The organism is Methylobacterium sp. Leaf113 (assembly GCF_001423325.1).
GTDB lineage: Bacteria > Pseudomonadota > Alphaproteobacteria > Rhizobiales > Beijerinckiaceae > Methylobacterium.
Window position 1 is genome coordinate 337,761 of record NZ_LMNJ01000012.1, and the last position, 57,671, is coordinate 395,431.

The 57,671-nt window shown below is 64.1% G+C and carries 46 protein-coding genes and 1 tRNA gene (2 of these 47 cut by a window edge); 18 read left to right on the forward strand and 29 right to left on the reverse strand.

Annotated features, from left to right (window positions below):
- Positions 1-193 carry the 3' portion of a hypothetical protein gene (locus tag ASF60_RS10705; RefSeq protein WP_056184194.1) on the forward strand. Its footprint begins 11 nt before the window's first position, so the window shows 193 of its 204 coding nt (coding positions 12-204); its start codon lies beyond the left edge, outside the window; its stop codon occupies positions 191-193.
- Positions 194-290: 97 nt separating this feature from the next.
- Positions 291-542 (forward strand): pilus assembly protein PilZ, encoded by a 252-nt coding sequence (locus tag ASF60_RS10710; RefSeq protein ID WP_056184196.1) that lies wholly within the window; start codon positions 291-293, stop codon positions 540-542.
- Positions 543-715: 173 nt separating this feature from the next.
- On the opposite strand, the gene ASF60_RS10715 is transcribed toward ASF60_RS10710, so the two are convergent.
- Positions 716-982: a hypothetical protein gene (locus ASF60_RS10715; protein ID WP_156633985.1), complete on the reverse strand. Its 267-nt coding sequence runs from the start codon at positions 980-982 to the stop codon at positions 716-718.
- Positions 983-1,371: 389 nt separating this feature from the next.
- Between ASF60_RS10715 and ASF60_RS10720 the strand changes: the two genes are divergently transcribed.
- Positions 1,372-1,448: transfer RNA gene (locus ASF60_RS10720), tRNA-Pro, on the forward strand.
- 36 nt (positions 1,449-1,484) lie between these two features.
- Positions 1,485-1,796, forward strand: coding sequence for an ETC complex I subunit (locus ASF60_RS10725; RefSeq protein ID WP_056184359.1), 312 nt, complete (start codon positions 1,485-1,487; stop codon positions 1,794-1,796).
- A gap of 227 nt (positions 1,797-2,023) precedes the next feature.
- On the opposite strand, the gene ASF60_RS10730 is transcribed toward ASF60_RS10725, so the two are convergent.
- From ASF60_RS10730 to ASF60_RS10775, 10 genes are all read right to left on the reverse strand, one after another.
- Entirely contained in the window at positions 2,024-3,595 is a 1,572-nt protein-coding gene (locus ASF60_RS10730) for a SpoVR family protein (protein ID WP_056184200.1), read from the reverse strand.
- A gap of 62 nt (positions 3,596-3,657) precedes the next feature.
- Positions 3,658-4,959: a YeaH/YhbH family protein gene (locus tag ASF60_RS10735; RefSeq protein WP_056184202.1), complete on the reverse strand. Its 1,302-nt coding sequence runs from the start codon at positions 4,957-4,959 to the stop codon at positions 3,658-3,660.
- A 105-nt stretch (positions 4,960-5,064) separates the two neighbouring features.
- Positions 5,065-7,011: a PrkA family serine protein kinase gene (locus ASF60_RS10740; RefSeq protein WP_056184204.1), complete on the reverse strand. Its 1,947-nt coding sequence runs from the start codon at positions 7,009-7,011 to the stop codon at positions 5,065-5,067.
- A gap of 199 nt (positions 7,012-7,210) precedes the next feature.
- Complete coding sequence (locus tag ASF60_RS10745) at positions 7,211-7,645, reverse strand: hypothetical protein (RefSeq protein ID WP_056184207.1); 435 nt, start codon at positions 7,643-7,645, stop codon at positions 7,211-7,213.
- A 115-nt stretch (positions 7,646-7,760) separates the two neighbouring features.
- Positions 7,761-8,291 carry a MerR family transcriptional regulator gene (locus ASF60_RS10750; protein ID WP_082507859.1) on the reverse strand — a complete coding sequence of 177 codons (531 nt, stop codon included), beginning with the start codon at positions 8,289-8,291 and terminating at the stop codon, positions 7,761-7,763.
- A gap of 7 nt (positions 8,292-8,298) precedes the next feature.
- Positions 8,299-8,619: an integration host factor subunit alpha gene (locus ASF60_RS10755; protein WP_056184209.1), complete on the reverse strand. Its 321-nt coding sequence runs from the start codon at positions 8,617-8,619 to the stop codon at positions 8,299-8,301.
- A gap of 117 nt (positions 8,620-8,736) precedes the next feature.
- Positions 8,737-9,729 (reverse strand): beta-ketoacyl-ACP synthase III, encoded by a 993-nt coding sequence (locus ASF60_RS10760; protein ID WP_056184211.1) that lies wholly within the window; start codon positions 9,727-9,729, stop codon positions 8,737-8,739.
- Between the two features lie 28 nt (positions 9,730-9,757).
- Positions 9,758-10,792: a phosphate acyltransferase PlsX gene (plsX, locus tag ASF60_RS10765; RefSeq protein WP_056184213.1), complete on the reverse strand. Its 1,035-nt coding sequence runs from the start codon at positions 10,790-10,792 to the stop codon at positions 9,758-9,760.
- Between the two features lie 201 nt (positions 10,793-10,993).
- The gene (locus ASF60_RS10770) at positions 10,994-11,503 is read right to left on the reverse strand and encodes a YceD family protein (RefSeq protein ID WP_056184215.1); all 510 of its coding nucleotides are present in this window, start codon (positions 11,501-11,503) and stop codon (positions 10,994-10,996) included.
- Positions 11,500-12,102, reverse strand: coding sequence for a ubiquinol-cytochrome C chaperone family protein (locus tag ASF60_RS10775; protein WP_056184217.1), 603 nt, complete (start codon positions 12,100-12,102; stop codon positions 11,500-11,502). Before ASF60_RS10775 ends, ASF60_RS10770 begins: the two co-directional genes overlap by 4 nt.
- A 203-nt stretch (positions 12,103-12,305) precedes the next feature.
- Here ASF60_RS10775 and ASF60_RS10780 point away from each other — a divergent pair, with 203 nt between their 5' ends.
- Positions 12,306-12,803, forward strand: coding sequence for an outer membrane protein assembly factor BamE (locus ASF60_RS10780; RefSeq protein ID WP_056184219.1), 498 nt, complete (start codon positions 12,306-12,308; stop codon positions 12,801-12,803).
- Between the two features lie 149 nt (positions 12,804-12,952).
- Positions 12,953-15,406 carry a PAS domain-containing protein gene (locus tag ASF60_RS10785; RefSeq protein ID WP_056184221.1) on the forward strand — a complete coding sequence of 818 codons (2,454 nt, stop codon included), beginning with the start codon at positions 12,953-12,955 and terminating at the stop codon, positions 15,404-15,406.
- A gap of 112 nt (positions 15,407-15,518) precedes the next feature.
- On the opposite strand, the gene ASF60_RS10790 is transcribed toward ASF60_RS10785, so the two are convergent.
- The 3 genes from ASF60_RS10790 to ASF60_RS10800 all read right to left on the reverse strand — a co-directional run bounded on the left by ASF60_RS10790 (position 15,519) and on the right by ASF60_RS10800 (position 19,328).
- On the reverse strand, positions 15,519-16,193 hold the full coding sequence (locus ASF60_RS10790) for an HAD-IA family hydrolase (RefSeq protein WP_156633986.1): 675 nt from the start codon (positions 16,191-16,193) through the stop codon (positions 15,519-15,521).
- Entirely contained in the window at positions 16,190-18,001 is a 1,812-nt protein-coding gene (locus ASF60_RS10795) for a PAS domain S-box protein (RefSeq protein WP_244478388.1), read from the reverse strand. Before ASF60_RS10795 ends, ASF60_RS10790 begins: the two co-directional genes overlap by 4 nt.
- Positions 18,002-18,236: 235 nt before the next feature.
- Positions 18,237-19,328, reverse strand: coding sequence for an alkene reductase (locus tag ASF60_RS10800; RefSeq protein WP_056184227.1), 1,092 nt, complete (start codon positions 19,326-19,328; stop codon positions 18,237-18,239).
- Positions 19,329-19,566: 238 nt separating this feature from the next.
- Here ASF60_RS10800 and ASF60_RS10805 point away from each other — a divergent pair, with 238 nt between their 5' ends.
- Positions 19,567-20,649 (forward strand): catalase family protein, encoded by a 1,083-nt coding sequence (locus tag ASF60_RS10805; RefSeq protein ID WP_056184229.1) that lies wholly within the window; start codon positions 19,567-19,569, stop codon positions 20,647-20,649.
- Positions 20,650-20,721: 72 nt separating this feature from the next.
- Here ASF60_RS10805 and ASF60_RS10810 read toward each other — a convergent pair whose 3' ends face one another.
- From ASF60_RS10810 to ASF60_RS10850, 9 genes are all read right to left on the reverse strand, one after another.
- Positions 20,722-22,869, reverse strand: a complete 2,148-nt coding sequence (locus ASF60_RS10810; protein ID WP_056184232.1) for a sodium-translocating pyrophosphatase — start codon at positions 22,867-22,869, stop codon at positions 20,722-20,724.
- 337 nt (positions 22,870-23,206) lie between these two features.
- Entirely contained in the window at positions 23,207-24,196 is a 990-nt protein-coding gene (gene thiL / locus ASF60_RS10815) for a thiamine-phosphate kinase (protein ID WP_056184234.1), read from the reverse strand.
- Between the two features lie 6 nt (positions 24,197-24,202).
- Positions 24,203-24,679: a transcription antitermination factor NusB gene (gene nusB, locus ASF60_RS10820; protein WP_056184236.1), complete on the reverse strand. Its 477-nt coding sequence runs from the start codon at positions 24,677-24,679 to the stop codon at positions 24,203-24,205.
- Between the two features lie 23 nt (positions 24,680-24,702).
- Positions 24,703-25,209: a 6,7-dimethyl-8-ribityllumazine synthase gene (gene ribH, locus ASF60_RS10825; protein WP_056184363.1), complete on the reverse strand. Its 507-nt coding sequence runs from the start codon at positions 25,207-25,209 to the stop codon at positions 24,703-24,705.
- Between the two features lie 154 nt (positions 25,210-25,363).
- Positions 25,364-26,008, reverse strand: coding sequence for a riboflavin synthase (locus tag ASF60_RS10830; RefSeq protein ID WP_056184238.1), 645 nt, complete (start codon positions 26,006-26,008; stop codon positions 25,364-25,366).
- Between the two features lies 1 nt (position 26,009).
- Positions 26,010-27,122, reverse strand: coding sequence for a bifunctional diaminohydroxyphosphoribosylaminopyrimidine deaminase/5-amino-6-(5-phosphoribosylamino)uracil reductase RibD (gene ribD, locus ASF60_RS10835; protein ID WP_056184240.1), 1,113 nt, complete (start codon positions 27,120-27,122; stop codon positions 26,010-26,012).
- Between the two features lie 11 nt (positions 27,123-27,133).
- Positions 27,134-27,721: a transcriptional regulator NrdR gene (gene nrdR / locus ASF60_RS10840; RefSeq protein ID WP_082507860.1), complete on the reverse strand. Its 588-nt coding sequence runs from the start codon at positions 27,719-27,721 to the stop codon at positions 27,134-27,136.
- A 126-nt stretch (positions 27,722-27,847) separates the two neighbouring features.
- Positions 27,848-29,152 (reverse strand): serine hydroxymethyltransferase, encoded by a 1,305-nt coding sequence (gene glyA, locus ASF60_RS10845; protein WP_056184242.1) that lies wholly within the window; start codon positions 29,150-29,152, stop codon positions 27,848-27,850.
- 273 nt (positions 29,153-29,425) lie between these two features.
- Positions 29,426-30,724, reverse strand: a complete 1,299-nt coding sequence (locus ASF60_RS10850) for a L,D-transpeptidase family protein (protein ID WP_056184365.1) — start codon at positions 30,722-30,724, stop codon at positions 29,426-29,428.
- 697 nt (positions 30,725-31,421) lie between these two features.
- Between ASF60_RS10850 and ASF60_RS10855 the strand changes: the two genes are divergently transcribed.
- The 3 genes from ASF60_RS10855 (at position 31,422) to ASF60_RS10865 (ending at position 35,840) form a co-directional block, all read left to right on the forward strand.
- Positions 31,422-32,441, forward strand: coding sequence for a DUF1775 domain-containing protein (locus tag ASF60_RS10855; RefSeq protein ID WP_056184244.1), 1,020 nt, complete (start codon positions 31,422-31,424; stop codon positions 32,439-32,441).
- A 219-nt stretch (positions 32,442-32,660) separates the two neighbouring features.
- Positions 32,661-34,787, forward strand: coding sequence for a TonB-dependent receptor family protein (locus ASF60_RS10860; RefSeq protein WP_056184246.1), 2,127 nt, complete (start codon positions 32,661-32,663; stop codon positions 34,785-34,787).
- A gap of 66 nt (positions 34,788-34,853) precedes the next feature.
- Complete coding sequence (locus ASF60_RS10865) at positions 34,854-35,840, forward strand: alginate O-acetyltransferase AlgX-related protein (RefSeq protein WP_082507871.1); 987 nt, start codon at positions 34,854-34,856, stop codon at positions 35,838-35,840.
- Between the two features lie 54 nt (positions 35,841-35,894).
- Here the strand turns inward: ASF60_RS10865 and ASF60_RS10870 are convergent, their stop codons facing one another.
- Both ASF60_RS10870 and ASF60_RS10875 read right to left on the reverse strand, forming a co-directional pair.
- Positions 35,895-38,327, reverse strand: a complete 2,433-nt coding sequence (locus ASF60_RS10870; protein ID WP_056184248.1) for a penicillin-binding protein 1A — start codon at positions 38,325-38,327, stop codon at positions 35,895-35,897.
- Positions 38,328-38,561: 234 nt separating this feature from the next.
- A complete protein-coding gene (locus ASF60_RS10875) occupies positions 38,562-39,845 on the reverse strand; it encodes an N-acetylmuramoyl-L-alanine amidase (RefSeq protein ID WP_056184251.1) in 1,284 nt (427 codons plus the stop codon).
- A gap of 799 nt (positions 39,846-40,644) precedes the next feature.
- Between ASF60_RS10875 and ASF60_RS10880 the strand changes: the two genes are divergently transcribed.
- Positions 40,645-43,728 carry an Rne/Rng family ribonuclease gene (locus tag ASF60_RS10880; RefSeq protein ID WP_056184253.1) on the forward strand — a complete coding sequence of 1,028 codons (3,084 nt, stop codon included), beginning with the start codon at positions 40,645-40,647 and terminating at the stop codon, positions 43,726-43,728.
- 60 nt (positions 43,729-43,788) lie between these two features.
- Here ASF60_RS10880 and ASF60_RS10885 read toward each other — a convergent pair whose 3' ends face one another.
- The gene (locus tag ASF60_RS10885) at positions 43,789-44,967 is read right to left on the reverse strand and encodes a pyridoxal phosphate-dependent aminotransferase (RefSeq protein WP_056184255.1); all 1,179 of its coding nucleotides are present in this window, start codon (positions 44,965-44,967) and stop codon (positions 43,789-43,791) included.
- Between the two features lie 161 nt (positions 44,968-45,128).
- On the opposite strand from ASF60_RS10885, the gene ASF60_RS10890 reads away from it, so the two are divergent.
- The 5 genes from ASF60_RS10890 to aat all read left to right on the forward strand — a co-directional run bounded on the left by ASF60_RS10890 (position 45,129) and on the right by aat (position 49,873).
- A complete protein-coding gene (locus ASF60_RS10890) occupies positions 45,129-45,917 on the forward strand; it encodes a DsbA family protein (RefSeq protein ID WP_056184256.1) in 789 nt (262 codons plus the stop codon).
- Between the two features lie 113 nt (positions 45,918-46,030).
- Positions 46,031-46,513, forward strand: coding sequence for an acetyl-CoA carboxylase biotin carboxyl carrier protein (gene accB, locus ASF60_RS10895; protein WP_056184258.1), 483 nt, complete (start codon positions 46,031-46,033; stop codon positions 46,511-46,513).
- Between the two features lie 14 nt (positions 46,514-46,527).
- Positions 46,528-47,883, forward strand: a complete 1,356-nt coding sequence (gene accC / locus ASF60_RS10900) for an acetyl-CoA carboxylase biotin carboxylase subunit (RefSeq protein WP_056184260.1) — start codon at positions 46,528-46,530, stop codon at positions 47,881-47,883.
- An 863-nt stretch (positions 47,884-48,746) separates the two neighbouring features.
- Complete coding sequence (locus ASF60_RS10905; protein WP_156376029.1) at positions 48,747-49,079, forward strand: hypothetical protein; 333 nt, start codon at positions 48,747-48,749, stop codon at positions 49,077-49,079.
- 125 nt (positions 49,080-49,204) lie between these two features.
- Positions 49,205-49,873 carry a leucyl/phenylalanyl-tRNA--protein transferase gene (aat, locus tag ASF60_RS10910; protein WP_056184264.1) on the forward strand — a complete coding sequence of 223 codons (669 nt, stop codon included), beginning with the start codon at positions 49,205-49,207 and terminating at the stop codon, positions 49,871-49,873.
- A gap of 37 nt (positions 49,874-49,910) precedes the next feature.
- On the opposite strand, the gene ASF60_RS10915 is transcribed toward aat, so the two are convergent.
- A complete protein-coding gene (locus ASF60_RS10915) occupies positions 49,911-50,555 on the reverse strand; it encodes a DUF2155 domain-containing protein (protein ID WP_244476873.1) in 645 nt (214 codons plus the stop codon).
- 146 nt (positions 50,556-50,701) lie between these two features.
- Positions 50,702-51,118, reverse strand: a complete 417-nt coding sequence (locus tag ASF60_RS10920; protein WP_056184269.1) for an NADH:ubiquinone oxidoreductase subunit NDUFA12 — start codon at positions 51,116-51,118, stop codon at positions 50,702-50,704.
- Between the two features lie 495 nt (positions 51,119-51,613).
- Between ASF60_RS10920 and ASF60_RS10925 the strand changes: the two genes are divergently transcribed.
- Complete coding sequence (locus ASF60_RS10925) at positions 51,614-55,345, forward strand: vitamin B12-dependent ribonucleotide reductase (RefSeq protein ID WP_056184271.1); 3,732 nt, start codon at positions 51,614-51,616, stop codon at positions 55,343-55,345.
- 833 nt (positions 55,346-56,178) lie between these two features.
- On the forward strand, positions 56,179-56,373 hold the full coding sequence (locus ASF60_RS24360) for a hypothetical protein (RefSeq protein WP_156633990.1): 195 nt from the start codon (positions 56,179-56,181) through the stop codon (positions 56,371-56,373).
- 319 nt (positions 56,374-56,692) lie between these two features.
- Here the strand turns inward: ASF60_RS24360 and ASF60_RS10930 are convergent, their stop codons facing one another.
- Positions 56,693-57,671, reverse strand: partial view of an efflux RND transporter permease subunit gene (locus ASF60_RS10930; protein ID WP_056184273.1) — the 3' end only. It continues 2,177 nt past the right edge of the window; the window shows 979 of its 3,156 coding nt (coding positions 2,178-3,156); its start codon lies beyond the right edge, outside the window; its stop codon occupies positions 56,693-56,695.

Genomic DNA, 57,671 nt, shown 5'->3' on the forward strand with positions numbered 1-57,671 from the left:
CATTCCCATCACGCAAGTGGGTCTCATCCGAGCCATCGAGATCCTGCACGATGTCCGAAATACCGCGGCTCTCCGCCACGAGACCGAGCCGCGAACTGTTTCAGTTGTCGTTGAGCCGTTTCAGCAGAGCCTGGATGCGAGAGGTGGCGATGAAGTTCCGGGGCAGAGTCGCCTTGTCGATGTGCGCGTCTGACCTTCGAGGCCAGTAGGTGCTTTTCCGCGGTCTCGACGAAGGATCGTTAACGTCCACCGCGTCTACTGCCTTTAGACACTAAGCCGGGAGACGTAGGGTGGAGCAGAATCGTCGGGCGGCCCGGCGCTCGGATGCTTTCCGTATAGGTTCGTTGGCACTGGACGTTGGTACCTCTGCAATTGACTGCCTTGTTTGGAATCAGTCGGAGACCGGTGCGCAGATTGAGGTCGAGTCACCTGCAGCCGTGCCGGATCAGTTCACCCTGATGATGTCCGCCTATGCTAAGCCGCGCCGCTGCCACGTCGTTTGGCGCGATGGACGGAAGCTCGGGATCACCTTCGTGATCTGATGGCGGGCGAAGGCGGACAACCGTCATTCGTTCAGGGTTTAGAACGTCCAAGCCAGGCAGCAACTCAACGGAAAATTCGAGAACGACACGGATCCGACCAAGCCGAGAGCTCGGTGGGATCCGTGTCGTTCTCGAGTTATTTACGTCCAATTTCCACCGCCCAAGGCTGCCTGTTATGCTGCCTTGGAATCTTTCCCGCCCGCGGTAGTCGCCTGTTGCATCATCTCACCAGAAACCCGACCCTTCGTGGCGATGTCACGCAGAGATTTGACCATCGCGTCGGTCTGGTCGCTGCTGCTCTGGTCGAAGCCGGTTCCGGTAGCCCAATCCTCGCCACGCCGCGCCATGAGCACGAAGGCTGCCAAGCCACCAAAGAGGCTTCCCATCAAAGGAGCACAGATTAGTGCAGTCCAGATGCCTTGCGGCAGCAAGATCGCCATCGTCAACACGCTTCCACTGATGGCTGCTAGTAGGATCAAAATCATCGCTATGCCCTCGCTAGAGATTCTATAGCATGCTCCGACCTCAATTGGTCCTTCGACTGCGATTATCGTGACCAGTGAGTTAAGGTGCGTTTTTCTGGTTATTGAATCCTGGCTGGTAACGGGCAGTCTTACCGGAGCATTCAGCAAAATCTCGGGTCGGTACTTGGTCCCGCGGTTGCCCGCAGCATTAATCGCCAAAGGGGTATCATGCGGGGGGGGGGGGCGGCGTTTTTCGGTTCTTCCATGGAACGGGTCAGTTGGAGAGCCTCATCGGCGACATCCCGTTCGGCACCTGTTGCCATTTCCGTCTCGAAACCGTACGTCCCCTCTACGCGCAAGCGTGTCGGGGTGTAGCGCAGTCTGGTAGCGCATCTGGTTTGGGACCAGAGGGTCGTAGGTTCGAATCCTATCGCCCCGACCATTCGTTTGCCGCGGCTTTCCGGAGTTGGACCATCCGATGTCGAGCGCCCGCATTTATCAACCCGCGAAGGATCCGACGCAGTCCGGAACTGCGCGTGCGAAGGTTTGGGTGATCGAGTTCGATCAGACCTTGCCACGCGAAACGGACCCACTCATGGGCTGGACCGGCTCGTCAGATATGCTGCAACAGGTTCATCTCGAATTCGAAAGCAAGGAAGAGGCGGTAGCGTACGCAACCCGCTCAGGTCTCTCCTACCGGGTCGAGGAGCCGCAGAAACCGATTTTGCGTAAAGGATTGTCCTATTCGGACAACTTCAAGTTCAACAGAACGGCGCCCTGGACCCATTAAGACGAAGGGTTGCGCTCGTCAAAGCTGGATCAGAACCGTAACTGCCCCGAAGATCAGGACTGAGCCGACGGCCGCGGCGAGGAGGATCAAAGCGGCACGCGATTCGCGTAGATCGTTATTCATCATGGGAATAGACTATCTCGCCTCGTCGGCTTCGCCAATCTACCTTGGGCAAAACGCTGTCGCCCGAGTCGAAAAATCGCTTCTCGTTTGTTAGTGGCATGAGCTTAGAAGAAGATCGGCCTTGCGGTGGCGTGATGCTCCACAAGGACCGTATCGTTGGCTGGATCGATTTCTTTCAGAACCGCATCGTAGCCCCAGAGATCGGCCAAGTGCTGCAGCACCCGCTTGGCATCGTCTTTTTGAAGCGTGATGCGGTTCAGAGCGCGGTGATGCACGATGAGGCGCCGATCGCCTTCGAGATCGACGTCCACCACTTCGATGTCCGGATCTAGCCAAGCCACATCGTATTGCCGGGCGAAGGAGCGACGCATCCTGCGGTAGCCGCGCTCGTCGTGAATCGCCTCGACGTAGAGCTCCGACGCGTCCGGATCGTCAACAACGTGGAATAGGCGCATGTCGCGCATGAGCTTAGGCGACAGGAACTGGGCGATGAAGCTCTCGTCGCGATAGTTCGCCCAGATGTCGCGTAGGGTCGCCATCGCGTCGCCTGTGCCGGCGATCTCTGGGAACCACTCCCGATCCTCCTCGGTCGGCTGCTCCACGATACGGGCGATGTCCTGCATCATGGCGAAGCCGATGGCGTAAGGATTGTGGCCGTTATAGCCGCGCTCATTGTAATTTGGCTGACGCACGACGTTGGTGTGAGACTGCAGGAACTCAAGATAAGCTGCCTCCCCAATCAGACCTTTCTCGGAAAGGGAGTTCATGATCCGGTAATGGCAATAGGTGGCGCAGCCCTCATTCATCACTTTGGTTTGGCGCTGCGGATAGAAATATTGAGCCACGAGGCGCACGATGCGCAGAATCTCACGCTGCCAAGGGCGCAGTCGGGGCGCGGCCTTCTCGAGAAAGTAGAGGATGTTTTCCTGCGGGAGTTCGAGCAAGGCCTTGCGCCGCTCCGCTGCCGCATCCGGTCGCCCGGTCGACACCTTCTGCGGCAGGGTGCGCCAAAGGTCGTTGTAGATTTGCTCGCCGTGTTCAGCGCGCTCGCGCTCGCGGCGCTGCTCGGAAGCGAGATCGGGTCGCTTCTTTCGCGGGTAGCGGTGGACCCCCTGGCTCATCAGCGCATGAGCGGCATCAAGCACGGCTTCCACTGCCGCATGGCCGTAGCGCTCCTCGCAGCGCGAGATGAAACCCTTGGCGAAGTCGAGATAGTCGAGGATGCCTTCAGCATCAGTCCATTGCTTGAACAAGTAGTTGTTCTTGAAGAAGTGGTTATGGCCGAAGGCTGCGTGGGCGATAACCAGAGTCTGCATCGTCGCCGTGTTCTCCTCCATAATGTAGGAGATGCACGGGTCCGAGTTGATGACGATTTCGTAGGCAAGTCCCATCATCCCACGCCGGTAGCCGGCCTCGTGCTGGGCGAAGTGCTTGCCGAACGACCAGTGCTTGTAGAACAGCGGCATGCCGATCGACGCGTAGGCGTCGAGCATCTGCTCGGCAGTGATGATCTCGATCTGGTTCGGATACCAGGACAAGCCGAGGTCCCGCGCCTCGGCTTCGCAGGCGTCATGGATGCGCCGAATCGTGTCGAAGTCCCAATCGTTCCCGGTGAAGAGCGGATCCTGCCCGCCGGAGATAATCTGGGGCGTGGGACGGATAATGCTGCCGACCATGCGATTTACGCCTTCCTGGAGGGTGACTGTCCCGCGCGGCCAGTGTGGCGATACGCGGTCGCCTAAGCCTCGGCTTCGGCCCGGGTGTCCTTGCGCCCGAACAGTTCGCGGAACACCGGGTAGATGTCGCGGCGGTGATTGACCTTGCGCATGGCGATGGGCGCGCCCGTCTTCGCCAAGCCCTCGTAGGTGCGCCACAGGGTGGTGCGGTGCTCGACGAATCCGGCCCGAGGGCCGTTCTCGTCGCCGACCTCCAGGTAGGCAAAGTGCTGGCAGTCCGGCAGGATATGGGCGCGCAAGAGTTCGGTCGAGGTCGGGCCGTCGCTGGAGACGTTGTCGCCGTCGGAGGCCTGCGCGGCGTAGATGTTCCAGTCGTTCGGGTCGTAGCGCTCGGCGATAACGCGCTTCATCTCAATCAGCGCCGAGGACACCAGGGTTCCGCCGGTTTCGCGCGATCCGAAGAACGTTTCCTCGTCCACCTCGGTCGCCTTGTCGGTGTGGCGGATGAAAACGATCTCCACGTGCCGGTAGCGCCGGGTCAGGAAGATATGAAGCAGGATGTAAAACCGCTTGGCCAAGTCCTTCATATGCTCGGTCATCGAACCCGACACATCCATCAGGCAGAACATCACTGCCTGCGCTACCGGTCGGGGATATGGCTCGAAGCGGCGGTAGCGGAGGTCGAGCGGGTCGACGTAAGGAATGCGCTTCGTACGCTCCCTCAGACCCGATAGGGCCAGCAACATGTCAGGCAGGTCGGGATCGCTTGACGACGCGGCGGCAATCCGCGCTTCGAGGGCCGCGATCTCGTCGGGCTTCGGCCGCTTCAGGGCGATGCGGCGCGACATCGAGTTGCGGAGGGTGCGTGTCAGCGCGAGGTTGGCGGGGGAGCCCGAGGTTGTGTAGCCAGCGCGGCGCAGCCCTTCCGTCTCCACCACCGAGAGCCGGCGCTTGGCCAGATCCGGCAGTTCGAGGTCCTCAAGGAAGAGTTCGAGGAACTCGTCTCGGGTGAGCACGAAGCGGAAGGCATCCTCGCTGTTCTCGGAGCCCTCCCCGCCCTCCCCCGACCCCTTGCCGCTGCCACCCGAGGGCGGACGCTCGATTCGGTCGCCCTCAACGTAGGTCTTGTTGCCAGGCAGGATATGGTCGTGAAGGCCGGTGCCGGGTTGGCGTGCGAAGCGCGGCTCCCGAACCCCATCGACCGGGACCGAGACGCGGCCGTCCTTACCGAGGTCCTTGATGTCCTTTTCCCGCGCGGATTCCCGCACGGCCCGCTGGGCCACATCCTTCACTCGGCGCAGGAAGCGCTGGCGGTTTGCGAGGCTCTTGCCCCCGGGATTCAGGCGACGATCGACGATGTGCATCCGGTGTGTGTGCCTTCGCCCTCGGAATCAATGTGGGATCGACTGGCCGGAGCGGCCATTGGAGTGGCCGCCCCTTCACCTGTAGGACGGGACGTATTGCGCGCCCTAGCCTGCCTGCTTCACCCGCATGTACCATTCGACCAGACGGCGCACCTGCCGCTCGGTGTAGCCGCGCGACACCATTCGGTCGACGAACTCGCCGTGCTTCTTCTCCGTCTCGCCGTCCTTCTTCGAGCCGAAGGAGATAACGGGCAGGAGTTCCTCGACCTGACTGAACATGCGTCGCTCGATGACCTCACGCAGTTTCTCGTAGGACGTCCATGATGGGTTGCGGCCGCCGTGTTGCGCTCGAGAGCGCAGCGCGAATTTGACCACCTCGTTTCGAAAGTCCTTCGGATTGGCGATGCCCGCCGGTTTCTCGATCTTGGTCAGCTCCTGGTTGAGGAGTTCGCGGTTGAGGAGCTGGCCCGTCTCGGAATCCTTGAAGTCCTGGTCCTCGATCCATGCATCGGCGTAGTCGATGTAACGGTCAAACAGGTTTTGTCCGTAGTCGTGGTAAGATTCGAGGTAAGCTTTCTGGATCTCGTGTCCGATGAACTCCGCGTAGCGCGGAGCCAGCTCCGTCTTGATAAACTCCAAGTAGCGCTTCTCGGTTTCCGGAGGCAGCTGTTCGCGCCGCAGGGATTGCTCCAGCACGTACATGAGGTGGACCGGATCGGCCGAAACTTCCGTGGTATCGTGGTTGAAGGTCGCTGCCATCACCTTAAAGGCGAAGCGGGTAGAGATCCCGTCCATGCCCTCGTCAACGCCAGCAGCGTCCTTGTATTCCTGCATCGAACGGGCGCGAGGATCGACCTCGCGGAGGGATTCACCGTCGTAGACCCGCATCTTCGAGAAAGCATTGGAGTTGGCGTGCTCGCGTAGGCGCGAGAGCACCGAGAAGCGTGCCAGCATCTCCAGGGTACCCGGCGCGCAGGCAGCGTCGGATAGTTCGGATCCGGAGACCAGCTTCTCGTAAATCCGCTGTTCCTCGGTTACCCGAAGGCAGTACGGCACCTTGATCACGTAAATGCGATCGATAAAAGCTTCGTTGTTCTTGTTGGTCTTGAAGGTCTGCCACTCGGACTCGTTCGAGTGAGCCAGGATGATGCCTGTGAATGGGATCGCCCCGATGTTTTCGGTACCGACGTAGTTGCCCTCCTGCGTGGCGGTCAGGAGAGGGTGCAGCATCTTGATCGGGGCTTTGAACATCTCGACAAATTCGAGAACGCCCTGGTTCGCCCGGTTCAAGCCACCCGAGTACGAGTAAGCATCAGGGTCGGCTTGCGAGAGGGTCTCGAGGCGACGGATATCGACCTTGCCGACGAGACTGGAGATGTCCTGATTGTTCTCATCGCCGGGCTCGGTCTTGGCGATAGCGATCTGGCGAAGGCGCGACGGCCGAACCTTGATCACTTTGAATTTCGAGATGTCGCCGTTGAACTCGTCGAGCCGCTTCAGGGCCCAGGGGCTCATCAGTCCGGTCAGGCGGCGCTTGGGGATGCCGTAGCGCTCTAGGATTTCGGTTCCCATCGCCTCGGGGTCGAACAGCCCAAGGGGACTCTCGAAGACCGGGGAGACCTCGTTGCCGGCCTTCAGAACGTAGATGGGGTGGGTCTCCATCAACGCCTTGAGGCGTTCGGCTAGAGAGGACTTACCGCCGCCGACGGGCCCAAGCAGATAGAGAATCTGCTTGCGCTCTTCCAATCCCTGCGCCGCATGGCGGAAGAACGACACGATGCGCTCGATCGTCTCCTCCATTCCGTAGAACTCGGCGAAGGCGGGATAGATGCGGATGGTGCGGTTCATGAACACGCGCCCGAGGCGCGGGTCCTTCGCGGTGTCTACGAATTCCGGCTTGCCGATGGCTTCCAGGATGCGCTCGGCTGCGGAGGCGTACATCAGCGGCTCGTCGCGGCACGCCTCGAGATACTCGGAGAGGCTCATCTCCGTATCGCGACGCGCCTCGTAGCCACGGGCGAAGCTCTGAAACAGGTCGTTCGTCGACGGCATAGGCTTTCCGATCCCCTCACGACAGCGACAGCTTCATCCTGTCTCGCCTTGGATGCAACTGACAGGCCCAGTTTTGTCGCAGCGCATTCACGGCGGAATTTGACCGCACGATGCGTGCGACAGGGCAACACTCCGGCCTGCCCCTTGGGTTCGGTGTGGGGGCACGCGGACAACGCCACGCCGCGGCCCCGACTGCGGCTCAAAGGTCGGTGGCATCCTTCTTCGCCGTCGAATCAGGTTTTGCTGCGCCAACCGTAATCTTGATGTTCTGGGTCTGGACGTTCCCGTCAGAATCCTTGACGTCCACCGTCACTTCGTCGGCGCCGGTGAAGCCGTCCTTACTCTGGTAGAACACGGCCTGCACTGCGGCCTCCTTGCCCGGGCAACGATATTTCGCCGGCGTCTTGAGCTTGCCGACCTTCGTGATGAGCGAGCCGTTCTTGGGCGCACCGCTGACCCGGATTTCCGGCATCGGACCTGTCGAACAATCCTTCTTGAGGTTTGGCACGATGGCAAGGCGTACGCTTTTGCCGCTGGCGGCGGTCTCGCTGCGGGTGACCGTGGTCTGCGCCAGTGCCGGTCCGGCTAGAACGACGCTGACGGCCAGGAAGGTGAAGGAACGGGCAAGCAGCATGCGGACGAACTCCGATCACGCCGGACGATCCGCGCGGGACGCGGTGGATTCGGTCCGGTTGTTGAGAATGTGGTGATCGTGAGCGCGACCGTCGAGTGGGCGATGGGTCGATCCCTCAGTAGCAGGCTTTACTCTCGGGTAGCCTCCGCAGGTGGGCGATGGCTTCGCGGCACGCTTGTAGATCACCGAGGACGCCGACCAGGACTGCCCGCTGCTTTGGGCTCAGGGGCTCGGCCGCGGGGAGCTCGACATGTTGAACATCCACGTCGGCATCCTGAATCGACGGTGCGGCCACGACGGCTTCGCCGCGTCCCACCGACTGAACGAAGCGGAGGCCGCGTTCACGCAGCACCCGCTGGGCGCCCTTGATGGTGTAGCCCTGCCCATGGAGGAGGCGCTTGATGCCCTTCAGCAGGGCAACGTCTTCGGGCCGATAGTAGCGCCGCCCGCCCGCCCGCTTGATGGGACGAATCTGAGCAAAGCGCGTTTCCCAGAAGCGTAGGACATGCTGAGGCACGTCCAATTCGTCGGCGGCCTCCTTGATGGTGCGGAACGCCCCAGCGCTCTTCTCGAGCGCTTCCCGCACAGCAGGGGCTCCCTCGCAATGGGACTCGTTGATGTCGTCGATCCGCGTGGCGAGGGACATGGCAGGCCTACTCGTCGTCGTGTTCGCCCGCGCCGTTGATGCCGTTGATGCGGGCCTTCAGCACATTTGAGGGCTTGAAGACCATGACTTGGCGCGGTTCGATTGCAACTTCGACACCGGTTTTGGGATTGCGGCCGACCCGGCGGCCCTTGCTTCGAACAACGAAGGATCCAAACGAGGATAACTTCACCGTTTCGCCGCTGGCGAGGCAGGTACAAATCTCGGATAGAACCGTCTCGACCAAGGCTGAAGACTCAGTGCGTGACAGGCCAACCTGCTGATAGACGGCCTCGCTCAAATCGGCGCGTGTGACCGTCTTTCCCGTCATGAAACATTCCCCGAAGCGATTCGTGTTTTCTTAGTATCTCTATGATTGCGCACGCTAATCGGCGTTCAGTCTGGGGTCAACAGTGCGTGAGGCACCCCGTGGCAAGCGGTGACGCGCTTACCAGCGGATCAGGGCTGCGCCCCAGGTGAACCCACCGCCAATCGCCTCGATCATCACGAGGTCGCCGCGCCGGATTCGGCCATCCTTACATGCGACGTCGAGGGCCAATGGAATCGAGGCCGCCGATGTGTTGCCGTGTCGGTCGACCGTGAGCACCACCTTCTCGCGCGCAATCCCAAGTTTATCGGCCGAAGCTTCGATGATCCGTCGATTGGCTTGGTGGGGTACGAACCAGGACAGGTCCTCCGCGGTGGTGCCGGATCCGCGAAAGGCATCGTCGATGACATCCGTGACCGAGCCCACCGCGAACCGGAACACCTCCTTGCCGGTCATGCGCAGGTGGCCCGTGGTACCAGTGGAGCCAGGGCCGCCATCGACGTAGAGCTTGTCCCGGTGTCGGCCATCTGAGCGCAGGCTTGCACTCAGGACGCCACGATCGGCGTTGGTGCCCTCGCCTTCGCGCGCTTCCAAGACGATGGCGCCAGCGCCGTCGCCGAAGAGAACGCAGGTCGTACGATCCTCCCAGTCGAGGATTCGCGAAAACGTTTCGGCCCCGATGACCAGTGCGCGCTTGACGCTTCCGGTGCTCAGGAACTTGTCGGCGGTGGTCACAGCATAGACGAAGCCGGCGCAGACTGCCTGGACGTCGAAAGCGAATCCACCTCTCAGACCGAGTGCCGCCTGAATCTCGGTTGCGGTGGATGGAAAGGTATGATCGGGCGTGGAGGTGGCGCAGATGATGAGATCGATGTCGTTGGCGGTCAGTCCAGCTTGGTCGAGCGCTGCTTGCGCGGCTCGGGTGCCCAAGACGGCTGTCGTTTCCGAGACATCCGCGAGGTAGCGCTGCCGTATTCCCGTGCGCTGCACGATCCATTCGTCGGAGGTATCGACGGTACGGCTAAGTTCCTCGTTGGTGACGCAACGGGCCGGTAGGGCGGAGCCGCAGCCGACCACGACGGACCGCAAGAATTTCCCAGCGGTAACCGTCATGGTTCCGTCCTTTTGTTCGCTGCTCCCGTCATGACGTTGCCGCGGCTGGTGTCAGATCGAGCATATCGCGGATCGTGCGCATCAAGTCGTGCCGAGCCATATCGTGGGCGAGGTCGACGGCCGCCGCGAAGCCGTTCGCGTCCTCGGAGCCGTGGCTCTTGATGACAATGCCCTCGAGCCCGAGGAACACGCCACCATTGGCTCGGCTCGGATTCATCTTTTCCCTTAGGGCTTTGAAAGCTTGGCGGGCGAAGAAGTAGCCGATCTTGGCTGAGAGCGTCCGGCTCATCGCGCTGCGCAGGTAGCTGGCGATCTGCTTGGCAGTCCCTTCCGCGGTCTTCAAAGCGATGTTGCCGGTGAATCCTTCCGTGACGACGACGTCGACCGTGCCCTTGCCGAGATCGTTGCCTTCGACGAATCCATGATAGCTGAGGTTCGGTAGATCGGTCTCGCGCAGGTAGCGGGCGGCTTCTTTGACCGCCTCGTTGCCCTTCATCTCCTCGGTGCCGACATTGAGCAGTCCGACCGTGGGCCGGTCGAGGTCGAACACGATCCGGGCCATGGCCGAGCCCATGACGGCCATTTCGACGAGATGCTCGGCATCGGTGCCGATGGTCGCACCAACGTCGAGGACGACGCTCTCGCCTCGGACCGTCGGCCAGAGACAGGCAATGGCCGGACGCTCGATTCCCGCCAACGTTTTCAAACAAATCTTCGACATCGCCATCAAGGCGCCGGTGTTGCCGGCCGAGACGGCCGCGTCGGCCTCGCCATCCTTCACGGCCTGAATGGCGCGCCACATCGAGGATTTCCCGCGTCCAGAGCGCACCGCCTGGCTTGGCTTCTCGTCCATCGCGATCGCGATCGTCGTGTGGCGGATCTCCACGGCGCCTTTCAGGCGCGGTTCGGCAGCCACCAAGGGTGTGAGGATTGCCTCATCCCCAAACATCAGGAACGTCATCTCGGGATGGCGCTCGCGGGCGATGGCAGCGCCGGGCACCACGGTGGTGGGGCCATGGTCGCCGCCCATGGCGTCGAGCGAGATGCACACTCTCTGGGACATATCGGGTGGCCGGTGGCCTCTGATCGTGGAAACGGAATGCCTCTCTGCGAAGAGACAGCGAGGCGGACGGGCGAGATGGCGGGGTGGTTTCGAAAAACCGGCCCCCTCCCCGGCGCGCCGGAAAATAGCGATTGATGACCGCCGGGCAAACGAAATCTGAGCCTTCGTTCGCATGCCGACCCATCGAGGCGGCTCATGGACTCAGTCTTTGGCGGACTTCAGACCGCGCAGGGCTGCGAGCGGCCCCTCGTCCGCGTCCTCGATATGGGGTTCAAAGGCCACGCCCGGCTTGCGCGGATAAGGATCCAGGCCGAGCGCCAGAAACTCGGCCGTGATCGTTCCGAAATCGATCTTGCCGCCGACGATGGGGTCGGGGATGTCGGCATCCTCCGCATCAGTCCCTTCAAGGCGGTCGGTACCCGTGAACAGCAGGTCTACGGACTCCGAAACCGGGCCTTCGAATGGCTCCAGGGTCACGGTACAGACCTGGGTCACCAGAGCGGCGACGGTTCCACGCACTCGGAAGGCCGACAGCTGCCCACTCGTCTCGAAAGTCCCCACCAGGTCTTGGATGGACGGAATCCCGAAATCCGCTGCAAGAGCCGCGCATTCCTCCGGGCTCGCCGTCACGATCAATCTGCCGTCGCTACGCTTGAGGCGATCGACGCTGACAATGCGTGAAAGTGGCCCGGCTTCTTCGTAACGTGTCATGATGCTGTCCGTGTCGGATCGGCGTTCGACTTCGCGAAGGGCATCGCAAAGGATCGAGGCGGTGGGAACTGTGGGCCGATGCCGATCAGCCCGTCGAGATCGGAGCGCGCCAGAGCGGCATCGCTGGCGAGGACGTAATTCGCCAAACCTGCAGCCGCCGCAGGCGTATCCTGTCCGAGTACGTTGCGGGCCAGGACCGCTTTCAGGCCTTCTGCGTCTCCGGCATCGAGTGCGGTCTCGTAGCTCTCTGCACGCCCATAGAAGGCGGAGCCGAGCTTTTTCATGCGCTTCGGCACGCCAAAATCGCCGATGCCGGATTCACGCAGCGACGAGTCGAGTTGCAGGAAGACCGAGTTGACTAGGTCCTGAGCCACGTCCGCCGCCGGCTCAGGCATATGGTTCAGACGTCGCAGCACCAGGATGACGTGGAGGATCAGGCATTCGAACCGTCCTTCCAGCGAGTCCGGCACGCCGATATCGGTGTACAATTCCGGGCGCCGCGCCGCATCATTGATCCGCCTGTGCAGCATCTCGATCAAACGCTGGCGCGGACTTGGCTGTCCCCAAGCGCGCAAGCGCTGTAGCAGTCCCGCCATCATGCGTATGTCCTCCCGACGGTTGGCTGATGACCGACAGAGACGATCGGCGCATGTGGCTGGGCTTGCCTTGTCAAAACCATAACCCCGCGTTACGGCAGCGGACGGTCAAGGTGCAACCTCCATCGGGATTCTTCAGCTCGGTGCTGAGCCGCCACCGAAGCCGGTAGACGCGTCCAGTTTTTCACTGTCAGCAAGGGTGGCCGATGTCGCGCCGTCTCGTTTCATCGCTCGCTCGCCTCGCCGTCCTCGGCGTGATCGCAACGGGTGTGTCCGGCTGCATCGGCGAGGACATTCGTCACGGCTATCAGATCGATCAAGCGGCCCTGGCTACCGTCAAGCCCGGCATGAGCGCCGAGCAGGTGCTTCAGGCTCTGGGCACACCCTCCACCGTGTCTACCGTCGGCAACAAGTCCTGGTACTACATCAGCCAGAACACGCGCCGCACCGTCCTGTTCCTTGGCGAGCAGGTTGAGGATCAGAAGGTCACAGCGGTTTATTTCAATTCCGCTTTCAAGGTCGAGCGGGTAGCCCTCTACGGCCTTCAGGATGGGCGCGTCTTCGACTTCATTCAGCGTACGACCCCCACCAGCGGGGCCGACCGCGCCTTCATCAGCCAACTCTTCCGAGGCCTGACCAAGTATGAGCCGTTCGGAAGCGGTTCCGGTACGAGCGTGGTTCCCGGCGCCAATCGCGGTCAGTAATCGGACTCGTCCAGCGGCGAGTGCATGACGCGCCTCGCCGTATCGTGAGGCAAACTTCCCAAACGCGGGGAGATTTGCACAATGCGAATGACCTCGGTGCACGATCGGCTCTCCCGGGCTCAGACCCGTGCGGGCAGAGGATATAGAGGATGCCGTTTCGCGAGGCCTTTCTCGTAGAGGGTGGCGAGGCCGGCGCGCTCTTGCGCAATCACGATTGGTTGGCGACCTCGCTTGGGGCGCCAGCCGAATGGCCCCAGGCCCTCAAGACCCTGGTCGGAGTGATGCTCGGCTCGCAGCAGCCGATGCTCATCGTGTGGGGGCCGGACTACATCACCCTCTACAACGACGGTTACGCCGCAATGTGTGGCGCTCGGCATCCCAAAGCCCTCGGCGGTTCATTTCGCGAATTGTGGCACGACATCTGGGATCGCGTGGAGCCGATCCTGTCCCGTGCCTACGCGGGCGAGGCGACGCATATGGATGGCATCGCCTTCATCATGCATCGTAACGGGTATCCGGAAGAGACCTACTTTTCGTTCGGCTATACGCCTGTTCGCGACGAGACCGGACAAGTCGTCGGTATGTTCTGCGCCTGTGCGGAGACCACCGGGCGAGTGCATGCCGAGCGCAAGGCTAGTGCCGAGCGAGAGCGGCTCGAAACACTCTTTGCCCAGGCCCCGAGTTTCATGGCGGTCCTACGCGGGCCCGAGCACCGATTTGAGCTCGCCAACCCTGCTTATCGGCGCCTTGTCGGCGACCGCTCTGTGGTCGGCCGTACGGTCGCCGAGGCGCTTCCGGACGCCGTGGCACAGGGGTATCTCGATCTCCTCGACACTGTCTATCGCACCGGGGAAGCTTTCACGGCGACCGCGTCGAGGATCGCCCTGCAGACCAAAGCGAGCGGCCCGGCGATCGAGTGCTACCTCGACTTTGTCTATCAGCCAATTTTCGATGACGATGGCGTCGTGACCGGGATCTTCGTCGAGGGCGTCGATGTGACCGATCGGGCTCTTGCCGAGATCGCTCTCCGTCGGAACGAAGCGGAACTTCGCAATCTCAATGCTGATCTCGAGCGTCAGGTCATCCTGCGGTCCGACGAGCGCGGTCTGACGTGGCAGGTCAGCCCCGACCTCCTCGGTGTCTTTCATCCTGATGGGTACTTCGAGCGCGTGAACCCAGCGTGGGAGGTGGTCTTAGGATGGACGGATACGGAAATTTCAGGGCGTCCCGTACTCGAACTCATCCATCCGGATGATGTCCTCCGGACCGCCGAAGCCATCCGGAATTTGGCACAGGCAATACCGGTCTTCCGTTTTGAGAATCGGTATCGGACGCGCGACGGAAACTATCGCTGGCTCTCTTGGACGGCCGTCCCGGAGAGGGGGCGATCTTATTGCAGCGCCCGCGATGTTACGGATGAGAAGGCGCGGGAGGCTGCCCTCGATCAGGCCCAGGAGGCTCTCCGCCAAGCACAGAAGATGGAGGCGGTCGGCCAACTCACCGGAGGTGTGGCGCATGACTTCAACAACCTGCTTACCGTGATCAAGTCCTCGACCGACCTCCTGAAGCGGCCTGGCTTGGCTGAGGATCGGCGCCGCCGCTACGTCGACGCAATCTCCGACACGGTGGCGCGGGCCGCCAAGCTCACGGGCCAACTCCTCGCCTTTGCACGCCGGCAGGCGCTGAAGCCGGAAACTTTCAACGTCGGGACCGGAGTGTCGGCCATCAGCGAGATGATCGGGACCCTGACGGGCGCACGCATCGAGATCGTCGTCCAGGTGCCTCAGACCCCCTGTTTCGTAAACGCCGATCCGAGCCAGTTCGACACTGCACTCGTGAACATGGCGGTCAATGCGCGAGATGCCATGGGTGGCCAGGGCCGGCTGACAATCGAGGTCAGCCCAGTTGTCGGGATTCTACCACTGGACATCCGAAAGGGCGCGTTCGTAGCCGTTGCCCTCACGGATACCGGTACCGGGATCGCTCCGGGTGATCTGCATCGAATTTTCGAGCCGTTCTATACGACGAAGGGGGTCGGCCAGGGGACGGGCCTCGGACTTAGCCAAGTGTTCGGGTTCGCGAAACAGTCGGGCGGCGAGGTTGTTGTCCAGAGTCTTCCCGGCCGCGGCGCAACCTTCACGCTCTATCTTCCGCGCGTCTCGAAAGGGGCAGAGATCCCTGCAGTGCTCGAAGAGATCGAGCCTCTGACGGACGGGCACGGCACCTGTGTGCTTGTGGTGGAGGACAATCCGGAAGTTGGAGGGTTCGCGACCCAGACACTGGCGGAACTCGGATACCACACGGTCTGGGCCACCTCGGCCGCGGAAGCGTTGCATCAGCTCGAGAAAATTCCGTTTCGTTTCGAGGTGGTGTTCTCCGACATCGTCATGCACGGCATGAACGGGATCGAACTCGCGAAAGAGATCTCACGACGGCGGCCGGATCTGCCGGTGGTGCTTGCCAGCGGCTATAGCCATATCCTTGCAAAAGAGGGGACGCATGGATTTGAGTTGCTACACAAGCCGTACTCGGTCGAGCAGTTGTCCCGCGTCCTAAGGAAAGCTGTGTCGCGGAGCCGACGTGTGCGAAGCGGCAGAGACTGAAGGACTTTCTGGTTTCGCCTGCTTCGGTTCGTTCGGTTCAGTTATGCGATGCAGAAACTATCCGGTGTTTGCGAAGGCCTGAGAGGAGGCCTTGCCTCCCTGGGACGCGTGGTCAGCGATCCTCCAGTCCGCGAACGGCACGAGCCGGCGTGATTGCGACACAATCTCGAATGCTCGCCGGATTTGAAAAGATATGCGTCGGAGCCAACGCCGCGAGGGCTTCGACCCTTGTATACCCCCAAGAGACGGCTCCGAAGGCGCAGCCGACTTCACCCGCAGCGGACCAATCGCGAATTTCATCGCCGACATACAGTGTGTCGGCGGGAACGACGCCCGCCTCCCGGATCAGCGACCGCAGCCGCTTGGCCTTACCGAAGAGGGAAGCTCCGCAGGCGTAGTGCGTGAAACGCCGAGCATCGGCTGGTCCGAGGACCTGTCTGATGATGGTTTCGCGATTGGAACTTGCGATTCCAAGGCGGAGACCTGCGCGCTCGAGATCGATCAAAAGCTCAGAAATCTCGGGGAAGAGCGAGATTGCGTCGATGTCGCGGGCTGCGAGCCGATGTATGTGCCGGGTAATCAGCGGTAGCTTCCAGCCGGGAATCCCAAGGTGCCGAACGATGCCCCGGGCATCCATTCGCCGCAGGGTCTCGGTCTCATGCTCGGCGATGCGGGCAAACCCGTAGCGGTCGGCCACATCGTTGATGACCTTGGCAAACCAGGGAAAGCTATCGGCAAGGGTCCCGTCGAAATCGAACACAACGAGACGATAGAGGGGCAGGGTCAAGATCCAAGATTACCCACAGGAACCAAGAGCCGCATCACCAGGCCGCTCGGAGCCCAGTCCTGCTGAAGGGTCCCATCGAGCTGTCCCGCCACGCTGCGCTGTGCCAAGACCGTCCCGAAACCTTGTCGGCTCGGCGGTCCCGCGACGGCCGGTCCGCCGCTCTCGGCCCAGGTCAGAGTATAGGCTTCCCCCTCGCGCCGGCCGGACAGGTGGACGCTCCCGGCCTCGGTCGATAAGCCCCCGTACTTCATCGCATTGGTGGCCTGCTCATGCATGACGAGAGCAAGAGCTGTGGCTGCACGCTCGCCCACGGCCACGTCATCGCCGGCAATGGTGATCCGCTCCCGGCCGTCCTGAACATAGGCGGCCATGATCAGCCGCATCAGGCCGAACAGGGTCTGGCCCTCCACCGGAGGCGCACTCGCGGGCGAGTGCGGTCTAACGTATTCGTGCGCCTGAGCGAGGGCGCTGAGGCGCTGCCGGAAGGCCGAAACGAAGGGGCGGGCAGCCGGGTCGGTGCGGGCCGAGAGGCCAGCAAGTCCACCCACCACGGCGAAGATGTTCTTGATCCGGTGCGAAAGCTCTTTGATCAAGAGGTCCTGTGCCTCCTCCGCCCGCTTGCGCTCGCGCAGGTCGCGGGTGACGGTGGCGTATCCGACGAAGCGGCCTTCGTCGTTGCGCAGCGGAAAGATGTTGTAGAGGACCGAGATCCCCTCCCCTGTCACGAAATGACGGAAGGCCAACTCGCCCTCCCACCAGCCCTGCCTCTCGACGGCAGGGAGAACCGTTCCGGTGATCAGCGACTGACTCCCGGGCATGAAGTAGTCCACGATCCGCGTTCCTGCCACGGCCGAGATGTCCGATAGTCCAACGAGCCGGCGCCCTGCCTCGTTGATGTGCTGTACACCGCCATCTCTGTCTGCGATGCCGATGAAGTCCTGCGACTGTTCCACGATGGCGGCGAGCTTGCGCGTTTCAGTCTCGGCTTGCTTCAGGTCCTCAATGTCGGTGCACGTTCCGAACCAGCGCTCGATTCGCCCCTCGGCATCGATCAGCGGCATAGCCCGGCCCAAGGTCCAGCGATGGGTTCCAGAATGGTGGCGCAGGCGGTAGGCGACTTCGTAAGGTTCACCTGTGGCAAGGCTGTGCCGCCACCGGCCGAGGGCTCTCGCTCGATCATCCGCATGGACGATATGGTTCCAGGCGTCGCCGTCGGTTGAGCCGGCGGGTACGCCGGTGAACTCGTACCAGCGATCATTGTAGAAGTCGTGGTAGCCGTCCGGCTGGGTGGTCCACACCATCTGGGGCATCGCGCTCGTCATGACCCGGAACCGACGCTCGCTCGCCTGCAATTCCGCTTCCCGTGCGCTGACTTCGCTGCGCGTCCGTGTCAGTTCGATCAGCGTCGAGGCCTGCCGCGCCAAAGCCTCCAGCATCTCGACCTGCATCGGCGTGATCCCGTCTGGCCGGGCGACTTGGTCGAGGACGCACAGCGTGCCGAGGGGTAATCCCGAAGGCGAGCGGATCACCGCGCCAGCATAGAAGCGAAGCTTCCGCTCTCCGCTGACGAGGGGGTTGTCGCAAGTGCGGGGATCGAGAGCCAGGTCCGGGATCACCAGGAGGGCGTTTGATTCGATCGCATGTGAGCAGATCGACATTTGGCGCGGTGTCTCAGGCAAGTCGAACCCGACCCGGGCCTTGAACCACTGACGCTCCCCCTCGACCAGGCTCACCAGCGAAATGGGCGCGTGGCACACCAGAGCGGCGATACGGGTCAGATCGTCATAGACCGCTTCCTGCCCATTCACAGTCAGATCAAGGCTTTCGAGCTCCGCCAGTCGATCGGACTCGGTCCACCCGGTCGGTGCGACTGAACAGAATTTGGCTGAAGGCAAAAGCAGCTATCCTCGACGGTCGCAACACATAGGATGTCTTCCCTCCGGCGGATAGCGCCAAGGTTGGTATTTCATCCCCAAAAGTACGCACCAGCTCTTGTGCCCAACACTGCAAGAGCTGGTGCGGTGATCAGGGTGACGTGAGGGATCAGGCCGCCTTGGCCGCGTCCCGTTCAGGATAATCGATGTACCCTTCGGGACCCTGGCTGTACCAAGTTTTCGCTTCGTCCTTGTTCAGCGGCGAGCCATCGAAGAGGCGTGCCGGCAGATCCGGGTTGGCGATGAAGGGACGTCCGAAGGCGATGGCATCCGCATGTCCCTCGTCCAGGGCAGCCTGCGCACGGACACCATCGTAATCCGAGTTGAGGATCAGGGGACCGTTAAACGCGGCCTTCATCGTCGGGGCAACCGGCGGATGATTGGCGGTGCCGAAGGTGCCATTCGGGCCGGGCTCGCGCAGTTCGAGGAATGCGATGCCAATCTTCGACAGAGCGGCAGCCGCTGCGCCGAAGAGGGCATCGGGGTTCGAGTCGTCGACACCCTGGATCACGCCGTTGGGAGACAGGCGGACGCCGGTGCGATCCTTGCCGATGGCGTCGGCCACCGTCTGCGTCACCTCGGTCAGCAGGCGGATCCGGTTCTCGACCGATCCACCATAGGCATCGGTCCGAAGATTTGACCCGTCGCGCAGGAATTGGTCGATCAGATAGCCGTTCGCCGCATGAATCTGCACGCCGTCGAACCCAGCCTTGATGGCGTTGCGGGCGGCGCGCTCGTAATCGGCGCGCAGGCGCGGGATCTCGTCGATCGCGAGCGGCCGGGCCTCCCCGTAAGGCTTCTTGCCGTCGTAGGTATGGGCTGCATCCGGGGCCGTGGTGGCCGAGGCCGAAACAGGCTTCTGTCCGCCGAGAAAATCCGGGTGCACGATGCGGCCCATGTGCCAGAGCTGGCAGACGATCTTGCCGCCGGCTTCGTGTACGGCCTGGACGATCGGCTTCCACGCCTCGACCTGCTCGTCAGACCAGATGCCCGGAGCGAAGGGCCAGCCGAGGCCCTCCTGCGAGATGCCGGTTGCCTCCGTGAGAATCAGCCCCGCACTGGCGCGCTGACGGTAATATTCCACCATGATCGGTGTCGGCACGTGCGCGCGGGTGGCGCGTCCGCGGGTGAGTGGCGCCATGAAGACGCGGTTCTTGGCTTCGATCGCGCCGATACGGATCGGGTCGGACAGAGAGGGCATGCGGGAAGCTCACGTTGTTTCAAGGACAAACGGACGACTTGCAGCGTGCGCGGCGGTCGCCGCCGCAACATGTGGATGCTGCGCCGATGATGGCCAGCCACCTGGCCGGCGGGGATGATGCATTTGTGCGGGTGCGCACGCGACGGTGAATGGCGGGACGGCTGCCATGCCGGAACGGTGGGTTGCCGGGCACGGTTTGTCGGTGAAACCTCCCGCGCTCTCACCTTAAGGGCTGCCCATGCCGGTTCCGTCGCCTGTCCGTTACACCCCCGATCTCGAGCGTATTGAGTCGAACGAGACCGACGTCCAGAACGGCATGATCGCCCAATTCGCGAAGATCCAGGGAACGACCCTCAAGGATTACGGGCACGCCGTCCGCGGTGTCCATGCGAAGGCCCATGGATTGCTGACCGGGAGTTTGGAGGTGTTTGCCGATCTTCCCGCGCCTCTGGCCCAGGGGCTGTGTGCGCAACCGGCCGATCACCCGGTGGTCATGCGTTTCTCGACCAATCCGGGCGACATCCTCGATGACAGCATCTCGACACCGCGCGGGTTGGGCCTGAAAATTCTCGGAGTCCCGGGTGAGCGGCTGCCGGACGTGGAGGGTGACACGCAGGACTTCGTCATGGCGAATTCCCCCGCTTTTGTGGCACCGGACGCGGCGACATTTCTGAAAAGTCTCAAGCTGCTGGCTGCTACGACCGACACGCCGCAGATCTTCAAAAAGGCGTTCTCCGCCACACTGCGCGGCGTCGAAACAGTTCTGGAATCAATCGGGACCAAGAGCCCGACAGTGGTCAGCCTCGGCGGTCATCCCGAAACCCATATCCTCGGTGAGACGTTCTTTAGCCAGGTGCCAGTGCGCTGGGGGGACTATGTGGCCAAGGTCTCCGTGGCGCCGGTCTCCCCCGAACTGACGGCGCTGACCAACGCTGCGCTCAACGTGCATGGAAAGCCCGACGGCTTGCGCGAGGCGGTGACGGCCTTCTGCGCCGAGCACGACGCCACTTGGGAATTACGAGTGCAACTCCTCACCAACAGTGAGACGATGCCGGTGGAAGATGCTTCCGTGTCCTGGCCGGAGGCGGAGAGCCCCTACGTTGCGGTGGCTTGCATCCGGATTCCAAGACAGGAGAGTTGGAGTGCTGCCAAGGTGAAGGCTCTCGATGATGGGCTCGCCTTCAATCCCTGGCACGGCCTCGAGGCGCACCGGCCGCTCGGATCGATCATGCGGGCGCGCCGCGCCGTCTATCCAAAATCCGCCGGGTTCCGGGCGGAGCATAACGGCTGTCCGATCCACGAGCCACGGACCCTGCCGTGAATCGGTGAAGGGCATGTTCGGATCACATGCCCTTCACACGGGTTTCACCGGTCCCGTGCCGTCGCCCCGAGGTCAGCTATGCGCCAGTACGGCCAGAAGCAGTAACGCGATGATGTTGGTGATCTTGATCGCTGGGTTCACTGCAGGACCGGCAGTATCCTTGTAGGGATCGCCGACGGTGTCGCCCGTCACGGCCGCCTTGTGGGCTTCCGAGCCCTTGCCGCCGTGATGCCCGTCCTCGATGTACTTCTTGGCATTGTCCCAGGCACCTCCGCCTGACGTCATCGAGACCGCGACGTAGAGCCCGGTGATGATCACGCCGAGAAGCATCGCTCCGACGGTGGCGAAGGCCTGCGACTTTCCTGCGATCGGCTGGATCACGAAGAACAGGACGATCGGCGACAGCACCGGCAGCAATGACGGCAGGATCATCTCCTTGATCGCCGCCCGGGTCAGCATGTCGACGGCACGCCCATAATCCGGCCGGTCGGTGCCTTGCATGATGCCGGGCTTCTCTCGGAATTGCCGGCGAACCTCCTCCACGACGGCGCCGGCTGCGCGACCCACCGCTGTCATCGCCATGCCGCCGAACAGGAATGGGATAAGCCCACCGAGGAGCAGGCCGACCACGACGTAGGGGTTCGAGAGCGAGAAATCGACGCTCACGCCCTGGAAGAAGCGGTACTGCGTCGGACTGGCGTTCGCGATGAAGTAGTTCAGGTCCGAGGTATAGGCGGCGAACAGTACCAACGCACCGAGACCGGCCGAGCCGATGGCGTAGCCCTTGGTCACCGCCTTGGTGGTGTTGCCGACGGCGTCGAGGGCGTCGGTGGACCTGCGCACATCCGGCGGCAGGCCGGCCATCTCGGCGATGCCGCCGGCATTGTCGGTGACCGGACCGAAGGCATCGAGCGCCACGATGAAGCCGGCCAGCGCCAACATGGCGGTGACCGCAATAGCGATGCCGAACAGGCCTGCCAGCGAGTAGGTACTGATGATCCCAGCCACGATCACCAGGGCGGGAAGCGCGGTGGATTCCAGCGAGATCGCGAGACCCTGGATCACGTTCGTGCCGTGGCCCGTGACCGAGGCGTCCGCGATGGACTTCACCGGCCGAAAGTTGGTGCCGGTGTAATACTCCGTGATGACGACGATCAGCGCCGTGATGACGAGGCCGATCACCGCGCAACCCAGAAGGCCACCGGAGGTGAAGGTGATCCCAGCGTTCGTGGTGAAGGCTGTGTTGAAGCCGCCGAACAGGGCGTAGTTGACGCCGGCAATCGCCACGATCGACAGGGCTCCGGCGGTGACCAGCCCTTTGTAGAGCGCGCCCATGATCGATTGATTGGCCCCGAGCCGCACTGCATAGGTGCCGGCGATAGAGGTCAGGATGCAGGCCGAGCCGATGGCGAGCGGGTAGAGCAGCATCGCTTCCAGGACGTTGCGCCCGGCAATATCGGTCTGGCCGGAGAAGAAGATCGCAGCGAGTACCATCGTGGCGACGACCGTCACCGCGTAAGTCTCGAACAGGTCGGCCGCCATGCCTGCGCAGTCGCCGACATTGTCGCCGACATTGTCCGCGATAGTGGCGGGATTGCGCGGATCGTCCTCCGGAATTCCGGCCTCGACCTTGCCGACGAGATCGCCGCCGACATCGGCGCCCTTCGTGAAGATACCCCCGCCAAGGCGCGCGAAGATCGAAATCAGCGAGGCGCCGAAGCCTAGCGCCACCAGAGCGTCGATGACATCACGGCTGGCCGGCGACAGGCCGGCGACGCGGGTGAGATAGCCGTAGTAGAGCGCGACCCCGAGAAGCGCGAGGCCGGCCACGAACATGCCGGTCACTGCCCCCGACTTGAAGGCCACGTCGAGTCCGCCACCGAGCGAGGTCGAGGCCGCCTGTGCGGTGCGGACATTGGCCCTTACAGAGACGTTCATGCCGATGAAGCCGGCGGCCCCCGACAGGATCGCACCGATGAGGAAGCCGACGGCGACCTTGAGACCGAGGAAGTAGGCGAGCGCCACGAACAGTACGAGCCCGACCACGGCGATGGTGGCGTATTGGCGCCGAAGATAGGCTTGCGCACCCTCCGCGATCGCCCCCGCAATCTCCTGCATGCGCTGGGTGCCGGCGTCGCGCTTCATCACGTCATTGATGGTGACGATGCCATAGGCGACGGCGCACAGCCCGCCCAGGATGATAAGCAACAAAGCTGTCATTCGACGGTCCTTGATTGGCGATGCCCGTGCGGGTCGGACGTGGCGTTCCTGGACTTTGGGCCGTACTTTCGGTGCGTGCGCAGCTTTTCAGGCGTGCGATGGTCATCGTTCGCGCGTGCGTCTCGGCCACGCGCGGCGTTTCTGTTTTTGTGCATCTCCTTACAAGGAATGCCTGCTCTGAGTGCCAAAATTTACCGACGCTTGCAAATGCGGCTTAGCTTTTTCATCCGTGAATATTTGTGCACCGCAGCATCAAGCGAGCTTACCGCAAGTTCTTACAAGCTCCCGGCCGTATCATGTGGGTTCAGACCTGGCACCCCGCGAAGCGGCCGGCATCTCAGAAGTGGCTGAAGGAGCCGGTACCGAGAGCGCGTGGCGTGCCATCCGCATCCTGGAAGGCCGGAGGCCCGAAACCGGCTGTGACTGTGCCGATGCAGGCCAGCGCCGTACCGGCTGCGACAGCTTCGGCGAGGCAGGCGTCCAGGTTCTCGGGCGCCACGGCACAAAGGATCTCGTAATCGTCGCCACCGGTCACGATCAGGGGCAGCAGGGCTGGCTCCAGCGCCAGGGCATTAGCGGCGGCAGGGGAGAGCGGGACGCGGCTGAGTTCAATGTCGGCGGAGCGCCCCTCCCCTTTGATCATCTTGGTCAAATCGCCGGCGAGACCGTCTGAGACGTCCATAGCGGCTCGGGCGTGGCGGCGCAGGATCGGAGCCAAGGCGATGCGCGGGCGGGGATGCCAGTAGCGGTCGACGAGGGCATCGCAATCCGCCGCGGCCATCGCCCGAGCCCAGTCCGGGGGACGAGGTCCGCGCAGCAGCAAGCCCAGAGCAGCATCGCCGATGCTCCCGCTGACGCAGATCCGGTCGCCGATCTGCGCAGTCCGGCGCCTGACGATGCCGCCTGTAGGCACCTCGCCAATCGCGGTCACGCCGATCACCGCCGGTCCGGCGGCCCGCACGGTATCACCGCCAAGGAGGTCGAGTCCAAAATCGGCGAGGCCGTCGCCGAGGCCGGCCGCGAAGGCGGCGAGCCATGCTTCGGTCCAGTCATCGGGTAGAGCGAGCGTCAGCAGGATGCCGCGCGGGCGCGCACCTTTGGCGGCGAGATCCGAGACGTTCACGCCGAGCGCCTTGCGGGCGATCGAACCGGGGGGATCGTCCGAGAAGTAGTGGACGCCCGCCACGATGGCGTCGGCTGTGAGAACGAGGTCGCAGCCGGGGCTCGGCGACAGCGTGGCGGCGTCGTCGCGCAGACCATCCGCTCCCGGGCCGGCCAGAGGCGCGAAGTAGCGCGCGATCAGCCCGTCCTCATCGGGCCGGGCCATGCGGGTTCAGGCCCGACCGGAGGCCGGGAGGCCGGCGAACTCGCTGCCGCGCACATCCCGCGCCACCTTGTCCAGCACGCCGTTGACCATGCCCGGCTCGTCCCCGCCGTAGAAGCTGTGGGCGACGTCGACATATTCGGAAATGACGACCCGGGCCGGTACGTCGCGACGAGACATCAGTTCGTAGGCGCCGGCCCGCAGGATGGCCCGAAGCACCGCCTCTATGCGCTTGAGGGGCCAGCCTGTGGCGAGTGCCCCGTCCAGGAGGGGGTCGATGGCGCGCTGCTCGTCGACGACCCCGCGCAGGAGATCGCGGAAGAAGGCGATCTCGGCGGTCGGATGCGCGATGCCGTCGACCTCACGGCCAATCCAAAAGGTTTCGAACTCGGCAAGCGCCTCGATCACGCCCTTGCCCGAGATCTCCATGTCGTAGAGCGCCTGAACCACCGAGAGGCGCGCGCCGCTGCGCTCGGCGGTCTTCATCCCGGAGTCCTTAGCCATGATGCTCAATCCTCTCCGACCGACGCCGCCGACGCGTCGCGCTTGAGCGACAGCACCGCGAGCGCAGCCTCGGCGGCTCCGCCGCCCTTGTTGAGTTCTGCGACCCGGGCCCGGGCCTGGGCTTGGGCCTCGGTTTCCACCGTCAGGATGCCATTGCCTAGCGGCAGGCGCAGGGTGACGGACAGGTCCATCAGCGCCCGCGCGCTCTCGCCCGCGACGATGTCATAGTGACCGGTCTCGCCGCGGATGACGCAGCCGAGCGCCACCACGGCGTCGTAGGGCTGGCCTGCGCGGGCAGCGGCCTCGACCAGAATCGCGATGGCGGACGGAATTTCAAGGGCACCCGGCACCGTCACCACAGTAGCGACGGCCTCGGCCGCCACCAGTGCGGCTTCCGCGCCTGCCAGAAGCTCGTCCGCAAGATCCTCGTAGTAGCGGGCCTCGACCACGAGGACGCGCGCGCCCCTGACGTTGGCGGGAGCAGTGCGGGCAGCGTAGGCGAGGGATACCATCGAGGGGCCTTCACGGGTGCGGTCGATGATCGGCACGCAGGATCCGACCGCTGGGCGAGCCCCTTCGATCGCAGGCGCGAGCGATAGACCGAAGGCGACGCTCCCACAAGCGCGATGCCTGTTTCCCAGGTCGCTGGGCGTGGCGGCGTCCTGCTCAGGCTTCTGCGGCGGCCCGGCTCTCGGACAGGCGCGCGGCGTAGCGGGCGATCAGGTCGACTTCGAGGTTGAGGTGGTCCCCGGCTCGGCGCTCGCCCCAGGTGGTGACCGCGAGCGTGTGCGGGATGAGCAGCACCGAAAACAGGTCGCCGTCCACCATGTTCACGGTGAGCGAGGTTCCGTCGAGGCAAACGGAGCCCTTCTCGGCGATGAATCGCGCGAGTAGCGCCGGCGCCCGCAGGGTGAAGCGGTCGGAGGGCGCCCATTGCGGATCGCCCGCGCCGCCTGTGACCGGATCGCGGGCGATCAGTTCGGCGAGGCCATCCACATGCCCCGTCACGAGGTGGCCGCCGAGTTCGTCCCCGATCTTCAGGGAGCGCTCCAGATTCAGGCGTCGTCCCTCGCGCCATTGGCCCACATGGGTGCGGGCCAGCGTCTCTGCCGCGGCATCGACGGCGAAGATGCAGCCGCCTTCGACCGCTTCGACCGCGACCGCTGTCAGGCAGGGACCTGAGCAGGCAATGGAGGCTCCCAGCGCGATCGTCGCCGGATCATAATGCGAGCGGATGCGAATGTGACGCAGGCGGTCGTCGCCCGCGACGGACACGACCTCTCCGACGTCCGTAACGAGACCCGTGAACATCTCAGGCGCTCCGCTCGTAGGTGACGACCCGGTCAGGGCCGAGAATCCGGGTGTCGATGACCCTGAGGCGGCCACCGTCGAGGATCCCCTGCAGGACCGGGCCGATGGCCGGCAGGCCGCCGGAGCCGTCTAGGCTGACCGGGCCTGTGATAAGGGTGAAGACGTCGACGAGGTCGGCCTCCGCCAGCGCCTCGGCGAGGTGTGGGCCGCCCTCGCAGCAGAGCCGCGTTACGCCCCGCTCAGCCAGAGTTCGGAGCGCGGCATGAAGGTCGACCTGTCCGGCGCCGTCCGCATCGATGCCGATCACCTCCACACCGAAGGAGGCCAGCATGCGTTTGGCATGGACCGGCGCGCGGCGGGTGGTGAGGACAAGGGTTGGGACGTCGCGGGCACTGCGGACCAGGGTGGTCGAGGGCAGCAGGCGCAGGCTCGAATCGAGCACGACGCGTAAGGGTGAGCGGTCGGACAGGCCCGGCAGTCGGACGGTCAGCGAGGGGTCATCGGCACGTGCGGTGCCGATGCCGACAAGGATCGCGTCCGCATGAGCCCGCCAGAGATGCACCGCTCCGTCGGAGATGGGGCCGGTGATCCGCAGGCGCTCGTTGGGCGCACCGGCGAAGCCGTCCTGGGTCTGGGCAAGTTTGAGGTGAACGCTCGGCCGCCCTTTTGTCACCCGGGTGACGTGGCCGCGATGGTCGCGGGCGGCCTCCTCCGCCAGAAGACCCGTGGTCACGGCGACGCCGGCATCAGCGAGGAGGCGGTGCCCCCGCCCTGCCACGCGCGGATCGGGATCTTCCAGGGCTGTGACGACGCGAGCAATGCCGGCGGCGATGATGGCGTCGGTGCAGGGTGGTGTGCGGCCATAGTGTGAGCACGGCTCTAGGCTGACGTAGAGCGTGGCGCCGCGTGCCGCCGTGCCCGCCATGGCAAGAGCGATCGGTTCCGCGTGCGGCCGGCCTCCGGGGGCGGTGACGCCCTGCCCCACGATCCGCTCCGCACCGGGCGCACCCGCCACGACCACCGCGCCGACGGACGGGTTCGGCCAGGTCCGACCGAGGTTGCGGTGCCCGAGGGCGAGGGACAGACGCAGGAAGCGGAGGTCGGTTTCGCTCATCCCGGTGCTCCTCATGCCCGCGACTTCGGCTGCCGCTTCGACCGCAGGTCCGTGACCTTGGAGGACAGGGTGTCGATGGACCGATCCCCGGCGGCCGGACCCTCGGAGGTGGAATCACCCTCAATGGCCGCGTTGGCTGGGAGCACGGCCGGCTCGGCAAGCGTCCCGAGTAGCGCCTTGAAATCGCTGGCCTCACGGAAGTTCTTATAGACCGACGCGAAACGCACGTAGGCGACATCGTCGAGCCCCTTCAGGCCCTCCATCACCAACTCGCCGATGGCCTCGCTGCCGATCTCCGCTTCGCCGCTGCTCTCGAGCTGCCGGGTGATGCCGCTGACGAGGCGCTCGATCCGCTCAGGGTCCACGGGCCGCTTGCGGACCGCGACGTCGATCGAGCGCTGGAGCTTGTCCCGATCGAATGGTACGCGCTTGCCCGATCGCTTGAGGACGGTGAGTTCGCGCAGTTGTACCCGTTCGAACGTGGTGAAGCGGCCGCCGCAATCCGGGCACACCCGGCGGCGGCGGATCGCCGCCGCATCGTCGCTCGGCCGCGAATCCTTCACCTGGGTGTCGGGACCGCCGCAATAGGGACACCGCATCGGACGGACACCTGAAGAGGAACGGCCGCCGGGAAAACGGAACGGCCGCGAACCCGATGGTTCACGGCCGCTGAATGGCATGGTGAGGGGCGCCGGTTCAAGCGCCCCTCGTCGGGGCGTTGCGCCTCAGCCGTAGATTGGGAACCGATCGGTCAGCGCGTGCACACGCTGCTTCACGCTGGCCTCGACGGCCGAATCACCCTCGTCGCCCTTGGCCACCAAGCCATCGAGTACCTCGACGATGAGACCGCCGATCTGCTTGAATTCGGCGACGCCGAAGCCGCGCGAGGTGCCGGCCGGGGTGCCGAGGCGGATACCCGACGTAATGGTGGGCTTCTGCGTGTCGAAGGGCACACCGTTCTTGTTGCAGGTGATGTCGGCGCGGCTGAGAGCGGCTTCCGCCGCCTTGCCGGTCAAGCCCTTGCTGGTGAGGTCGACCAGCATCAGGTGGTTGTCGGTGCCGCCCGAGGTGATGTTGTAGCCGCTCGACATGAGCGTGTCGGCCAGAGCCTTGGCGTTCTCGATCACCTGCTTGGCGTAGATCTTGAACTCGGGCTTGAGAGCCTCGCCGAAGGCGACCGCCTTGCCCGCGATGACATGCATCAGCGGGCCGCCCTGGATACCGGGGAAGATGGCCGAATTGAACTTCTTGGCGAGCGCCTCGTCGTTCGTCAGGATCATGCCACCGCGCGGTCCGCGAAGGGTCTTGTGGGTCGTCGTGGTGACGACATGGGCATGCGGGAACGGCGACGGATGGACGCCTGCCGCGATCAGACCCGCGAAGTGCGCGGCGTCGACGAAGAAGTAGGCACCGACGGCGTCGGCGATCTCACGGAACTTGGCGAAGTCCCAATGACGCGGGTAGCCCGAGCCACCGGCGATGATCACCTTGGGCTTGTGCTCATGCGCAAGGGCCTCGACCTGCTCCATGTCGATGCGCTGGTCGTCCCGGCGCACGGTGTAGGAGACCGGCTTGAACCACTTGCCCGAAACGTTCGGGGGGGCGCCGTGGGTGAGATGGCCGCCGGCAGCGAGGTCGAGACCCAGGAAGGTGTCGCCCGGCTGCATCAGGGCCAGGAACACGCCCTGGTTCGCCTGGCTGCCGGAATTGGGCTGCACGTTGGCGAAGCCGCAATTGAACAGGCGCTTGGCCCGGTCGATGGCCAAGTTCTCGGCGATGTCGACGAACTGGCAGCCGCCGTAATAGCGGCGGCCCGGGTAGCCCTCAGCGTACTTGTTGGTCAGCACCGAGCCCTGCGCTTCCAGGACGGCGCGGGAAACGATGTTCTCCGAGGCGATCAGCTCGATCTCGTGCTGCTGGCGGCCGAGTTCTTGGGCCACCGCCTGCGCGATCTCCGGATCCGCGTCCGCGAGGGGAGCAGCGAAGAACGAGTTGGAGAAGTGCTTGTCGGCAGCAGTACCGGCGCTCATGGAAAGCCTCGATTGTTGAACGGGCGGACGCACCCGTAATCCGCTGGCGTTGGGCGGGCGGGCGTTCGAAGGCTGGATTACTACACGCGACCGGTTCCAAGGCCAAGCACAGGCATTTTTTTGCGTCTCACTAAAAAAATTCAGCACAGAGCGCGGGGCGCGGAGTCGAGGTATCAACAGCCCGTGTCGTGGCGTCGCATCCGCCATGCAAAAGGCCCACGCTGTGAAGCGCGGGCCTGAGATTTCGAACATCGTTGCGGTGAGACGTGAGGCTTAATTCTCCTCGTCGCCCGGCTCGAAGCTCTGGACCGGCTCGGCGCTGGCGACCGGGGTCGGAGCGGAGAGGGTCGAGGGCACGTTCACGCCGTCGCGCTTGTAGATGTCGTCACGGAACTGAACGAGGCCGTCCGGGGTCGACCAGGCGGTGATGTAGGTCCAGTAGACCGGCACCGGGCTTGCCAGCGTGGCGTCGACGCGCTTGCCGCTCTCGATCGCCTGCTCGACCTGATCTCGGCCCCAGCCGGGCGTGTCCTTGAGCAACCAGGTGATGTATTCGCGCACGTTCTGGACGCGGACGCAGCCTGAAGAGATGAATCGGAAGTCGTCGCCGTAGACGCCCTTCGAGTTCGTGTCGTGCATGAACACGCCGTAGGGATTCGGGATGTTGATGCGCACGATGCCCATCGAATTGAAGTCGGCGCCTGAATCCTGGCGGTAACGGTAGCGGGTGCCCTCGTCCGAGTTCCAGTTCACCGAGGCCGGGGAGATCTCGTTCTCTCCTGCGAAGATGCGGATCTTGTTCTCGGTGAGATAGGTCGGGTCCTTCTGCATCTTGGGGATGAGGTCCTTCTTCACGATGGAAGCCGGGACCGTCCAGAAGGGGTTGAAATTGATCTGCGTCGCCTTGGTGTTCATGATCGGCGACTGGCGGTCGATCTTGCCGACACCGGCGGCGTGCAGGGTGACGACTTGGCCGTTCTCCACCGTCTGAACCAGGGCGGCGGGGATGTTGGTGATGACGAAGCGGTTGCCGAGGTTGCCGGCATAAGAGCGCAGCCGCACCACGTTGATTTCGAGCTGGTGAAGGCGGACATCGGCCGGGACATTCATGGCCGCCTGGGTGGTCTGGCTCATGGCGCCGGTCTGGCTCAGGCCATGCCGCGCCTGGAAGCGCTTCACGCCGGCCGCCACGTAGGAATCGTACACCCCTGAGCCGCCGGAGGCCGGGTCGAGGTCGCCGGTGATGATCAGGCGCTGACGCAGGGCCGCCACCGCCGGACCCTTCGCGCCGACGCGCAGGCGATCGGCGCCCGAGACCGATTTCCAGCCACCCCGATTGACGATGTCGCGGTAGCGTTCGATCATCTGCTCGGTGGCCGCGACGGTCTGCGGCGACAGGATCGGCGTCGACGAACGCTGCACCTGCATGGTGGCAGGCGAGGCATAGTCCTGCGCCCACTCGGCTTGTGCGAAGCCGCCCGCTTCACGCGCCGTCGCCGATTGCCCGACAAGGGCCGCCGACGCGAGCAGTGTGAAGCCGAACGCGCGGGTGTGGAAAGCCTGTTTCAGCATCGGACGGAAACTCTGATCTGATTGACGAAGCGACATGCGGTGTTGTCGATCTCGGCGCGACGCGCCGAGGTTCTGAACGCCCCTGTCGCGAACGTGTCGGGGTAGCGTTAAGAACTCATGGGGACCCGGCCACATTGTGGCATGGTCCGGTTTATCCCCGCGATCCCCGCATACATCCTCGTGACTGCGACCTGTGTGCCACAGCACCGTGGTCCGCTATGCAACCGGCATAGCGCAACGATAGCCAATGGCGTAAGCGGGATCACGATGACGCTCCCGGCAAAACAGCTCGGCCACGGGAATTGGGGCCCTTTGCGTGCGATCACTGCAGTGATCGCACTCTACGCTTTCGTCTTGCACGCAGTCCTGAGCGGTCTGGTTCCGCTTCCGTCGGCGGCTTCACATGGTCTCCTCTGTCTCGGTCAAACGGATGACTCAGATTCGGGAACGCCCAATGGCGCTCACACGCATCATCTACCCTGCTGCACCGTCGCCGGGTCGATGCTGCACGCCGCTCTGCCCGAGATCATGCCCCGCTCGATCACATGGCCGACGCCGGTCGTGTGCAGACATGCCTGGCAGCGCGAATCTTCAGCCTCCGCGCGCGGGCCGCCCGGCTCAATTCCCCATCCGCGAGGTCCCCCCTTCGTCTGATGTGATCAGTTCTCTGCGATCCCCTCAGACACGGACCATCCCCATGTACAGACTTCCCCGAGCCCAATTCATCGCGGGTCTCGTCCTCACGCTTTCGACGACCGCCGCGCTGGCCCACGCCACCCTGGAGCGCAAAGAGGCGAGCCCGAATGCCAGCTATCGTGGCGTTGTGCAGATCACGCACGGCTGCGACGGGCAGCCGACCAACCGCGTCAGTGTTACAATTCCGGAGGGCATTATCGGCGCCAAGCCGATGCCGAAGCCCGGCTGGACCCTGAGCACCGAGAAGGGAGCCTACGCTCGCGCCTATCCGTACTATCACGGCGACATCCGCGAGGGGGTGAAGACCATCACTTGGACCGGCGGTCGCCTTCCAGACGATCAGGTCGATGAATTCACCTTCCTGGCGCGGGTCAGCGATGCTTACGCGCCCGGTAGCACTGTCTACTTCCCCGTCGAGCAGGATTGCGCCACAGGGCAGTATCGCTGGACCGAGATCCCGGCAGCGGGCCAGGACGCACATGCACTGAAATCCCCGGCACCCGGCGTGCGGATCGCCGCCGCCGTGTCAGCATCTGCCGGAGTTGATCACACCACGGCGAGTTCCGGCAAGGCCGAAGCGGCGAGCCTCAAGGCCGGGGATCTCAGCATCGAAACGCCGTGGATGCGCGCGACACCCGGCGGCGCCAAGGTCGCCGGCGGCTACGTCCGCGTCACCAACACGGGCACGCAGGCAGACCGCCTGATCGGCGCAGCAATCCCATTGGCGGGACGCGCTTCAATCCACTCCATGAGCATGGAGGGGGCCGTGATGCGCATGGCCCCGGTTGAGGGCGGCCTGGTCATCAAGCCGGGCGAGACTGTGGAACTGAAGCCCGGCGGATTCCACCTGATGTTCGAGGACCTCACGGGGGCGCCGAAAGCCGGCGAAGCGATTCAGGGAACGCTCCGCTTCGAGAAGGCCGGCACCGTTCCGGTCAGCTTCAGCGTGGCGCCGATCGGTGCGATGAAGCCGGGCGCGCCCGCAGCCGCGCCATCTGCGCCGGGTCCGCACGACCACTGACGCCGCTCCCCTCGCATGCGGGGCAACGGGGCCGACCTGATCCCGTCGCTCCCGCGTGGGGCGGTGCGGGCGGTGATCCCCATTGCAGCCTTCCCGTTCGAGTCTCCACTGCGCGATCCGTCGTGCGGCGTTCGCTCTCCTGTCCTCACCCCTCACCGGGATCATGCAGGCCCCTTCGCGCCATTGCGAAGTGTGGGCCCATGATCCGGAGCCTCACCGATGTCCGGTCCCCTGCCCTGCCGCCCCAGATTTTCCGTTGGTGCCCTCCTAGGCGGCGTCTCACTTCTGACTCTCTGCCTCGCCGGGACGCCCTCTCGCGCCGAAGAAACGGGCGCCGCAACGCTCTCCGAGCTCAGCATCGAGGGTGCCTCAGCGGGTTCCCTGACGGTTCCCAGCGTCGCGGCCCAACGCGCGGCCGTGAGTGCCACGATCGGGTCCGTCGCTTTCGTGGATGCCAAGGATTTCCAGGACCGCTACGCCAACACCCTGCGCGACACCCTCAAGGACGTACCGGGCGTCTACGTGCAGGAGCGCTATGGCCAGGAACTCAGGTTGTCGGTGCGTGGCTCCGGCATCGCGCGGGGTTTCCACCTCCGTGGTCTCGAGCTGTTGCAGGACGGCATTCCGCTCAACCTCGCCGACGGCAGCGGCGACTTCTACCAGATCGATCCTCTCGGCCTCCGCTCGATCGAGGTCTACAAGGGCGGCAACGCCCTGACCTTTGGGGCAACGACACTTGGCGGCGCCATCAACGTCGTGACGCCGACGGCCCAGACCGCCTTCGCGCCCAACATCCTGCGGATCGATGGCGGCGCGTTCAACACGATCCGCGAGAACGTCCAGGTTTCCCGCATCTCCGGCCCGGTCGATGTGCTGATCAACGGGACGATTACGAATTCCGATGGCTACCGGGACCACGAGACCCAACGGACCCAGAACTTCAACGCCAACCTCGGCTACCAATTGGCCCCGGGGATCGAGACGCGCTTCTATGCTGGCGTCTACCTGACCGATCAGAAGCTCCCCGGTACGCTCAGTCTCTTCAACGCCCTCAACAATCCGACGCTGGCCAACCCCTCGGCGATCACCGGCAACCAGTCGCGCAAGGTCGAGACCGAGCGGATCGCCAATCGCACCTCGTTCCTGCTTGATGTCGGCAAGCTCGATATCGACACGTGGGCGATCCACAAATCGCTGTATCACCCGATCTTTCAGGTGATCGACCAGGACGGCTGGACCTATGGGATCGCCCCGCATTGGTCCGGGACCTTCGACGTCGCCGGCTATCGCAACGACCTGATCCTGGGCCTGCGTGCTTTCGCCGGCCAGAACTCGGCCCTGCAGTTCGTCAACATCGCGGGTCAGCGTGGCGCCCAGACGCTGCGCTCGCTCCAGAGTGCCTCGAATTACGAGGCCTACGGCGAAAATCGCTTCTGGTTCCTGCCGGACGTGGCCTTGATGGCGGGGGCCAAGGCCTTCTCGTCGAATCGCACCTACAGCAACAAGGGCGGGTTCACGGGTGGCAATGCCGTTCCATCCTCAGCCAACGAGACCTATTCCGGCATCAACCCGAAGGTGGGACTGCTGTGGCAGCCGCTGTCCGACATTCAGGTCTTCGGCGACATCACGGGATCGCGCGATGTGCCCGATTTCTCCGACCTCGTGCAGCAGAATTCGCTCAACACCACTTTCGTGCCTCTGCGTGCACAGAACGCGGTGACGTACGAGGCGGGGACGCGCGGCCGGATCGATCGGTTGTTCTGGGACCTGACCCTCTATCGCTCCGAGGTCCGCGACGAACTCATCAACTTCTCGATCAATCCCGGCCTCGGCATCCCGGCTGCGACCTTCAACGCGCCACGCACCCGGCACCAGGGCGTGGAGGCCGCGGTGTCCCTCGATGTGGCGCGCGACCTGATCGCTCCCGGTGACGGGCTCGTCGTTGCGCAGGTCTGGACCCACAACGACTTCCGCTTCATCGCCGATCCGGTCTTCTCCAACAACCAGATCGCCGGCATTCCGCGCGACGTGCTGCGGACGGTGCTCACCTACCGGAACCGGCAAGGCTTCCACATCAGCCCCTCGGTCGACTGGGTGCCGCAGGGGGCCTTCGCCGACCACGCCAATACCCTGAAGGTGCCGGGCTACGCACTGTTGAACATCGGTGCCGGAATCGATTTTCAGAACGGAGTCTCGCTATTCGTCGATGCCCGCAATCTGACCGACGCCCGCTACATCTCGGACATCTCGGTCGTCACGAATGCCCGGACCGTCGCGGGTGGCCCGGTGGCGTTCTACCCGGGCGTGGGGCGCAGCATCTTCGGCGGCGTCCGCGCCGGGTTCTGACCCGGCCTGGGGATACGGATGATCCAAAAGGGTGCACCGTCGCTGCACGGCCGATACAAGGGCGCGATGACCGAGGGTATCTCCATCGCGCCTGTGTCCGCCGTATCGGGACCAAAGCGGCTAGGCCACTCCGACGTGCATGTCGGGCGGGATGGCTGGCTCTTCCTCACCGGCGGTAGCAATGCCGTGCTCGACCAGTACGCCGACCCCGGTTTTCCACGCGCGAAGCTCTGGCGCTGGCGCCGAATTCTCGAAACACGGGTCCGGCGTTGCGTGGAACTCGGCACTCGCTATGCCCATGTGGTGGCACCGGAGAAGCTCGCGATCTACCCGCAGACCTGCAATGGACTCCCCTTCGATCCAGACCGGGCCCCGGTCCTTCGAATGGAGCGCTGGCTGCGCTTCTCATCCGCGCGGCGCCATTGGATCGATCTCGTTCGTCCGTTCCGCGCCCGCGCCGCTGAAATCCCGCTCTATCGTCGTACCGACAGCCACTGGAGCTTCTCGGGATATCTCCTCGCCTATGGGGAGATCTGCCGCCATCTCGGCCTCCGGCCCCGCGAGGATATCGCGCGGCGCCGTATCGGCTCGGCTGGGGCTTATGCGGGCGATCTCGGACTGAAGTTCGATCCCGCCCGCACAGAGATGGCGGAGCCGTGCCTGTTCGACAGCGCAGCACGCCGCATCTACGCCAACAGCCTCGTGACTACCTTGGAGTCCCAGGGACGCGGCCGCGATGCGCATATCGGGGCCCACGTCATCTTCCGGAATGACTCACCGCAGGCCGATCCACGCCGTTTGGTGCTGTTCGCCGATTCTTATGGGCATCATACGGTCACGCCACACACGGCAAGCCTGACACCGATGCTCGCCGACACGTTTCGCGAGGTCCACGTTCTGTGGTCCACCAGCATCGATTGGGGCTACGTCGCCCGAACGAAGCCGGACTTCGTGGTCGCGGAGATCGCGGAGCGCTTCATGATCGACGTCCCGCAGACCGGGTTCAACATCGAGAAACTTGCGGATCTCGCTTTGGCACGGAAGTCCGGCTGAAACGGCGAGAGCCCGGGAGACAGCTCTGGGGCTCTGTTCCGCATGAGGGGGCCTTTAGTAAAGGCCACCGGCCTGAGCGGCGCGGTCGGCATCCGGCGGCACCGCTGCCGGACCGCTGGACTGCTGGGCCGGTGCTGCGACGTAGGCGTCTGGAGGCGCGGTTCCGGGCTTGAACGCCTCGAGGATCGTGCCACCGCCTTCACCCGAGCCGGCACGCATTCCGGATGAGGCGGAGACGCGGATCAGCTTGATGCCCGGGGGCACGCGAAACGGCGTCGGCGGTTTATCCTTGAGGGCCAGTTTGAGGAAGTCGAGGGCGATGGGAGCCGCGAGGCCGCCGCCGGTGGCCCGATCGCCGAGTGAGCGCGGCTTGTCGAAGCCGATATAGACGCCCACCGCGAGGTCAGGTGAGAATCCCACGAACCAGGCATCCTTTGCGTCGTTCGTCGTCCCGGTCTTGCCGGCAAGCGGTTTGCCGATCTGCTTCAGGATGGTGGCGGTGCCACGCTGGACGACGCCTTCCATGATCGAGACCATCTGATAGGCGGTCAGCGGATCGAGCACCTGCTCGGAATCGTCGACGAGCTTGGGTTCGTCCTGGCCGGACCATTTATCCGCGTCGCAGCCCAGGCACTTGCGGTTGTCGTGCTTGTAGATGGTTTCGCCGACGCGATCCTGGATGCGATCGATCAGGGTCGGGCGGATGCGCCGCCCGCCATTGGCGAGCATCGAGTAGGCGGTGACCATGCGCATGACGGTGGTCTCGCCGGCACCCAGAGCCATCGGCAGCACGGGTAGCATGTCGTCGTAGACACCGAAGCGGCGGGCGTACTCGGCGATGAGCGGCATGCCGACATCCTTGGCCAGCCGCACCGTCATCAGGTTCTTCGAGTGCTCGATGCCATAGCGCAGGGTGTGCGGCCCGCCGGACTTGCCGTCGTAGTTCGACGGTGTCCAGGCTTCCTGGCCGGGGCCCGCCTCGATGGTGATCGGAGAGTCCTGCACGATGGAGGACGGGGTATAGCCGTTGTCCAGCGCCGCCGAGTAGACGATCGGCTTGAACGACGAGCCGGGCTGACGCATCGCCTGGGTGGCGCGGTTGAACTGGCTCTCGTCATAGGAGAAGCCGCCGACCATCGCGTGGACGCGACCGGTATAGGGGTCCATCGCCACGATGGCGCCCGAGACCTCGGGACGCTGACGCAGGCGGTACTGGTTGCGGCTGGTATCGGTCGCCTCGACGTAGACGACGTCGCCCGCGTTCAGAGCCGCAGCGGGCGAGCGCCCGGTCCAGCGGGTGCCCTCTGCCGTGATCGTGCCGGTCTCGCGATCCTTCGAGACGTGGCCCGAAGCTTCACGGCGCGGCTGGAGTCCGATCTGTGCGGCTCCCCCGGTGGTGCTCAACACCACAGCGAGGCGCCAGGGCTGCACGTCGCCGAGACCCGGAACCTCTGCGACGGCGAGGCCCCAGTCACGACCCACGAGATCGACCTTGGCCTGCGCGCCGCGCCAGCCATGCGACTGGTCGTAACGGATCAGGCCGTCCACGAGTGACTTGCGTGCCCAGGCCTGCATCTTCGGATCGAGCGTGGCACGCACGGAGAGACCACCCTCGTAGAGCTTCTTCTCACCGTAGCGCTCGGCGATCTCGCGGCGCACCTCCTCGGTGAAGTAGTTGGCGTTGGCGGCATTGGCGAAGGCGACGCGCGGGTTGACGCCGAGTGGCATCTTGCGGGCGGCTTCGGCCTCCTCCTTGGTGATGTACCCGTTCTGGGCCATCAGCCCGATAATCTCGTTGCGCCGGTCCAGCGCCTTCTGGGTCTGGCGATAGGGGTGATAGTTGTTCGGCCCCTTCGGCAGCGCGGCCAGGTAAGCCGCTTCGTTGATCGTCAGTTCGTGCACCGACTTGCCGAAGTAGTCGAGCGCTGCCGCTGCGACGCCATGCAGGTTGCGGCCGGGCACGATGGTGCCGAGGAAGATTTCGTTGAGATAGAGTTCGAGGATCTTATCCTTCGAGTAAGCCGCCTCGATCCGGAAGGCGATGAGCGCCTCCTTGGCCTTGCGCTCGAAGGTCTGCTCCGGCGACAGGAGGAAGTTCTTGGCGACCTGCTGGGTGATGGTCGAAGCACCCTGCTTCTTGCCGCTCTTGAAGTTCGTCAGCGCTGCGCGCACCAGCCCTTCGGGGTCGACGCCGCCATGCTTGTAGAAGTTCTTGTCTTCAGCGGACAGGAAGGCCGCGACGACGATTTTCGGCATCGCTTGGATCGGCAGGTAGAGGCGGCGCTCCGTGGCGTATTCCGCTAGCAACGAACCATCCGCCGCATGAACGCGGCTCATCACCGGCGGCTCGTAATTGGCGAGCGCGGCGTGGTCGGGCAGGTCCTGGCTGAACTTCCAGTAGAAGAACGCTCCCGCGCCCGCGGCCAGCACGAAGATCATCGCACCGACGCTGAACAGGAAGCCGAAGAAACGAAGGATGAAGCGCATCCGGGTCCCGTCCGTCGATGATCCACCGCCGCCGGTCGGCCGTGTCAGCGCGCGCCAGCATGGCGTGCGCTTCCTCGGACCGTGTCCCATCCCGAAATGCAAGGGTCCCGCCGCGGATTTGCGGTCGAGGCCACGATGTCGGCGGCGTTCGCTCATGAGCGCCGCGATCCATCCCGCCGAGACGATCGGCGTCGGTGTGACCGGGGCGCTGTGAGCCCCGGTTTCACACGTATTCTATGGTGAAACTGGGGCGATTGCCGCCGACCGGCGTGCCGGCTGCGGCCGCGTCAGAGAGGTCCGACTTCCGAAGAACGCATCGATGGCCTTGGCCATGCCTCCGGTCACCTCGGCGCGCCAAGCCTCCGATTGCAGAAGGTCGAGATCGCGCTTGCTGGAGAGATAGCCGAGTTCGACCAGGACCGATGGGACATCCGGCGAGCGCAGGACCTGGAATCCCGCCTCGCGGTGCGGCTTCGTGCTCATTTCCATCACGGGTCCGAGATGGGTCATCAGTCCCTTGGCGAAGCCCGAAGAGAAGGTGCGGGTTTCGCGCAGGGTCAATTCCTGGAGGATATCTGCGACGTGGCCGGGGCCTTCATTCGATTCGGTGCCCGCTGCCGCGTCGGCACGGTTCTCGCGCTCGGCAAGCTTGGCTGATTCGGCGTCGGTAGCCTTCTCGGAGCCAGTGTAGATCGTGGCGCCGCGCACTTGAGGCGCCGATGAGATCGAATCCGCATGGATCGAAACGAAGAGGTCGGCCTTCGCCTCGCGGGCGAGGCGGACGCGTTCGGAGAGGGGAACGAAGACGTCGCGGTCCCGCGTCATCCGCACCCTGTAGCGTCCGCTGGACTCGAGTCGGGCCACCAAGGCTTGGGCGAAGCCGAAAACGATATCTTTCTCGAATACGCCGGTTGCCGCGATGGCCCCCGGATCGGTTCCGCCATGGCCGGCATCGACCATGATGAGCGGGCGCGCGTCCGTGGGCTCCGGTAAGATCGCCGCTTTGCGCTGGGCGGGCGCGGGATCGCTTGAGACGGCGGCACGCCGAAAGCCCTCACGATCGCTGCGCTGGAAGTCGATGCTGAGCAGCACGGCGCCGTCGCGGGCCCGCGTGACCGTTTCGATCCGGCCCACCGTGGCGGGCTGGGCAAGGTCGACCACGATGCGCGACCGGCCGGGTGCGAACAATCCGTAGCGGAAGGAGGAGACGACGCCCTCGCGCTTCCGTCCGGTCTCCGGACCCAGTTGAAAGTTCACTTCCGCGAGATCGATCACCGCCCGGTCGGGACGCTCCATCACGAAGGCCTTGGCGTCGATGGCTTTCGAGAGCGTCAGGGTCAGCTTCGTCGTCGCATTGCTGGTGGAGAGATCTGCTGCGATGGCGACGGCGGCCTGAGAGCTGGCCCCGCGCAACTTTTCATTGTCCTGAGCCTGCGCGCTCGGGCAGACGAACGGGATCGCGCCGGCAAAGACGAGGGCGACGAGGGCGGAGCGGAGAAGGCGTAAGCGTCTCTGCATCGTTCCGGCATTCATCCTCGGGAGGACAAGCACGCCCCGGTTGGGCATGCTGTTAGCGAACTGCGATATGAAGCAGCCTCTACGAGATACGGACCGGATGGTTAACCGTTCCTCAAGCGGTGCCCCCACTTCCGCGGAGCTTGTGTCTCCACGGCGACAGGCTCGCGCAACACGGGAATCCAGGCAGGACGCCGGGGGCCGAGCCCAGGATACGGGCCGATTCAAGCGGAAGACCGCGACCCGGAACAGGAAGGTCCTTGCCAAAACGTCGCGACGCTCTGTAATGATACGGTCCCCTTCCCGGCGCCGTGCGGTTTGCTCCGCGGCCCGCGGGTGCGATCCGGCTTCTTGCTGGATAGCCTTCGCAGTCGGTTCCCCGCGTCAGACAATGCGGCATGGCGAGGCTGGGTGGGAGTCGGTTCATTCGGTGGCTTTTTCGGCCGTCGCACCGTTCTTGGAATGCACGCCTGTCCTCGGACGGGCCCACACAGTCTTCGCGAGGTCAGGGAGAGAATGAGCGGACACACAGCATCGGTTGCCGTTGCTCGTGTTCAACGCCTGCGCGTTTCGCGTGGCGCCGCCGTCTCGTCGACCCTGGCCAGGATCAACCCCACGCGCGCCGAGATCCGGCGCCCAACGGCGGTTGACGGCAATCCCTTCCCCACAGCTTCCGCGACCCCCTTCCCCGGGTCGTCACGTGCACCGATCCGCCAGGCCAGTGAGCCTGGACCGAACGGCGCACCATCGGGACCGAGCGGTTCGAGGAGAACGACGTCGACCGCCATGTCGAAAGTTCGTCATGGCCAACAACAACAAGATGCTCATCGACGCGATGCACCCGGAGGAGACTCGGGTCGTCACGGTCCACGGGTCACGGGTTGAGGAATTCGACTTCGAGGCCGCCAATCGGCGCCAGCTTCGCGGTAACATCTATCTCGCCAAGGTGACGCGCGTGGAGCCCTCGCTCCAGGCGGCCTTCATCGAGTACGGCGGCAACCGCCACGGCTTTCTCGCCTTCAGCGAAATCCACCCGGATTATTACCAAATTCCACTCGCCGACCGGCAGGCGTTGCTGGAAGACGAAGCCCGCGAGGCCGAGGAGCACCGCGAGCGCGAGGAGCGTAAGCCTCGCCGCCGCTCGCGCGGTCGTCGCGATGGGACGTCCGCCAAGCGCGCTCGGACCTCCGATACGGTGACGTCCGAGGATGTCGCCACGTTCGTCGAGAACGATTCCGCGATCGGCGCAACGGACGCGCTCCTCGAGGGCGGCTTCACCGATGGGTCTCAGGAAATCGCTTCGCGTGGCGATGCCTCGGCCGACCTGCCGCAATCCGATCTCGGCAGCCCCGAGACACCCGCCTCTTCATCGGAAGTCTCCGAGGATCAGGCCCTCGTCGGTGCTACGGCCGAGGCGCCGATCGCCCCGGCCGTCGAACTGGCTCTCGAGGCCGCACCGATGGGTGACGGCGCGGCATCTGGTTCCTCTGAGCCCGAGTCTCATCAAGTGGAGCCCTCGGACGCTGAATTTTCGAACGCTGAATCTTCGGAGACCAGGTCGTTCGAAGGCGAGATCTCTGTCGCCAACCTCCATGTCGAGCCTGAATCCGAGGACGACTCCGACGAGGACGATGACGAGGACGAAGAAGAGGACGACTCGGACGACGAGTCCGAGGATGATGACGATTCCGACGAGGATGAGGACGACGACGAGTCCGAGGGCGAGGACGGCGAGCGTCCGCAGAAGATCGCGCAGGTTGGCGGCGACGCTCTCGCTGAAATCCCCGAGCGTCCGCGCACTTACCGCCGGCACTACAAGATCCAGGAGGTGATCAAGCGCCGCCAGATCATCCTGGTGCAGGTCGTCAAGGAGGAGCGCGGCACCAAGGGCGCGGCGCTGACCACCTACCTGTCGCTGGCCGGCCGCTACTCCGTGCTGATGCCCAACACCGGTCGTGGCGGCGGCATCTCCCGCAAGATTACCTCGGCGGCCGACCGCAAGCGCCTCAAGGAAGTCGCGCAGGACCTGGAGGTGCCGGAGGGCATGGGCGTCATCCTGCGCACGGCCGGCGCTTCCCGGACCAAGCCGGAGATCAAGCGTGACTTCGAATACCTGATGCGCTTGTGGGAGAGTGTGCGCGAGTTGACGCTGTCCTCCTCCGCACCGGCGTTGGTCTACGAGGAAGGCTCGCTGATCAAGCGCGCTATCCGCGACCTCTACAATAAGGATATCGACGACATCCTGGTGGCCGGCGACGAGGCCTACCGCGAGGCGCGCGACTTCATGCGCATGTTGATGCCGGGCCAGTCCAAGGTCGTGCAGCCCTATCGCGACCCGACGCCGATTTTCGCGCGCTATGGGGTCGAGCAGCAGCTCGACGCGATGTTCTCCACCCATGTGACCCTCAAGTCGGGCGGATACCTCGTTATCAATCCGACCGAGGCCCTCGTCTCCATCGACGTGAATTCGGGGCGCTCGACCCGCGAACATGACATCGAGGACACTGCCCTGCGCACCAATCTAGAGGCGGCCGAAGAGGTCGCCCGCCAGTTGCGCCTGCGCGACCTCGCGGGCCTCGTCGTCATCGACTTCATCGACATGGAGGAGAAGCGCAACAACCGCGCTGTCGAGAAAAAGCTCAACGAGTGTTTGAAGAACGATCGCGCCCGCATCCAGGTCGGTCGCATCTCGCCCTTCGGTCTGCTGGAGATGAGCCGTCAGCGCATCCGCACCGGCATGCTCGAGAGCTCGTCCCTCCCCTGCGCCCATTGCGGCGGTTCGGGCTATGTTCGTGCCACGTCTTCGGTGGCGCTGCAGATCCTGCGGGCGATCGAGGAGTCGCTGCTCAAGAGCACCAGCCATAACCTCATCCTCAAGACACGCACCGAGGTGGCGCTCTACATCCTCAACCAGAAGCGGGCTCATCTGCGGGAACTCGAAGTCCGCTTTGGAGTCTCGGTGACGATCGCCGCCGATGAGCGCCTGGCCGCCACTTCCGCCTTCCAGCTCGACCGGGGTGAGCTTGCGACGCGGGCCGAGGGGCCGGTCACCGGGGTGCGTGCGGTGGCAATCAATTCCGCCCTGGAGCCCGAGGAAGATTTCGATCCGGAGATCGAGGAGGAGATTGTCGAGGTCGAGGTTGAGGCCGAAGAGGTCGAAACCGGCAGCTCCACCGAGGAAGCACCCGAGAAGACTTCCGAGAGCGGCGATGGCCGTGGTGGGCGTCGGCGTCGGCGTCGGCGTCGTGGTGGCCGCCACGAGACCGGCGATCAGGCTGGTGGCGAGAGCGCTGCCACAGACGGTGACGACGAGGGTGAAACCGAGGAGCCCGAGGAGATCGCTGCGCAGCCCGAGACCGACGAGAGCGTGTCGCCTGCCGAAGCTTCGTCCGCTGGCGAGGATGATGGCAGCGGTCGCCGCCGTCGTCGGGGTCGTCGCGGGGGTCGTGGTCGCGACCGCGATGGCCGTACCCGGGACGGCGAGGGCAATGCCCAGGAGTTCGCTAACAAGGAGCTTCCGAACTCGGATTTCGGTGAGCGTCCGGTTGCTTCGGTCGAGGGAGACGAAGGTGCGAGTGATGCGCCGTCCGCCTTCCTCGGCGGCGAGGAGCCCGTGAGTGCCGAGGCGGTGTCCGAAGCCGTGGCCCCATCCACGCCGGAAGCTTCGGGATCGTTAGCGCTGGAATTGCCGATCGCAGCCGAGAACGATCAGGGCAATGTGGCCGCTCCTGTCGATACCCTGGAGGTCTCCGTCGAGCCGGCGTCAGTCCCGGTGAGGCCTGCTCCTGAGCCGGTGGCGGTGGTTCTCACCCCGCCCTCGGACCCGGATCGTCCGAAGCGTGCCGGCTGGTGGTCGCGCACCAAGGCGGCCCTGACGGGCGAGTGAACGCCGTTACACCGGTATGAACGGAGCGGGGTGGGCATGAAGCCTGCCCCGCTTTGCGTTTCAGCGCAGCCACGCCTTGAGGCGTCGCACCGCATCGACGCAATCGGCGTTGGAGCCGGCGAAGGAGAATCGGACGTGGTGGCTCCCATCCTGTGCGTCGAAATCCAAGCCCGGGGTCGCCGCAACCCCCGCTTCGTCGAGCATGCGCCGGCAGAAGGCGACCGAGTCGTTGGTCAGGTTGGAGACATCGGCATAGAGATAGAAGGCGCCGTCGGCCGGATGTGTCCGCCCGAGTCCGAGACTCGGGAAGGCGTCGAGTAGCAGCGCTCGATTGGCGGCATAGCCCGCCCGCACGGCTTCAACCTCTTCAACCGCGTCGAAGGCAGCCAGTGCAGCCACCTGCGATAAGTATGGCGGTGAGATGTAGAGGTTCTGGGCGAGCCGCTCGACGGGACGGGCGAGCCAGTCCGGTACCACCATCCAGCCGATGCGCCATCCGGTCATGCACCAGGTCTTCGAGAACGAGTTGATGACGATCGCTTCGTCATCGTAGCGCAGGGCGGTCTCCGTCGGCACGCCGTAGGCGAGCCCATGATAGATCTCATCGGAGATGAATCGGAGGTTCAGCGCCCGGGCCGTGGCGCAAAGGTCAGCGAGGCGTTCGGGCTCGATCACCGTGCCGGATGGGTTCGCCGGACTCATCACCAGGATGCCCGACAGTCCTTCGCGTTCGTTCAGTGCCCGCAGGGCGGAGCCGGTCGGAGCGAACCGGTCGGCATCTTGCAGAACCAGGGGCGCCGGGACCAGGTCAAGGGCATGCAGCAGGCTGCGATAGGCCGGATAGCCCGGCTGCGGCACCGCGATGCGGGCGCCGGCATCGAACAGCCCGAGGAAGGCCAGCACGAAGCCCGCCGACGAGCCGGTGGTCACCACGATGCGGCTCGGTGATACCGCGACTCCATAGGTCTCCGTATAGTGGCGCGCGATGCGCTCGCGCAGAGTGGGCAATCCCAGGGCCTGGGTGTAGGGCAAAGCGCCGTTCGCAAGGGCAGCCTGCGCTGCCGCGATCACGGCTCGGGGCGCCGGTGCCGAGGGCTGGCCGACCTCCATATGGACGACGCCCTCCCCGCGCGCCTCGCGCGCTGCGGCGGCCGACATCACGTCCATGGCCAGGAACGGCGCAACGCGGGCTGCGCGCTGCGATGAGAACTTCGGAGCGAGGATCGGAGCTTGTGTCATCCGCCCCGTCATAGCCCCTGCGCAGGACCTGGGACAAACCCGCCATTCCGCGATTGACCGCCCGCCGCGAAAACGCCTAACCCGGCCGCTAACCGCATGTCGAATTGAGATGACCCCCGATGGCCGGCCTACGTCTGACCGGTCCCGCCTCGCGAGGACGTATGCCCCTCTTCCGTTCCCTGCTCTGCGCCACGATTCTTGCCGGCACCCTGGGTGTCGCCTCGGCGCAGACCACTCCGAGCCAAACCGCTCCGGCCGCTGCGTTCACGGACGTTCAGCGCCAAGCGATCGAGGGCATCATCAAGGATTACCTCGTCAAGAACCCCGACGTGCTGCAGGAGGCGATCGCGGAAGGTGAGCGCCGGCAGCAGGAGACGCAGAAGCTTGCGCAGTCCGCCGCACTCAAGGAGGCGCGTGAGGCCCTGATCAATTCGCCCCATGGCGTGGTCGCAGGCAACCCGAATGGCGACGTCACGATGGTCGAATTCTTCGACTACAATTGCGGCTATTGCCGCAAGGCGCTGTCGGACATCCAGGCTCTCATCAAGGGCGACCCGAAGCTGCGCGTCGTCCTGAAGGACTTTCCTGTTCTCGGTGCCGAGTCGCTGGAAGCGAGCAAGATCGCGCTGGCCGCCAAGCAGCAGCTCAAGGGCGATAAGGTCTTTGAATTCCACACCAAGCTCCTGGAATCCAAAGGCCGGGTGAACGGCGAACGCGCGCTGGCCGTTGGCAAGGAGATGGGTCTCGACGTCACCCGCCTGCTCAAGGATGCGCAGGGTCCGGAAGTGAAGGCCGCCCTGTCCGAGAACGTCGGCCTCGGCGACAAGCTCGGGCTTTCGGGAACCCCCGCCTTCATCATTGGCGACGAGGTCATCCCGGGTGCTGTGGGTGTCGAACCGATCCGCAAGACCATTTCCGACGTGCGCCAGTGCGGTCACGCGAGCTGCTGAGCCCAAGCGCCTTCCGCATTCGATCCGTCGCCGCCTTGCGAGTCTCGCCTGGCGGCGTCATTTCCCGTCGATCCTAGCCGCACCCTGCGCCTGACCTGAAGACGACCGAGCCGATGTCCAAGAACGACCCCTTCGATCCGGAGCTCGTCCGCGAGCTCGCCAAGCTGATCAACGAGACCGATCTCAGCGAGATCGAGGTCGAAAAGGGCGATCTGCGCATCCGCGTCGCCCGCCGCATTGAAGCGGTCCAGGTGCAGGTGGCCGCGCCTGCGCCGGCTCCGGCGATGGCAGCCGTCTCGGCTCCCCTCGCCACTCCGGGTCCTGGCGGCGGGGTCGATCGCGGCAAGGCCGGCGCCGGGCATCCGGGGGCCGTACCCTCCCCCATGGTCGGTACCGCCTATCGCCGCCCGTCGCCGGAAGCGAAGCTGTTCGTCGATGTCGGGTCCAAGGTTGAGACGGGCGAGAAACTCCTCCTGATCGAGGCGATGAAGACCTTCAACGAGATCGTCGCTCCTCGTTCCGGCACCGTCACCGCCGTCTTCGTCGAGGACGGGCAACCCGTCGAGTTCGGCGAACCTCTCCTCGTCATCGAGTGAGCCGGGCCGCACCCATGTTCGAAAAGATCCTGATCGCCAACCGGGGCGAAATCGCCCTGCGCATCCTGCGCGCGGCCAAGGAACTCGGAATCGCGACCGTGGCGGTCCATTCCACGGCCGATGCCGATGCGATGCACGTGCGTCTGGCCGATGAGAGCGTCTGCATCGGCCCACCGGCGGCCCGCGACAGCTACCTCAACATTCCGTCGATCATCGCCGCCTGCGAGATCACCGGGGCCGACGCGGTTCATCCCGGATACGGCTTCCTCTCCGAGAACGCCCGCTTCGCCGAAGTGCTCGCCCACCACAATATTGGCTTCATCGGTCCGAAGGCGGAGCATATCCGCATCATGGGCGACAAGATCGAGGCCAAGCGCACCGCAAAACGTCTCGGTATTCCGTGCGTTCCCGGCTCGGAGGGCGGCGTCGAGGAACCCGAGGAAGCCAAGCGGATCGCGGCTGAGATCGGGTACCCCGTCCTGGTCAAGGCCGCATCCGGTGGTGGCGGGCGCGGCATGAAGGTCGCCCGGACCGAGGCCGATCTCGAACAGGCGCTCGGCATGGCCCGGACCGAGGCCAAAGCGGCCTTCGGTGACGATGCGGTCTACCTGGAAAAGTATCTCGAGAAGCCGCGCCACATCGAGGTTCAGGTGCTCGGGGATGGACGCGGCAATGCGGTGCATCTGGCCGAACGCGACTGCTCCCTGCAGCGACGGCATCAGAAAGTCTGGGAGGAAGGCGGATCCCCGGTCCTCGACGCTGAGATGCGGGCCGAGATTGGCGGCATCTGCGCCCGCGCGATGCAGGAACTCAAGTATCTCGGCGCTGGTACGGTGGAATTTCTCTACGAGGATGGCCGGTTCTACTTCATCGAGATGAATACGCGCATCCAGGTCGAGCATCCGGTAACCGAGATGATCACCGGGATTGATCTCGTGAACGAACAGATCCGTGTTGCGGCCGGCCTGCCTCTGTCGGTGACGCAGGATGAGATCAAGGTGGAAGGTCACGCCATCGAGTGCCGGATCAATGCCGAGCATCCAGCGACCTTCCGACCCTCACCCGGTCTGATCACCTACTTTCATCCACCCGGCGGCCTTGGGGTTCGCGTCGATTCGGCTGTCTTCCAAGGCTACCGGATTCCACCGAACTACGATTCCCTGATCGGCAAGCTGATCGTGCATGGCCGCACGCGAAACGAGTGCCTGATGCGCCTACGCCGGGCACTGGACGAGTTCGTGGTCGACGGCGTCGATACCACCTTGCCGCTCTTCCGGACCCTGGTTCGCAACCTGGATGTCCAGAACGGAGATTACGATATCCATTGGCTGGAGGGGTTTCTGGCCGATGGTGGCCTCGATGAGCCCTAGGCAGGCAAGCACATGAAGCGCCGGTGGCGGAGAGCCGCGGAACGCGTTGGCGGGAGGCCGGTTTCTTGTCTATCCGCTACACTGGTGTCTCGTCCCGGGAGGTACCAGCTTCATCACAAGGACGTTCTCCTGTGCGCTTCAATATTTCTTTGATCGTTGGTCTTCTGCTTGCCGGTCCTGCACTGGCGCAGTCTCCCTCTGGAAATGTCGGCCAACCCGAGCGCGCTGTGCCGCAAGCCGGAGGTACGACGAAGGGTCCGATCGACAATCCCTCCACACGCGGCATGGCACCGGCGGAGGGCGCCACCGCACCGGTGGGCGAGCGTGGCATGAGTCCTGGAGCTGGTGCAGTGGACTCGGCGAAGGGCGGCAACGCGAACGACACCAACCGGAGCGTTCCGAACACCGGTAGCACGTCAGGCGGCCCAGCCCGCTGAGGCGTTCTTCGCTCCTCATGCCGCGACCGATCCTCTCTTGAAAGCCGGCTCCTCACGGGGCCGGTTTTTTTGATCTTGGTCATCGGATCGGCTGGGATTGCTGAATCTCGTGTGAGATTGCGCACAACTAGGTTGTGCTTGAACGTCCTTCAAGTGACGCGAAAGATATCGTCGTCATCCGCATCACCGCTGCAAAACGCTGCGAACTGAGCGTTTAAGGCTCGTTTTGCTTCGCCTGGGAATGATTTCGGATTCGTCCATTGCGTGGATCTGCGACACATTGCCAGCGAAACATTCACCGGAACGCATTGAGGGTTCACGGCTTCTCACCCCACGTCAGTCTGGCGGAGACGCTGTGAGCCAAGGGTGCTCAGCGGCAATTCTCCACGTCAGCGACTGAGTATTCCTAACGACCGAAAGACGTCCATGCGCACCTTCAGCCTCAGCTTCGTCGCCGCAACGCTTATCGCCACCGCAGCCCTCGCCCAGTCGCCGTCCGGCAACGTCGGCCAGCCCGAGCGTGCGGTTCCGCAGGCCGGCGGCACCACCCGTGGTCCGATCGACAACCCGTCGACGTATGGCGCCTATCGCAACGTCGATGGCCGCGTCGACATGAACGTGACCGGTTCGGTCGTCGAGGCGCCCTACACCTCGAACCGCGAAGCGATCGTCGATGATTCGGCCAAGGGTGGAAATGCTGAGCAGCCGAACCGCACTGTGCCAAACCTTGGGACCACGTCCGGCGGTCCGAGCAACTGAGACACGCGAACGTTCCTCGTCCAGGTCGGGGCGGAGCCGCAAGGCTTCGCCCTTTGTCCTTATTTGAATCCCTGTCGGACGCACCGCCCCTGGCCTTCCGCGCAGCTCCGTTTCAAAATCATCGCATGTACGATAGCGACCGTGTTGAGATCACGCCCGAGATCCTGCTGAAGGCCTATGCGGCCGGGATCTTCCCGATGGCGGAGGATGCGGACGACCCGGCCATCTACTGGGTCGAGCCGCGCGCGCGGGGGGTTCTGCCCCTCGACGGATTCCATGTCGCGAAGCGGCTTGCCCGGACGGTGCGTTCCGACGTGTTCGAGGTTCGGACCGACCAGGATTTCGATGCGGTGATCGCCGGCTGTGCCGCTCCACGCGGCGATGCCGAGCGAACCTGGATCAATGGTCGAATTCGTGAACTTTATGGCGCTTTGTTCGACTCCGGGCATGCTCACACCGTCGAGGTCTTCCTCGAAGGTCAGCGGGTCGGCGGCCTCTACGGCGTGTCCCTCGGGGCCGCGTTCTTCGGGGAGAGCATGTTTCACACGGTGCGCGATGCCTCGAAGGTTGCGCTTGTCCATCTCGTGGCGCGCCTGCGGGCAGGCGGTTACCGCCTCGCCGACACCCAGTTCGTCACCGATCACCTGACGCAGTTCGGCGCCGAAGAGCTGCCACGCCATATCTACAAGCGGCGACTCGCCGAGGCGATTCTCCAGCCAGCGGATTGGGACGTCTGGCCAGGGGACGGCTCCGTCGGTGGACGGCAGGCCCTGGCCGCGCTCGGAGAGGGCTGAGTGCGCTGCGTTCCGCGGATGTCTTAGCGGAGATGTCTTAGCGGAACAGGGCGTCGAACAGCGATTGCGGCTGTTGCGGCGGCGGCGGAGCGGCCGCCGGACCCTCGTTCGACGGGAAGAACTTCCGTGATGGCTTCTGCTTGGGCTGCACCGGCACACCGCGCGGCGCTTCCACATCCACCTGCCCGTTCGGGTTGACCTGCTGGGCGGTGCGCGTCGCGTCCTGCCCGCCCTTCGGACGCCGGGTCTTCTCCGGCTTGGAAGCCATCGCCGGCACGTCTTCCTGCTCGCGCGCCTCGGCGATCACATCAGCACCGCCCTTACAATCGACGAGCCAGACATCGTAGATCGGATGTTCGATCGCATGGAGCCCCGGGCTCGAGGCGAACATCCAGCCCGTGAAGATGCGACGGTACTTGTTATCGAGCGTCACCTCGTCGACCTCGAGGAATCCCGTGGTCTTCGGACTCTCGGTCGGTGGCCGGCTGTAGCAGACGCGCGGCGTCAATTGCAGGGCGCCGAACTGCACCGTCTCGTCGACAGCCACCTCGAAGGAGACGATACGCCCGGTGATCTTGTCGAGGCCGGAAAACACCGCAGTCGGGTTCTTGATCTTGTCGGCGGAAGCCGGAACGGCGAGCAGGCCCGTCGCGATCGACGCGAGGATAAGGCGCTTGACCACGGGGCGGTACGATCCTGCTGTGCTGCGGCTCACGGGCGCCCCCTCTCGGCTGCGCTCTCATCGGAGCGGCGGTGCGAGGGCGAGGTTAGGCCTGAGAAGATTGGTGGAAAAAGGGCCGCGGCGTCCCGAATGCCGGGCGTTCGGGATCAGTTGCCCGGGCTCCATGGAACGTAATCGCCGGTCGCCGCCGGTCGCTGGCCGACATTGAGCTGCGAACCGCGGGGCCGATAGGCACCGCTCGTGCCCGTGAGATTTTCAACGTGAGGCTTCTGCCACTCGCGTGGCGTGTAAGTCTCCTCGCTCGGGGGCACATCGCCATTGTGGCAGAGCCAGCTGCGCCAGCCGGGAGGGACCTTCGAGGCGTCGGCGTAGCCGTTATAGACGACCCAGCGCCGTTCGGTTCCCACGGAGCGATCGATGAGCGCTCCCTGTGCGCGATAATAGACGTTGCCGTGATCGTCGGAGCCGACCCGTTGCCCGCGCCGGGCCGTGTACAGCGCGAGCGACATGGTCTGCCCGTTCCACCAGGTGAAAATCCGCAGGAGCGTGTCCTTGAGAGCCATTGCGTTCGCCTGATTGGGGCGTGGAAACCCCGCCATCGAGTGTCGGCGGGACTATGGTGAGGTGACCCCCGTAAGTCCAGTCGCGGTGGCCCTCTCCGAGACCGGGTCGGTGGCTGCGAATGCGGCGGAAATCCCACACCCCGGGCGTTAACCATCCCTTCGACGAAGGTGGCGATCCGACAGCCTGTGGGTGGAAAACTTTTCGCAGGCGAATCTCTCAGGCCGAAAGGGCACTTACGAAGGCCTCCGGGATATCCACAGGATTCAGGTCCATCCTACTACATCTAGCCGGGAACACACAGTCGGCACACTAGTTATTGACGTGAGCCCCCTCGGCGGGATACCTTCGGAACATCGCCGAGGCTGTCGCGTCACCGGCGGATCACCGAATTTTCGTTGCTGAGTTCAGCGCTTCGCGAGCGGTCGCGGACGCTTGCCATCTTCCTTCTTGGACACGGTGCCGCGCTCCGATGCGTGGCTCGGGAGACAGGTTACATGCGGTTCGAGCGGCGCCACACCACGGCCGGGCAATCCCCCTACGCGACGATTCCCTTTCGCAAGACGCTGAGCGAGATCCGCAATCCGGACGGCTCAACGGTCTTCCGCTTGGACGGCATCGAGGTGCCGGAGAGCTGGTCCCAGGTGGCGAGTGACGTCCTGGCGCAAAAGTACTTCCGCAAGGCCGGTGTGCCGGCGGCGCTCAGGAAGGTCGAGGAAAACGACGTGCCGTCGTTCCTGTGGCGTTCCGAGGCCGATCTGAACGCCCTTGCCGAACTGCCGGAAGCCGAGCGCTACGTTTCCGAGATTTCGTCCACGCAGGTGTTTGATCGTCTCGCCGGGTGCTGGACCTACTGGGGTTGGAAGGGGGGCTACTTCAGTTCCGAGGAGGATGCGTCGGCATTCCTCGACGAACTGCGCTTCATGCTCGCGCGCCAGATGGTGGCGCCGAATTCCCCGCAATGGTTCAACACCGGCCTGCACTGGGCCTACGGCATCGATGGGCCGGCGCAGGGCCATTATTATGTCGATTACCGCACGGGCGAGTTGACGAAGTCGGCTTCCTCCTACGAGCATCCGCAGCCGCATGCCTGCTTCATCCAGGGCGTGCAGGACGACCTCGTCAACGAGGGGGGCATCATGGACCTGTGGGTCCGCGAGGCGCGCCTGTTCAAGTATGGCTCCGGTACCGGCTCGAACTTCTCGATGCTGCGCGGCGAGAACGAGAAGCTCGGCGGTGGCGGCAAGTCCTCTGGGTTGATGTCCTTCCTCAAGATCGGCGACCGGGCGGCCGGTGCCATCAAGTCGGGCGGGACGACGCGTCGCGCTGCCAAGATGGTCATCGTCGACATCGACCATCCGGATATCGAGCAGTACATCGACTGGAAGGTGAAGGAGGAGCAGAAGGTTGCGGCCCTCGTCACGGGCTCCAAAATCGTCTCCAAGCACCTCACTGCGGTGATGAAGGCCTGCACCCAGTGTGAGGCCGAGGGCGACGCCTGCTTCGACCTGGAGCGTAACCCTGTCCTGAAAAAGGCCGTGAAGGCCGCCCGCAAGGACATGGTGCCGGATTCCTACACCAAGCGGGTGATCCAGTTCGCCCGCCAGGGTTTCACCAAGATCGACTTCCCCGTCTACGACACCGACTGGGATTCCGAAGCCTACCTCACAGTGGCCGGGCAAAATTCGAACAACTCGGTCTCGCTAACCGACGACTTTCTGCGCGCCGTCGAGAACGACTCGCCGTGGGAACTGAAGGCCCGCACTACCGGTAAGACTACGAAGACGCTGCCGGCGCGTGAGTTGTGGGAAAAAATCGGCGAGGCCGCCTGGGCGTCGGCTGATCCGGGCCTGCACTTCAACACGACGATGAACGATTGGCACACCTGCCCGGCGGGCGGGCGGATCCGGGCTTCGAACCCATGCTCCGAGTACATGTTCCTCGACGACACCGCCTGTAACCTTGCCAGCGCCAACCTGCTGACGATGTATGACCGAGCCGCGAACCACTTCGACGTCGCCGCCTTCGAGCATCTGAACCGCCTTTGGACGGTGGTGCTGGAAATCTCGGTGATGATGGCGCAGTTCCCCTCCAAGGAGATCGCCGAACTCTCGTTCCGCTACCGGACGCTGGGCCTCGGCTACGCCAATATCGGTGGCCTGCTGATGAGCATGGGCCTGCCCTACGACTCGGATAAAGGTCGTGCCCTGGCCGGCGCCCTCACGGCCATCATGACTGGTGTCGCCTACGCGACGTCAGCGGAGATGGCCGGTGAACTCGGGTCGTTCCCGGCTTACGAGGAGAACGCGGACGCCATGCTCAAGGTGATCCGCAACCACCGCCGCGCGGCGCATGGCGAGGCGGAGGGCTACGAGTTCCTGTCGATCGCCCCCGTACCCCTCGACCTCGCCAACGTCCCCCAGGCCGACATCGCCGAGCGGGCGAAGCATGCCTGGGACCGCGCCCTGGCGCTGGGCGAAGAGCACGGCTACCGCAACGCGCAGGCGACCGTGATCGCGCCGACCGGCACGATCGGCCTCGTGATGGATTGCGACACCACCGGCATCGAGCCCGACTTCGCCCTGGTGAAGTTCAAAAAGCTCGCGGGCGGCGGCTATTTCAAGATCATCAACCGTGCGGTGCCCGACGCCCTGCGCACGCTCGGCTACCGCGAATCGGAGATCGCCGAGATCGAGGCCTACGCCGTCGGTCACGGGTCGATGGGCCAAGCCCCTGCGATCAATCCGGGCTCGCTCCGCGCCAAGGGCTTCACCGATGACAAGCTCGCCGCCGTCGAGGCTGGCCTGAAGCAGGCCTTCGACATCAAGTTCGTGTTCAATCGCTGGACGCTGGGCGATGATTTCCTCACGGACGTGCTGAAGGTTCCGGCCGAGAAGCTGGCCGACCCGACTTTCGAAATTCTGCCCTTCCTCGGCTATTCGAAGAAAGACATCGAGGCAGCCAACACCCACATCTGCGGCGCGATGACCCTTGAGGGAGCCCCCTTCCTCAAGACCGAGCACTACGCGGTGTTCGATTGCGCCAATCCGTGCGGCCGCATCGGCAAGCGTTATCTCTCGGTCGAGAGCCACATCCGCATGATGGCGGCGGCGCAGCCCTTCATCTCGGGGGCCATCTCCAAGACCATCAACATGCCCAACGACGCCACCGTCGAGGATTGCAAGAACGCCTACAAGCTGTCCTGGACCCTGGCCCTCAAGGCCAACGCCCTCTACCGGGACGGCTCGAAGCTGTCGCAGCCTCTGAATTCGGCCCTGATCGCCGACGAGGAGGACGATGCCGACGAGATGATCGAGGCTCTGGCCGCAGCGCCGGCCGCCGCCAAGGCCGCGCAGGTCGCGGAGAAGATTGTCGAGCGGGTGATTGAGCGCGTCGAACGTATCCGGTCGCGGGAGAAGATGCCCCATCGGCGCAAGGGCTACACCCAGAAGGCGGTCGTGGGCGGGCACAAGGTCTACCTCCGCACCGGTGAGTACGATGACGGTCGCCTCGGTGAAATCTTCATCGACATGCACAAGGAGGGGGCCACCTTCCGCAGCCTGATGAACAACTTCGCCATCGCGATCTCGCTGGGCCTTCAATACGGCGTTCCCCTGGAGGAATATGTCGAGGCCTTCACCTTCACCCGCTTCGAACCCGCGGGCTTCGTGCAGGGCAACGACGCGATCAAGAACGCGACCTCGCTTCTCGACTACGTGTTCCGCGAGTTGGCCGTGTCCTATCTCGGCCGCGCCGACCTCGCCCACGTCAACCCATCCGAGATCGGCGGCACAGTGATCGGCGGCGGCGAGACCGACACCACCCGCGATCCTGCCCGGACCGAAACCACAGCAGCCAGCGTGGTGTCCCGCGGCCTCCTGCGCGGGTCAGCCGACCGTCTCACCTTAATCCAAGGTGGACCGGCCGGCGGAACGGTTGGCGTCGGTGCGGCCTCCACCGGCCAGACGTCGCCGGCTGGTGGCGTAGTCCACGCTTTGCGCGGCGCGACGGCGCTGAAAGCCGAGCCGGTTGCGGCCGGACGCGCCGAAGCGCTGGTCGACGCCCTCCCCTTCGCCAAGCCGGAGCGATCGGTCTCTGACCGCCGTGCCGAAGCAAAGATGAAGGGCTATGTCGGCGAAGCGTGCCCCGAATGCGCAAACTTCACCCTGGTCCGCAACGGCACCTGCCTGAAGTGCGACACCTGCGGCGGAACAACTGGGTGCAGCTGAGCTGGATGCGGGCGGAGTAGCTGTGATCCAAATTTGTGTTTGGTCGTTTCAGCCGATTGGGAAGTTCCTTCAGCACCTAAAGAATGCTCTGGAAGCGCCATTTCCAGGTTTCATGCAAAGGCTACTACTCAAAATGCGAGATCTCTGGGTTCGAAGTTGGGTGGCCGCACGAAGAAGGCATTTCTCTTGTTTGGAACGGAAGGCGAGGGTCGCCTCAATTGAGCTTCGACTTCAGAGATCTGGGGCTTTGTAGATTTTGATAGCTTGGTCGGCCCACTTGGGGCCGGCCAAAAATACTAGGAAGAACAAACCAAGAAAGTTTGGCCTGGAGGAGCATTGCTTTACCCTGATGATTGCATGGAACCTGGCGTGGAACTGCAGACTGTGGGTAAAGTTATCTCTTGCTACCAGAAGTTGAAGTTTGAGCTGCCCAAAAATTTTCAAACGATACGTAATCTGACGGACTAAAGACTCGAGCAGCTGTCGGGCTCGATCATGGCCAAGGTCGCAGTCAACTAACAGCTGCACGCTCAAGCCGCGCTGAACTTCACCGGCTGGCGTGGAATCGCGCGATCGGGGCTTCCGCTACACGGCATCATCTTGCTGATGGGTCTGCCGGATACCCGCGAAACATCTTTGGCGCGGGAATTTGCCAACAAGGTCGCGCGATTTTTCAGGGCGACAGGCATGAGGTTGCTTGAAGTGGACCCTCATATTCTGGGTAACTCAGCTATGGGAACAACCTAGATGGCGGTCTCCGAGCTGTTCGCACCGATGAAGGGGAAGCCGCATCAGCCGGTCCGATCGTCGTTTTTCTCGACGCGATCGAGACGTTGGCAACGGACCGCAGCAAGCTCAGTTTGGATGCAAACCCGATCGACATCCATCGCGCGACGGATACCGGTCTGACCCAGCTCGACGACCTCGCGGAGAAGCATCCGGTCATACTCTTCGAGGCGAAAGCAACTTTCCCGACGCAGTCGATGCCGCATTTGCACGCAGGAGATCGCGCAGCAATTGGCACGTAGCATCGGGAGCGACGCCGACAATCCTAGCCCCCTTTGCCTCGATCTTATCCCGTCGGGCGGCCCTGCATTGGCGTGACTGCCCTCGGACGACGTCCGCGCTCGCGGGACACCCCGGCTGTTCGCTGTACCGAAGGGCCGGTTCCAGGGAAGCGCCCACGTCTGTCCGGATGCCGGGCATGGGTTGCGATCGAAACGTCCGCCTGGGGTCAAAAGCAGCATGGCTGCTGGCAAAGCGCTACGGCGCTCAAGCAGACGGCTCAGAGGGGGTCCTTTCCGGAGAGACCCGTTTGTACGCCAGGATCTCCTTCGAGGCAGGCGATCACTCTGCCGGCTGAGGCATTCTTGTGTCATCTGTCTGCTCCCGCGAGGTGGGGGATTTGCCAAGCAAGCGCTCGAAGGCGACGTAGAAGGTCGGCGTTACGAACAAGGTCATGAAGGTCGCCACCAGGAGGCCGCCGATCACGACGGTGCCCATGGAGATGCGGGCGTTGGCGCCCGCGCCGCTGGCGATGGCGAGGGGCACGGACCCCATGATGAAGGCGAAGGATGTCATCAGGATCGGGCGCATACGCAGACGAGCGGCGTCCTGCGCAGCCGTCAGGACGTCCTCGCCCTGCTTGCGCCGGTCCTCGGCGAAGGCCACCAACAGGATGGAGTTCTTGGCGGCCAGCCCCACGAGCAGCAGGAGGCCGACCTGCCCGAAGATGTCGAGGGCGAGCCCGCGGATCGCCAGGAAACCCACCGCGCCGAAAATGGCGATTGGCGTCCCGAGCAGAATGACGAACGGCAGGCGCAGGGACTCGTACTGTCCGGCCAGCAGCAGGAAGATCATCAGCGTACCGAGGCCGAAGATCAGCGGTGCGTAGCCGCCGGCGATCTTCTCCTGATAGGCGACGTCGGTCCATTCCACTGCATAGGTCGTTGGCAGCTTGGCATCCGCGAGCGCCTCGATCGCCGCGATGGCGGTGCCCGAACTGGCACCCTGCGCCGTGTCCACGGCGATCTCGATGGTCGGGTAGGTGTTGTAGGATAGGACCGCCGTCGGGCCTGTGACGAAGGATGTCTGGATCAGCGAGCCAACCCGCACGGGCTCGCCGCGGCTGTTGAGCACGGTCAGTGCCTCGACGTCCTGGATCGTCCGCCGGCCCGATGCCTCGCTCTGGACGTAGACCTGGTAGACGTAGCCGAAGCGGTTGAAGAGGTTGACGAAGCTCGAACCCACATAGGTGCCCAACGTATCGAACAGGTTTTGCAGCGGCACGCCGAGTTGCTCGGCCTTGGCCCGGTCGATCTCAAGC

Bases quoted from the DNA above. Each gene is read 5' to 3' on its own strand.
- plsX (WP_056184213.1), bottom strand. From the start codon at position 10,792: ATGTCCCAGAGAGTGTGCATCTCGCTCGACGCCATGGGCGGCGACCAT.
- aat (WP_056184264.1), top strand. From the start codon at position 49,205: ATGTACGATAGCGACCGTGTTGAGATCACGCCCGAGATCCTGCTGAAG.
- glyA (WP_056184242.1), bottom strand. From the start codon at position 29,152: ATGAGCGCCGGTACTGCTGCCGACAAGCACTTCTCCAACTCGTTCTTC.
- ASF60_RS10890 (WP_056184256.1), top strand. From the start codon at position 45,129: ATGCCCCTCTTCCGTTCCCTGCTCTGCGCCACGATTCTTGCCGGCACC.
- ASF60_RS10755 (WP_056184209.1), bottom strand. From the start codon at position 8,619: ATGACGGGAAAGACGGTCACACGCGCCGATTTGAGCGAGGCCGTCTAT.
- ASF60_RS10735 (WP_056184202.1), bottom strand. From the start codon at position 4,959: ATGCACATCGTCGATCGTCGCCTGAATCCCGGGGGCAAGAGCCTCGCA.
- ASF60_RS10760 (WP_056184211.1), bottom strand. From the start codon at position 9,729: ATGACGGTTACCGCTGGGAAATTCTTGCGGTCCGTCGTGGTCGGCTGC.
- ASF60_RS10855 (WP_056184244.1), top strand. From the start codon at position 31,422: ATGTACAGACTTCCCCGAGCCCAATTCATCGCGGGTCTCGTCCTCACG.
- ASF60_RS10850 (WP_056184365.1), bottom strand. From the start codon at position 30,724: ATGCTGAAACAGGCTTTCCACACCCGCGCGTTCGGCTTCACACTGCTC.
- ASF60_RS10775 (WP_056184217.1), bottom strand. From the start codon at position 12,102: ATGATGGCGGGACTGCTACAGCGCTTGCGCGCTTGGGGACAGCCAAGT.
- accB (WP_056184258.1), top strand. From the start codon at position 46,031: ATGTCCAAGAACGACCCCTTCGATCCGGAGCTCGTCCGCGAGCTCGCC.
- ribH (WP_056184363.1), bottom strand. From the start codon at position 25,209: ATGGTATCCCTCGCCTACGCTGCCCGCACTGCTCCCGCCAACGTCAGG.
- ASF60_RS10805 (WP_056184229.1), top strand. From the start codon at position 19,567: ATGCCGGTTCCGTCGCCTGTCCGTTACACCCCCGATCTCGAGCGTATT.
- ASF60_RS10920 (WP_056184269.1), bottom strand. From the start codon at position 51,118: ATGGCTCTCAAGGACACGCTCCTGCGGATTTTCACCTGGTGGAACGGG.
- ASF60_RS10885 (WP_056184255.1), bottom strand. From the start codon at position 44,967: ATGACACAAGCTCCGATCCTCGCTCCGAAGTTCTCATCGCAGCGCGCA.
- ASF60_RS10925 (WP_056184271.1), top strand. From the start codon at position 51,614: ATGCGGTTCGAGCGGCGCCACACCACGGCCGGGCAATCCCCCTACGCG.
- ASF60_RS10785 (WP_056184221.1), top strand. From the start codon at position 12,953: ATGCCGTTTCGCGAGGCCTTTCTCGTAGAGGGTGGCGAGGCCGGCGCG.
- nrdR (WP_082507860.1), bottom strand. From the start codon at position 27,721: ATGCGGTGTCCCTATTGCGGCGGTCCCGACACCCAGGTGAAGGATTCG.
- ASF60_RS10780 (WP_056184219.1), top strand. From the start codon at position 12,306: ATGTCGCGCCGTCTCGTTTCATCGCTCGCTCGCCTCGCCGTCCTCGGC.
- ASF60_RS10750 (WP_082507859.1), bottom strand. From the start codon at position 8,291: ATGTCCCTCGCCACGCGGATCGACGACATCAACGAGTCCCATTGCGAG.
- ASF60_RS10745 (WP_056184207.1), bottom strand. From the start codon at position 7,645: ATGCTGCTTGCCCGTTCCTTCACCTTCCTGGCCGTCAGCGTCGTTCTA.
- ASF60_RS10860 (WP_056184246.1), top strand. From the start codon at position 32,661: ATGTCCGGTCCCCTGCCCTGCCGCCCCAGATTTTCCGTTGGTGCCCTC.
- ASF60_RS10715 (WP_156633985.1), bottom strand. From the start codon at position 982: ATGGCGATCTTGCTGCCGCAAGGCATCTGGACTGCACTAATCTGTGCT.
- ASF60_RS10725 (WP_056184359.1), top strand. From the start codon at position 1,485: ATGTCGAGCGCCCGCATTTATCAACCCGCGAAGGATCCGACGCAGTCC.
- ASF60_RS10865 (WP_082507871.1), top strand. From the start codon at position 34,854: ATGACCGAGGGTATCTCCATCGCGCCTGTGTCCGCCGTATCGGGACCA.
- accC (WP_056184260.1), top strand. From the start codon at position 46,528: ATGTTCGAAAAGATCCTGATCGCCAACCGGGGCGAAATCGCCCTGCGC.
- ASF60_RS10830 (WP_056184238.1), bottom strand. From the start codon at position 26,008: ATGTTCACGGGTCTCGTTACGGACGTCGGAGAGGTCGTGTCCGTCGCG.
- ASF60_RS10740 (WP_056184204.1), bottom strand. From the start codon at position 7,011: ATGCCGTCGACGAACGACCTGTTTCAGAGCTTCGCCCGTGGCTACGAG.
- ASF60_RS10770 (WP_056184215.1), bottom strand. From the start codon at position 11,503: ATGACACGTTACGAAGAAGCCGGGCCACTTTCACGCATTGTCAGCGTC.
- ribD (WP_056184240.1), bottom strand. From the start codon at position 27,122: ATGAGCGAAACCGACCTCCGCTTCCTGCGTCTGTCCCTCGCCCTCGGG.
- nusB (WP_056184236.1), bottom strand. From the start codon at position 24,679: ATGAAGACCGCCGAGCGCAGCGGCGCGCGCCTCTCGGTGGTTCAGGCG.
- ASF60_RS10905 (WP_156376029.1), top strand. From the start codon at position 48,747: ATGCGCACCTTCAGCCTCAGCTTCGTCGCCGCAACGCTTATCGCCACC.
- ASF60_RS10875 (WP_056184251.1), bottom strand. From the start codon at position 39,845: ATGCAGAGACGCTTACGCCTTCTCCGCTCCGCCCTCGTCGCCCTCGTC.
- ASF60_RS10810 (WP_056184232.1), bottom strand. From the start codon at position 22,869: ATGACAGCTTTGTTGCTTATCATCCTGGGCGGGCTGTGCGCCGTCGCC.
- thiL (WP_056184234.1), bottom strand. From the start codon at position 24,196: ATGGCCCGGCCCGATGAGGACGGGCTGATCGCGCGCTACTTCGCGCCT.
- ASF60_RS10880 (WP_056184253.1), top strand. From the start codon at position 40,645: ATGGCCAACAACAACAAGATGCTCATCGACGCGATGCACCCGGAGGAG.
- ASF60_RS10870 (WP_056184248.1), bottom strand. From the start codon at position 38,327: ATGCGCTTCATCCTTCGTTTCTTCGGCTTCCTGTTCAGCGTCGGTGCG.
- ASF60_RS10800 (WP_056184227.1), bottom strand. From the start codon at position 19,328: ATGCCCTCTCTGTCCGACCCGATCCGTATCGGCGCGATCGAAGCCAAG.
- ASF60_RS10730 (WP_056184200.1), bottom strand. From the start codon at position 3,595: ATGGTCGGCAGCATTATCCGTCCCACGCCCCAGATTATCTCCGGCGGG.